At 63.4% G+C, this 54,975-nt stretch carries 57 protein-coding genes and 1 riboswitch (2 of these 58 cut by a window edge); of the genes, 25 read left to right on the top strand and 32 right to left on the bottom strand.

Annotated elements, in window-relative coordinates; genetic code table 11:
• The 4 genes from AC72UB_RS04600 to AC72UB_RS04585 all read left to right on the top strand — a co-directional run.
• On the top strand, window positions 1-140 hold the 3' end of the coding sequence (locus AC72UB_RS04600; RefSeq protein ID WP_505188721.1) for a hypothetical protein. Its footprint begins 163 nt before the window's first position; 140 of the gene's 303 nt are visible here — the last part of the coding sequence; its start codon lies off the left edge, out of view; its stop codon occupies window positions 138-140.
• Window positions 141-220: 80 nt separating this feature from the next.
• Window positions 221-997: a succinate dehydrogenase iron-sulfur subunit gene (locus AC72UB_RS04595; protein ID WP_505188720.1), complete on the top strand. Its 777-nt coding sequence runs from the start codon at window positions 221-223 to the stop codon at window positions 995-997.
• Between the two features lie 138 nt (window positions 998-1,135).
• Window positions 1,136-1,330 carry a hypothetical protein gene (locus tag AC72UB_RS04590; protein ID WP_505188719.1) on the top strand — a complete coding sequence of 65 codons (195 nt, stop codon included), beginning with the start codon at window positions 1,136-1,138 and terminating at the stop codon, window positions 1,328-1,330.
• Window positions 1,331-1,373: 43 nt separating this feature from the next.
• Window positions 1,374-2,237: an urea carboxylase-associated family protein gene (locus tag AC72UB_RS04585; RefSeq protein WP_505188718.1), complete on the top strand. Its 864-nt coding sequence runs from the start codon at window positions 1,374-1,376 to the stop codon at window positions 2,235-2,237.
• Window positions 2,238-2,363: 126 nt separating this feature from the next.
• Here AC72UB_RS04585 and deoD read toward each other — a convergent pair whose 3' ends face one another.
• Both deoD and AC72UB_RS04575 read right to left on the bottom strand, forming a co-directional pair.
• Window positions 2,364-3,068 carry a purine-nucleoside phosphorylase gene (gene deoD / locus AC72UB_RS04580; protein ID WP_505188717.1) on the bottom strand — a complete coding sequence of 235 codons (705 nt, stop codon included), beginning with the start codon at window positions 3,066-3,068 and terminating at the stop codon, window positions 2,364-2,366.
• 80 nt (window positions 3,069-3,148) lie between these two features.
• Entirely contained in the window at window positions 3,149-5,110 is a 1,962-nt protein-coding gene (locus AC72UB_RS04575) for an ethylmalonyl-CoA mutase (protein WP_505188716.1), read from the bottom strand.
• 210 nt (window positions 5,111-5,320) lie between these two features.
• On the opposite strand from AC72UB_RS04575, the gene AC72UB_RS04570 reads away from it, so the two are divergent.
• From AC72UB_RS04570 to AC72UB_RS04550, 5 genes are all read left to right on the top strand, one after another.
• Window positions 5,321-6,706 carry a 1-acyl-sn-glycerol-3-phosphate acyltransferase gene (locus AC72UB_RS04570; RefSeq protein WP_505188715.1) on the top strand — a complete coding sequence of 462 codons (1,386 nt, stop codon included), beginning with the start codon at window positions 5,321-5,323 and terminating at the stop codon, window positions 6,704-6,706.
• 136 nt (window positions 6,707-6,842) lie between these two features.
• Complete coding sequence (ccrA, locus tag AC72UB_RS04565; RefSeq protein ID WP_505188714.1) at window positions 6,843-8,135, top strand: crotonyl-CoA carboxylase/reductase; 1,293 nt, start codon at window positions 6,843-6,845, stop codon at window positions 8,133-8,135.
• A gap of 161 nt (window positions 8,136-8,296) precedes the next feature.
• Entirely contained in the window at window positions 8,297-8,500 is a 204-nt protein-coding gene (locus AC72UB_RS04560; protein ID WP_505188713.1) for a hypothetical protein, read from the top strand.
• 45 nt (window positions 8,501-8,545) lie between these two features.
• Window positions 8,546-10,075 carry an ATP-dependent DNA helicase gene (locus AC72UB_RS04555; RefSeq protein WP_505188712.1) on the top strand — a complete coding sequence of 510 codons (1,530 nt, stop codon included), beginning with the start codon at window positions 8,546-8,548 and terminating at the stop codon, window positions 10,073-10,075.
• A gap of 115 nt (window positions 10,076-10,190) precedes the next feature.
• On the top strand, window positions 10,191-10,427 hold the full coding sequence (locus AC72UB_RS04550; RefSeq protein WP_463289032.1) for an Lrp/AsnC family transcriptional regulator: 237 nt from the start codon (window positions 10,191-10,193) through the stop codon (window positions 10,425-10,427).
• Between the two features lie 43 nt (window positions 10,428-10,470).
• Here AC72UB_RS04550 and AC72UB_RS04545 read toward each other — a convergent pair whose 3' ends face one another.
• From AC72UB_RS04545 to miaB, 16 genes are all read right to left on the bottom strand, one after another.
• Window positions 10,471-11,133: a phosphoribosylanthranilate isomerase gene (locus AC72UB_RS04545; protein ID WP_505188711.1), complete on the bottom strand. Its 663-nt coding sequence runs from the start codon at window positions 11,131-11,133 to the stop codon at window positions 10,471-10,473.
• Between the two features lies 1 nt (window position 11,134).
• On the bottom strand, window positions 11,135-11,491 hold the full coding sequence (locus AC72UB_RS04540; RefSeq protein ID WP_463289034.1) for a lipopolysaccharide assembly protein LapA domain-containing protein: 357 nt from the start codon (window positions 11,489-11,491) through the stop codon (window positions 11,135-11,137).
• A 60-nt stretch (window positions 11,492-11,551) separates the two neighbouring features.
• Window positions 11,552-11,833 (bottom strand): integration host factor subunit beta, encoded by a 282-nt coding sequence (gene ihfB / locus AC72UB_RS04535; RefSeq protein ID WP_463289035.1) that lies wholly within the window; start codon window positions 11,831-11,833, stop codon window positions 11,552-11,554.
• Between the two features lie 197 nt (window positions 11,834-12,030).
• Complete coding sequence (gene rpsA, locus AC72UB_RS04530) at window positions 12,031-13,713, bottom strand: 30S ribosomal protein S1 (RefSeq protein WP_463289036.1); 1,683 nt, start codon at window positions 13,711-13,713, stop codon at window positions 12,031-12,033.
• Between the two features lie 217 nt (window positions 13,714-13,930).
• On the bottom strand, window positions 13,931-14,563 hold the full coding sequence (locus AC72UB_RS04525; protein WP_505188710.1) for an NAD(P)H-dependent oxidoreductase: 633 nt from the start codon (window positions 14,561-14,563) through the stop codon (window positions 13,931-13,933).
• A 181-nt stretch (window positions 14,564-14,744) separates the two neighbouring features.
• Entirely contained in the window at window positions 14,745-15,326 is a 582-nt protein-coding gene (locus tag AC72UB_RS04520; protein ID WP_505188709.1) for a (d)CMP kinase, read from the bottom strand.
• Between the two features lie 36 nt (window positions 15,327-15,362).
• A complete protein-coding gene (gene aroA, locus AC72UB_RS04515; RefSeq protein WP_505188708.1) occupies window positions 15,363-16,709 on the bottom strand; it encodes a 3-phosphoshikimate 1-carboxyvinyltransferase in 1,347 nt (448 codons plus the stop codon).
• A gap of 174 nt (window positions 16,710-16,883) precedes the next feature.
• Window positions 16,884-17,579, bottom strand: a complete 696-nt coding sequence (trmB, locus tag AC72UB_RS04510) for a tRNA (guanine(46)-N(7))-methyltransferase TrmB (protein WP_505188707.1) — start codon at window positions 17,577-17,579, stop codon at window positions 16,884-16,886.
• A 134-nt stretch (window positions 17,580-17,713) separates the two neighbouring features.
• Complete coding sequence (metK, locus tag AC72UB_RS04505) at window positions 17,714-18,880, bottom strand: methionine adenosyltransferase (RefSeq protein ID WP_505188706.1); 1,167 nt, start codon at window positions 18,878-18,880, stop codon at window positions 17,714-17,716.
• A gap of 5 nt (window positions 18,881-18,885) precedes the next feature.
• Window positions 18,886-18,935, bottom strand: a riboswitch (SAM-SAH riboswitch).
• A gap of 41 nt (window positions 18,936-18,976) precedes the next feature.
• A complete protein-coding gene (lnt, locus tag AC72UB_RS04500) occupies window positions 18,977-20,464 on the bottom strand; it encodes an apolipoprotein N-acyltransferase (RefSeq protein WP_505188705.1) in 1,488 nt (495 codons plus the stop codon).
• 35 nt (window positions 20,465-20,499) lie between these two features.
• Entirely contained in the window at window positions 20,500-21,426 is a 927-nt protein-coding gene (locus AC72UB_RS04495; protein ID WP_505188704.1) for a transporter associated domain-containing protein, read from the bottom strand.
• A gap of 39 nt (window positions 21,427-21,465) precedes the next feature.
• Window positions 21,466-21,972 (bottom strand): rRNA maturation RNase YbeY, encoded by a 507-nt coding sequence (ybeY, locus tag AC72UB_RS04490; RefSeq protein ID WP_505188703.1) that lies wholly within the window; start codon window positions 21,970-21,972, stop codon window positions 21,466-21,468.
• A gap of 81 nt (window positions 21,973-22,053) precedes the next feature.
• Window positions 22,054-23,070: a PhoH family protein gene (locus AC72UB_RS04485; protein ID WP_463289045.1), complete on the bottom strand. Its 1,017-nt coding sequence runs from the start codon at window positions 23,068-23,070 to the stop codon at window positions 22,054-22,056.
• A gap of 246 nt (window positions 23,071-23,316) precedes the next feature.
• Entirely contained in the window at window positions 23,317-23,691 is a 375-nt protein-coding gene (locus tag AC72UB_RS04480) for a hypothetical protein (protein ID WP_463289046.1), read from the bottom strand.
• Window positions 23,692-23,696: 5 nt separating this feature from the next.
• Complete coding sequence (locus AC72UB_RS04475) at window positions 23,697-24,290, bottom strand: OmpA family protein (RefSeq protein WP_505188702.1); 594 nt, start codon at window positions 24,288-24,290, stop codon at window positions 23,697-23,699.
• A gap of 210 nt (window positions 24,291-24,500) precedes the next feature.
• On the bottom strand, window positions 24,501-25,811 hold the full coding sequence (gene miaB, locus AC72UB_RS04470; RefSeq protein WP_505188701.1) for a tRNA (N6-isopentenyl adenosine(37)-C2)-methylthiotransferase MiaB: 1,311 nt from the start codon (window positions 25,809-25,811) through the stop codon (window positions 24,501-24,503).
• 221 nt (window positions 25,812-26,032) lie between these two features.
• Here miaB and AC72UB_RS04465 point away from each other — a divergent pair, with 221 nt between their 5' ends.
• The 6 genes from AC72UB_RS04465 (at window position 26,033) to AC72UB_RS04440 (ending at window position 29,673) form a co-directional block, all read left to right on the top strand.
• Window positions 26,033-26,902: a hypothetical protein gene (locus AC72UB_RS04465; RefSeq protein ID WP_505188700.1), complete on the top strand. Its 870-nt coding sequence runs from the start codon at window positions 26,033-26,035 to the stop codon at window positions 26,900-26,902.
• A 158-nt stretch (window positions 26,903-27,060) separates the two neighbouring features.
• The gene (locus AC72UB_RS04460; RefSeq protein ID WP_505188699.1) at window positions 27,061-28,101 is read left to right on the top strand and encodes an energy transducer TonB family protein; all 1,041 of its coding nucleotides are present in this window, start codon (window positions 27,061-27,063) and stop codon (window positions 28,099-28,101) included.
• A gap of 92 nt (window positions 28,102-28,193) precedes the next feature.
• Window positions 28,194-28,553 (top strand): cytochrome b, encoded by a 360-nt coding sequence (locus AC72UB_RS04455; RefSeq protein WP_505188698.1) that lies wholly within the window; start codon window positions 28,194-28,196, stop codon window positions 28,551-28,553.
• Window positions 28,554-28,867: 314 nt separating this feature from the next.
• Window positions 28,868-29,164, top strand: a complete 297-nt coding sequence (locus tag AC72UB_RS04450) for a hypothetical protein (protein WP_505188697.1) — start codon at window positions 28,868-28,870, stop codon at window positions 29,162-29,164.
• Complete coding sequence (locus AC72UB_RS04445; RefSeq protein WP_505188696.1) at window positions 29,088-29,399, top strand: cytochrome b/b6 domain-containing protein; 312 nt, start codon at window positions 29,088-29,090, stop codon at window positions 29,397-29,399. The genes AC72UB_RS04450 and AC72UB_RS04445 overlap by 77 nt, the downstream gene beginning before the upstream one ends.
• Before the next feature lie 97 nt (window positions 29,400-29,496).
• Window positions 29,497-29,673, top strand: coding sequence for a CTP synthetase (locus AC72UB_RS04440; RefSeq protein ID WP_505188695.1), 177 nt, complete (start codon window positions 29,497-29,499; stop codon window positions 29,671-29,673).
• 19 nt (window positions 29,674-29,692) lie between these two features.
• Here AC72UB_RS04440 and AC72UB_RS04435 read toward each other — a convergent pair whose 3' ends face one another.
• The gene (locus AC72UB_RS04435; RefSeq protein WP_505188694.1) at window positions 29,693-30,457 is read right to left on the bottom strand and encodes an NAD kinase; all 765 of its coding nucleotides are present in this window, start codon (window positions 30,455-30,457) and stop codon (window positions 29,693-29,695) included.
• Between the two features lie 215 nt (window positions 30,458-30,672).
• Here AC72UB_RS04435 and glyA point away from each other — a divergent pair, with 215 nt between their 5' ends.
• The gene (glyA, locus tag AC72UB_RS04430) at window positions 30,673-31,971 is read left to right on the top strand and encodes a serine hydroxymethyltransferase (protein ID WP_505188693.1); all 1,299 of its coding nucleotides are present in this window, start codon (window positions 30,673-30,675) and stop codon (window positions 31,969-31,971) included.
• A gap of 401 nt (window positions 31,972-32,372) precedes the next feature.
• On the opposite strand, the gene AC72UB_RS04425 is transcribed toward glyA, so the two are convergent.
• Together AC72UB_RS04425 and AC72UB_RS04420 are read right to left on the bottom strand one after the other, a co-directional pair.
• Complete coding sequence (locus AC72UB_RS04425) at window positions 32,373-32,570, bottom strand: CsbD family protein (protein WP_463291186.1); 198 nt, start codon at window positions 32,568-32,570, stop codon at window positions 32,373-32,375.
• A 142-nt stretch (window positions 32,571-32,712) separates the two neighbouring features.
• A complete protein-coding gene (locus AC72UB_RS04420) occupies window positions 32,713-33,084 on the bottom strand; it encodes a hypothetical protein (RefSeq protein ID WP_505188692.1) in 372 nt (123 codons plus the stop codon).
• A gap of 93 nt (window positions 33,085-33,177) precedes the next feature.
• Between AC72UB_RS04420 and AC72UB_RS04415 the strand changes: the two genes are divergently transcribed.
• The gene (locus AC72UB_RS04415) at window positions 33,178-33,951 is read left to right on the top strand and encodes an alpha/beta fold hydrolase (protein WP_505188691.1); all 774 of its coding nucleotides are present in this window, start codon (window positions 33,178-33,180) and stop codon (window positions 33,949-33,951) included.
• Here AC72UB_RS04415 and AC72UB_RS04410 read toward each other — a convergent pair.
• The 4 genes from AC72UB_RS04410 to AC72UB_RS04395 form a co-directional block, all read right to left on the bottom strand.
• Entirely contained in the window at window positions 33,948-35,384 is a 1,437-nt protein-coding gene (locus tag AC72UB_RS04410) for a sigma-54-dependent transcriptional regulator (protein ID WP_505188690.1), read from the bottom strand. The genes AC72UB_RS04415 and AC72UB_RS04410 overlap by 4 nt on opposite strands.
• Window positions 35,381-35,881, bottom strand: coding sequence for a hypothetical protein (locus tag AC72UB_RS04405; protein ID WP_505188689.1), 501 nt, complete (start codon window positions 35,879-35,881; stop codon window positions 35,381-35,383). Before AC72UB_RS04405 ends, AC72UB_RS04410 begins: the two co-directional genes overlap by 4 nt.
• 34 nt (window positions 35,882-35,915) lie before the next feature.
• The gene (gene prpE, locus AC72UB_RS04400) at window positions 35,916-37,811 is read right to left on the bottom strand and encodes a propionate-CoA ligase PrpE (RefSeq protein ID WP_505188688.1); all 1,896 of its coding nucleotides are present in this window, start codon (window positions 37,809-37,811) and stop codon (window positions 35,916-35,918) included.
• A gap of 198 nt (window positions 37,812-38,009) precedes the next feature.
• Window positions 38,010-40,289 (bottom strand): NADP-dependent malic enzyme, encoded by a 2,280-nt coding sequence (locus AC72UB_RS04395; RefSeq protein ID WP_505188687.1) that lies wholly within the window; start codon window positions 40,287-40,289, stop codon window positions 38,010-38,012.
• Window positions 40,290-40,511: 222 nt separating this feature from the next.
• Here AC72UB_RS04395 and AC72UB_RS04390 point away from each other — a divergent pair, with 222 nt between their 5' ends.
• From AC72UB_RS04390 to AC72UB_RS04365, 6 genes are all read left to right on the top strand, one after another.
• Window positions 40,512-40,904 carry a cytidine deaminase gene (locus AC72UB_RS04390; RefSeq protein WP_505188686.1) on the top strand — a complete coding sequence of 131 codons (393 nt, stop codon included), beginning with the start codon at window positions 40,512-40,514 and terminating at the stop codon, window positions 40,902-40,904.
• Window positions 40,904-42,211 carry a thymidine phosphorylase gene (locus AC72UB_RS04385; protein WP_505188685.1) on the top strand — a complete coding sequence of 436 codons (1,308 nt, stop codon included), beginning with the start codon at window positions 40,904-40,906 and terminating at the stop codon, window positions 42,209-42,211. The genes AC72UB_RS04390 and AC72UB_RS04385 overlap by 1 nt, the downstream gene beginning before the upstream one ends.
• 1 nt (window position 42,212) lies before the next feature.
• The gene (locus AC72UB_RS04380) at window positions 42,213-43,424 is read left to right on the top strand and encodes a phosphopentomutase (protein WP_505188684.1); all 1,212 of its coding nucleotides are present in this window, start codon (window positions 42,213-42,215) and stop codon (window positions 43,422-43,424) included.
• Between the two features lie 54 nt (window positions 43,425-43,478).
• Window positions 43,479-44,471: an adenosine deaminase gene (locus AC72UB_RS04375; RefSeq protein WP_505188683.1), complete on the top strand. Its 993-nt coding sequence runs from the start codon at window positions 43,479-43,481 to the stop codon at window positions 44,469-44,471.
• Window position 44,472: 1 nt separating this feature from the next.
• Window positions 44,473-45,105: a uracil phosphoribosyltransferase gene (gene upp, locus AC72UB_RS04370; protein ID WP_463291196.1), complete on the top strand. Its 633-nt coding sequence runs from the start codon at window positions 44,473-44,475 to the stop codon at window positions 45,103-45,105.
• Between the two features lie 80 nt (window positions 45,106-45,185).
• Window positions 45,186-46,418: an SPOR domain-containing protein gene (locus AC72UB_RS04365; RefSeq protein WP_505188682.1), complete on the top strand. Its 1,233-nt coding sequence runs from the start codon at window positions 45,186-45,188 to the stop codon at window positions 46,416-46,418.
• Window positions 46,419-46,420: 2 nt separating this feature from the next.
• Here AC72UB_RS04365 and AC72UB_RS04360 read toward each other — a convergent pair whose 3' ends face one another.
• From AC72UB_RS04360 to iolG, 6 genes are all read right to left on the bottom strand, one after another.
• Complete coding sequence (locus tag AC72UB_RS04360; protein ID WP_505188681.1) at window positions 46,421-47,443, bottom strand: hypothetical protein; 1,023 nt, start codon at window positions 47,441-47,443, stop codon at window positions 46,421-46,423.
• A gap of 82 nt (window positions 47,444-47,525) precedes the next feature.
• Window positions 47,526-48,059 (bottom strand): adenine phosphoribosyltransferase, encoded by a 534-nt coding sequence (locus AC72UB_RS04355; protein ID WP_505188680.1) that lies wholly within the window; start codon window positions 48,057-48,059, stop codon window positions 47,526-47,528.
• A gap of 9 nt (window positions 48,060-48,068) precedes the next feature.
• Window positions 48,069-48,731, bottom strand: a complete 663-nt coding sequence (locus tag AC72UB_RS04350) for a DUF2927 domain-containing protein (protein ID WP_505188679.1) — start codon at window positions 48,729-48,731, stop codon at window positions 48,069-48,071.
• Window positions 48,732-48,828: 97 nt separating this feature from the next.
• Window positions 48,829-49,698: an S-methyl-5'-thioadenosine phosphorylase gene (locus AC72UB_RS04345; protein WP_505188678.1), complete on the bottom strand. Its 870-nt coding sequence runs from the start codon at window positions 49,696-49,698 to the stop codon at window positions 48,829-48,831.
• Window positions 49,699-49,763: 65 nt separating this feature from the next.
• Entirely contained in the window at window positions 49,764-51,395 is a 1,632-nt protein-coding gene (locus AC72UB_RS04340) for a calcium-binding protein (protein WP_505188677.1), read from the bottom strand.
• Between the two features lie 276 nt (window positions 51,396-51,671).
• Entirely contained in the window at window positions 51,672-52,673 is a 1,002-nt protein-coding gene (gene iolG / locus AC72UB_RS04335) for an inositol 2-dehydrogenase (protein ID WP_505188676.1), read from the bottom strand.
• A 112-nt stretch (window positions 52,674-52,785) separates the two neighbouring features.
• Here iolG and AC72UB_RS04330 point away from each other — a divergent pair, with 112 nt between their 5' ends.
• The gene (locus AC72UB_RS04330; protein ID WP_505188675.1) at window positions 52,786-53,619 is read left to right on the top strand and encodes a MurR/RpiR family transcriptional regulator; all 834 of its coding nucleotides are present in this window, start codon (window positions 52,786-52,788) and stop codon (window positions 53,617-53,619) included.
• Window positions 53,620-53,753: 134 nt separating this feature from the next.
• On the opposite strand, the gene AC72UB_RS04325 is transcribed toward AC72UB_RS04330, so the two are convergent.
• Window positions 53,754-54,644: a hydrogen peroxide-inducible genes activator gene (locus tag AC72UB_RS04325; RefSeq protein ID WP_505188674.1), complete on the bottom strand. Its 891-nt coding sequence runs from the start codon at window positions 54,642-54,644 to the stop codon at window positions 53,754-53,756.
• Between the two features lie 129 nt (window positions 54,645-54,773).
• Between AC72UB_RS04325 and katG the strand changes: the two genes are divergently transcribed.
• Window positions 54,774-54,975, top strand: the 5' end (the start) of a protein-coding gene (katG, locus tag AC72UB_RS04320; protein WP_505188673.1) for a catalase/peroxidase HPI. 2,009 nt of this gene lie beyond the right edge of the window; only the first 202 of its 2,211 coding nucleotides appear in the window; its start codon is at window positions 54,774-54,776; its stop codon lies off the right edge, out of view.

Raw genomic sequence — 54,975 nt, 5'->3', positions numbered from 1 at the left:
TTGGGGCCCTTGATGTGACGATCTCGACCGATTTTCTGTTGGGCCGCGATCCGGCCCAAGTGTTTGACGCCTGCGTCAAGGCGCGCTCGGGCCAGTTCCCGGCCCGGCCGCTTGACGCGCAACCGGGATGGGTGGGTTAAGATGGCCCGCCTTGCCCCCACCCCCGCCATTCTGCGCCCCGCGGCCCTGTGCCCGGCCATGATCTGACGAAGGAAAGCCCATGGTTCAGTTCACTCTTCCCAAGAACTCCAAAGTCATCACCGGCAAAACCTGGCCGAAGCCCGAGGGCAAGAACGTGCGGAAGTTCCAGATTTACCGCTGGAACCCCGATGATGGGAAGAACCCGTCGGTCGACACCTATTTCGTCGATATGGACAAATGCGGCCCCATGGTTCTGGACGCGCTCATCAAGATCAAGAACGAGATTGACCCGACGCTGACCTTCCGCCGGTCCTGCCGCGAGGGGATTTGCGGCTCTTGCGCGATGAACATCGACGGGATCAACACGCTGGCCTGCATCTATGGGCTGGATGAGATTAAGGGTGACGTGAAGATTTATCCCTTGCCCCATATGCCGGTGATCAAGGACCTGATCCCGGACCTGACGCATTTCTACGCCCAGCATGCCTCAATCATGCCGTGGCTTGAAACCAAGACCAATCGCCCGGCCAAAGAGTGGCGCCAGTCGATTGAGGACCGCAAGAAACTCGACGGGCTTTATGAATGCGTGATGTGCGCCTCGTGCAGCACCTCTTGCCCGTCCTACTGGTGGAACGGCGACAAATACCTTGGGCCGGCGGCGCTCTTGCATGCCTACCGTTGGATCATCGACAGCCGCGATGAGGCGACGGGCGAGCGGTTGGATAACCTTGAAGACCCCTTCAAGCTTTATCGCTGCCACACGATTATGAACTGCGCCAAGACCTGCCCCAAGGGGCTGAACCCGGCCAAGGCGATTTCTGAGATTAAAAAGATGATGGTGGACCGGGTGGTGTAAGGGGCAAGTCCCCACCCTCAGCCCCTCCCCACGGAGGAGGAGGGGAGGTGACCGTCCTGCCATGCGCACTGCCTTTGCCGCCCTGTTGGCTTCCTTCCCCTTGGTCGGGACGTGAGTTTGGGGGGCAGAAAGACTCTGATGCCCCTTCTCCTTCTTGCTCTTGTCATCGGTGTCTTTGCCTATGCATGGCTCTCGCGCCGCCACTCAACCCTGACCCGCGCCTGCATCTGGCGGCAAGAAAAAGCCGCCGGGATCTGGCGCTGCGCTGCCTGTGGGGCAACCTGCACGCCCGCGCCCGGAAAAGCCCCGCGCCAGTGCCTGAAGGGGTCTTGACCACCCCCCGACCATGGGACAGCTTGACCCCCCGGAGGTGCCCATGAAACCCGATACGCCCGCCCATCCGATGCCCGCTGATGGTGCCGCCCGCAAGGCCGTGCGCCCGGTGATCTGCTATCCGGTCGAAGGTCTGCCCGCGCCCGACCTTGCGCCGTTTCACGCCGCCCGGGTGGGTTGGGAAAAGGTGGATGAGGTGTTGGTGCCCGCGCGCGAGGCGCGCTGTTTCGACGTGCCTGCCGGGCATTTCTTTCGCATCACCTCGGTGGATGGCCCGCAGGTGGGGGATCTGAACCTGTGGAACGCCCATGATCTGAATGAGCGGTTCTTTTCGGGCAAAACCCGCGCGCTCCATGGCACGCATTTAAGCGCGGGCGACCGGATGTGGTCGAGCTTGCCGCATCTGCGCAGCCTTGCGACGATCACCGAAGACACGCTGGACTGGTATCAGTTCGATGCGTTCGGCGGCGGGGTGCATGACGTGATCGGCACGCGCTGCGACCCTTACACGCATAACCTTCTGTCGCATGGCGGCCAGTATCACCACTGCTGCCACTCCAACCTGACCCGCGCTTTGGCCGACCGCACGGGCCTGCCGTTAGCGGTGGCCGAGTTGCATGTGCATGATGTGTTGAACGTCTTTATGTGCACTGGCTTTACCCGTGACACCGGGCAGTATTTCATGAAGGCAAGCCCGGTGCGGCCCGGCGATTTTATTGAATTCTTTGCCGATATCGATCTTCTGGGGGCTTTGTCGGCCTGCCCAGGCGGCGATTGCAGCGCTGAGCATTCCTCGGATCAGGCGGCGTGCCATCCTTTGCTGGTTGAGGTGTTCCGCCCGATGGCCCCGCCTGTGGGTTGGGCGCCTTCACCCGCCAATGGTTATGATCGCAGCCACGGGCGGTAAGAAGGGGGGCTGTCTGCCCCCCTCGGCCTGCGGCCTCACCCCCCGAGGATATTTGCGCCGCATTGAAGGCGAAAGGGTTTGGCAGCTCTCGAGGAGTGCCCGGAACGGGCTCGACGAGGGGCGGGGTCAGGCAAAAGCCGCCTCAAGTGCCACTTCGACCATCGCGCCAAAGCTGCGTTCGCGCTGGTCGGCCGGCAGGGCCTCATGCGTGAGGATGTGGTCAGAGATGGTCAACACGGCCAGCGCGCGGCGGCCATAGCGGGCGGCGAGGTGGTAAAGCTCGGCCGCTTCCATTTCGACGCAGAGCGTGCCGTGGCGTTGCAGCTGTTCGCTGAGATCGGCGCGTTCGTCATAGAAGGTGTCAGAGGAATAGATGCCGCCGACATGCACCGGAACCCCGATCTTTTGGGCCGCATCATGGGCAGCGCGCAGCAGGCCGAAATCGGCGCAGGGGGCGAAATTGAGTTCGCGAAAGATCGACCGGGATGGTGAACCGCACGTGGACGCGGTTTGGGCCAACACCACATCGCGCACCTTGACGTGATGCTGAAGCGCGCCCGCGCTGCCGATGCGGATCAGCGTTTGTGCGCCGTAATCCTTGATGAGCTCATTGGCATAGATCGACAGGGATGGCATCCCCATGCCGGAGCCGTGGATGGTGACCCGGTGCCCGCGCCATGTGCCGGTATAGCCCAGCATGCCGCGCACTTCGTTCACGAGAACCGGGTTCTCGAGAAAGGTCTCGGCCGCCCAGCGTGCGCGGTAGGGATCACCCGGCAAGAGCACGGTCTCGGCAATCTCGCCCGGTTTCGCGCCGATGTGAAATGTCATGGTGGACCTCCCTTATCGCGCGCCAAGCTATGCCAGCTTGGTCGCCGTTGGAAGGCCCCCCGGCGCGGGGCTTGCGCGCTTTACGCGGCGCGGTCTTGGGCGTCGACGATGCCGACGATGTCAAGCATGATGCGGTTCAGCTCAAAATCCTTGGGCGTGTAGACGGCGGCGACCCCCATGGCGCGCAGGCGTGCGGCGTCATCCTCGGGGATGATGCCACCGACGACCAAGGGGATATGGCCAAGGCCCGCGGCGCGCATCCGATCCAGCGTTTCGGTGATCAGCGGGATATGGCTGCCCGACAGGATCGACAGGCCGATGACATGGGCCTCTTGATCGACAGCGGCAGAGACAATCTCGGCGGGGGTCAGGCGGATGCCTTCGTAATGAATGTCCATGCCCACATCGCGCGCGCGGGCGGCGATTTGTTCGGCCCCGTTCGAGTGCCCGTCAAGGCCGGGCTTGCCGACAAGGAATTTCAACTGGCGGCCCAACTTGGCCGAGAGCACCGAGACAGCCTCCCGGATCGGCTCCAGCCCTTCGGTGCGGTTCGACGGGCTGCGCGAGACGCCGGTCGGTGCGCGGTACTCGCCAAAGGCTTGGCGCACCATGGCACCCCATTCGCCGGTGGTGCAGCCCGCTTTGGCGGCGGCGATCGAGGCGGGCATGATGTTGGTGCCGGACTTGGCAGCCTCGCGCAGGGCGGTGAGGGCAGCTTTCACCGCCGCTTCGTCGCGCTGGCTGCGCCATGCGGTCAGCCGTTCGATCTGGTCGCGCTCGGCATCGGCATCGGCCACCATGATGGATCCATCGCCCGCCGTCAGCGGCGAGGGCGCGGCTTCGGTCCAGCGGTTGACGCCGACAACCGTGGTTTCCTTGGATTCGATCTTGGACAGGCGCTCGGAGTTCGCCTCGACCAAGCGGCCCTTCATATAGTCGATGGCCGCCACCGCGCCGCCCATGGCGTCGATCTGGGCGAGTTCGGCGCGCGCGCCGTCCTTCAGGGCCGCGACCTTGCGGTCAATCGCGGGGTTGCCGTCGAAAAGATCGTCATATTCCAGAAGGTCGGTTTCATAGGCCAGAATCTGCTGCATCCGCAGCGACCATTGCTGATCCCAAGGGCGCGGCAAGCCCAAAGCCTCGTTCCAAGCGGGCAGTTGCACCGCGCGGGCGCGGGCCTTTTTCGACAGCGTCACCGCCAGCATTTCAATCAGGATGCGGTAGACGTTGTTTTCGGGCTGCTGCTCGGTCAGGCCCAAGGAGTTGACCTGCACACCATAGCGGAAGCGCCGATACTTGGCCTCGGTGATGCCATAGCGGGTTTCGCAAATCTCATCCCACAGATCGACAAAGGCGCGCATCTTGCACAGCTCGGTGACAAATCGAATGCCGGCGTTGACGAAGAACGAGATGCGGCCGACCATATTGGGGAAGTCGGCGGGCGCGACCTTGCCCTTCAGATCATCCAGCACGGCGCAGGCGGTGGCGAGCGCGAAGGCCAGCTCCTGCTCGGGCGTCGCCCCTGCCTCTTGCAGGTGATAGGAACACACGTTCATCGGGTTCCATTTCGGCAGGTGCTTTTGCGTATAGGCCGCGACGTCGGTGATCATGCGAAGCGAGGGCTTCGGCGGGGCGATATAGGTCCCGCGCGAGAGGTATTCCTTGATGATGTCGTTCTGAACCGTGCCTTGCAGGGCCGAGATATCGGCGCCCTGTTCTTCGGCCACCGCGATGTAAAGCGCCAAGAGCCACGGGGCGGTGGCGTTGATGGTCATGGAGGTGTTCATCTGCTCAAGCGGGATATCCTTGAACAAGGCCCGCATGTCGCCCAGATGGCAGACCGGCACGCCAACCTTGCCGACCTCGCCTTTCGACAATTCGTGATCCGAGTCATAGCCCGTTTGCGTCGGCAGATCGAAGGCCACCGAAAGCCCGGTTTGCCCGCGCGACAGGTTGTTGCGGTAAAGCGCGTTCGAGGCGGCGGCGGTGGAATGGCCCGCATAGGTGCGGAACAGCCAGGGTTGTTCTTTCTGCGCGTGCATCGCGGGCCTCGTGTGGTGAATCGCTTCGGCAATTTTATTTCGTCACGAGACAGATAGGCGACATTTTCGGGCAGTGTCAATCGCTGCGCTGCGGCGAAGCGCGCAGGCCTCGGGCGACTGCGTCTTCTCGTCGTGTCGCTCCCTCCGATGAGTGACGCAGTCATCGAAGAGGGATTTGGACTTTGTGCAAAAATCAGGCAGGGTGCCGCCATGTTCCAAGACGTGACCCTGCCGCTTTGGCTTTTGATCCTGATCGTCGGCTTCGCCGCCGTGACCTTTGCGTCGCATTTCCTCTTCCCCTCTGTGCGCTGGTTCTTCCGCAAGCGGGCCGAGCGCGCCTTGGCGCAGTTGAACACAAGGCTGGATCGCCCGATTGAACTGTTCAAGCTGGCGCGGCGGCAGGATATGATCGTGCGGCTGGTCTATGACCCGCGCGTGATGGAGGCGGTGGCCGACCATGCGGCCGAAACCGGTGTGCCGGGGGCCGTGGCCTTTGAGGAGGCCCGCCTTTATGCTCGCGAAATCGTGCCCGCCTTTTCGGCCACGCTCTATTTCGGTGTGGCCACCCGTCTGGCGCGGTGGATCAGCCGGGGGCTTTACCGGGTGCGAATCGGTAAGGTAGACCCGGCCTTGAACGGCCAGCTTGATCGCAAGGCGACCGTGATCTTCGTGATAAACCATCGCAGCAATATGGATTACGTGCTGGTGACATGGCTTGTCGCCAACCGCTCGGCCCTCTCCTATGCCGTGGGAGAATGGGCGCGGATCTGGCCGTTCTCGCGGATGATCCGGGCGATGGGGGCCTATTTCATTCGGCGCGGCAGCCGCAACACGCTCTATCGCCGGGTGCTGGCGCGCTATGTGCAGATGGCAACCGATGAGGGCACGACGCAGGCCTTTTTCCCCGAGGGCGGGCTGTCGCTGGATGGCCGGGTGGGACCGGCCAAGATGGGCCTTCTGAACTATGTCGTTACCGGCGCGGGGCGCGAGCGGGATGTGTTGTTCGTGCCAGTGGGGCTGGCCTATGACCGGGTTCTGGAGGACCAGGTTCTGGTGGCGGCGGGCCAAGCGGGGGAACGGCGGTTCCGGGCTGGCGTGGGCGCGATTGTGGGCTTTGTCGCGCGCAATCTGTGGCGGCGGTTGCGCGGACGGTTTCAAGGCTTTGGCACGGCGGCGGCCGGATTTGGTCCGCCGGTGTCTTTGCAGGGCTTCCGCGCGGCCCATCCCGATCTGTCGGCGGACGCCCAGACAGCAGCCTTGGGCGCGCTCTTGATGGCCGAGATCGAAAAGGTGGTGCCGGTTTTGGCGGTGCCTTTGGTGGCCGCCGCGCTGCAAAGCCAGCCTGCCGACCGCACGGCGCTTGCCGACCGGCTGAGCGATCTGGTGGCGCAATTGCAGACACGGGGCGCGGTGCTAAAGCTGCCGCCGCAAGGTCTGGCGCAAACGCTGGACGAGGGGCTGCGCCAGCTGGTCGGGCGCGGGTTGGTGGGCGCAGATCTGCGCCCGAGATCGGACGCGGCCCCGGTTCTGGCCTTTTATGCAGCTCCGGTCTGGCAACGGCTCGAGCCCACAGATGCCGCAACGCGGCAGACATAAAATTACAATTTCTGCGCTGCACCTATTGCAATATTGCGCAACTTGGGTATCCCTAGGCCGCGAACCGCGTCGATTCTGCGTCGCGGCATAAGCGATGCGCCGCGGGTCACGCGGCACACTTTACAAGGAGGCCCTTATGGCACTGGACACCGCACCCACCATCGCGCCCTACGATGCGCCGGTGAAGGACCTCTACGAGATCGGCGAGATGCCGCCCTTGGGCCATGTGCCAAAGCAAATGTACGCTTGGGCCATCCGCCGCGAACGCCACGGGCCGCCGGAACAGTCGATGCAGCTTGAGGTGGTCGACACTTGGGCCCTTGATAGCAACGAAGTGCTGGTCATGGTGATGGCTGCTGGCGTCAACTACAACGGCGTCTGGGCTGGCCTTGGTCAGCCGATCAGCCCGTTTGACAACAGCAAATCCCCGTACTTCATTGTCGGCTCGGACGCCGCTGGCATCGTCTGGGCGGTGGGTGACAAGGTCAAGCGCTGGAAGGTCGGCGATGAGGTCGTGATCCACTGCAACCAAGACGACGGCGACGACGAAGAGTGCAACGGCGGCGATCCGATGTTTTCGCCCACCCAGCGCATCTGGGGCTACGAAACCCCGGACGGGTCGTTCAGCCAGTTCACCCGCGTGCAGTCGCAGCAGTTGATGGCGCGCCCGCGTCACCTGACTTGGGAAGAATCGGCCTGCTACACGCTGACGCTGGCCACCGCCTACCGGATGCTCTTCGGCCACGCGCCGCATGACCTCAAGCCCGGCCAGAACGTGCTCGTCTGGGGCGCCTCGGGCGGTCTGGGGTCCTACGCGATCCAGCTGATCAACACCGCCGGAGCCAATGCGATTGGCGTGATCTCGGACGAATCCAAGCGTGATTTTGTAATGTCCTTGGGTGCCAAGGGTGTCATCAACCGCAATGACTTCAAATGCTGGGGTCAGCTGCCGAAGGTTGGCTCAGAAGAGTATAACGTCTGGCTGAAAGAGGCCCGCAAGTTCGGCAAGGCGATCTGGGATATCACCGGCAAGGGCGTGAACGTCGACATGGTCTTTGAACACCCCGGCGAGGCGACCTTCCCGGTCTCGTCCCTCGTGTGCAAAAAGGGCGGCATGGTGGTGATCTGCGCCGGCACCTCCGGCTTCAACTGCACCTTCGACGTGCGCTACATGTGGATGCATCAAAAGCGCCTGCAGGGCAGCCACTTCGCCCATCTCAAGCAGGCCTCGGCCGCCAACGCCCTGATGTGCGAGCGTCGTCTTGATCCCTGCATGTCCGAAGTTTTCCCTTGGGCCGATATTCCCAAGGCGCACACCCTGATGTGGAAGAACCAGCACAAGCCCGGCAATATGGCCGTGCTGGTGCAGGCCCCGGTCACGGGTCTGCGCACCTTTGAGGACGCGCTGGAAGCCAGCCGCGCCCGCTGATCTGGGAACAACATGCCAAAGCGGCGGCGCAGTCAGAGGACTGCGCCGCCGCTTGCATCTTTAGGTTGCACTATTCGTCGGAATCTTGGCCCGCCCGGCGCTAGACTGTTCACAGAATCGAGACAATCCGCGAGTTCGCCTTTTGCCGTGAAGAGGGCCCCATGCGTCATGATTGGATTTTTGATGTGCTGAAAGACCTGCGCAGCTACGCGCAGTCGAACGGTCTCCCGGCGCTGGCCCTGAAAGCGGATGAAGCGATGCGCGTGGCGCAGGCCGAGGTCGCCGCCTGTCTTCCCCCCGACCCGGCAGCAGAGGGCAGCCCTGACCCTGACGAGGCCACCCCGCCTGCAGGGCTTGCGCATTGATCGGCGGCTCTGGCCCTTGGCGCCCACCTCGCCTATGGTCGCCCCATGCTGCCAACCCTCACCTTCTCTGACGATCAGGCCGAAGCCTATGACCGTGTTGCGGCCACGCTTTTGGGCATGGGCATTGACCTTGGCGATGGCACGCTGACCCCGCGCGCCGAAGGTAAGGCGTCGGTGCTGGCGGTGGTGGGCAAGGCGGGATCTGGCAAGACCATGCTCTTGGCCAGCCTTTACCGGGCGATGCAAGCAGCGGGCGTTGATCTTGTCTCGGGCGATTACGAACCCCGCCGCCGCAAGGACCGCCGCACGCTCGCGATTCTGGCCCCAACGAACAAGGCCGCGTCTGTCCTACGCCTGCGCGGGGTGCCGGCGACCACCATTCACCGCATCCTTTATACCCCGGTCTATGACCCGCAATATGAAAAGATCGCCGAATGGCTGACCGGCCAAGGCAGCCGCCCGGCGGTGGAGGGGTTGACGGAGCTCGCGCTGGACCGGGCCAAGGCGTTTCATGACACCGTCGCCTCCATCCCCGGGGCGCTGGCGGCAGCGGGCCTGCGCGGCAGCGATTTCATCAAGGGTTGGAAGCGGCGCGAAGAGCCTTTGGACGTGGGCTTTGTTGACGAAAGCTCGATGCTGGACGAACGCCAGCTTGACGACCTGCGCGAGATTTTCCCGACGCTCGTTCTCTTCGGCGATCCGGCCCAGCTGGCCCCGGTGGGCCAAAGCGGCGCCATGGTGTTTGACAAACTGGCCGACCCCCTTCGCCTTGTCTTGCACCGCATCCACCGCCAAACGCAGGACAACCCGATCCTTGATCTGGCCCATGCGCTGGCCGATGAGCGGATGGGCTTTGACGATTTCGAACGCCTCGTCGAAGAGACGTCCAAGCGCGATGACCGCGTCGTCTGGGCCGAACGGGTGGACGCCGATCTCATGGCGCGCAGTCCGGTTCTGGTCTGGCGCAATGCCACCCGCATCCGGCTGATCACCGCCTTCCGCGCCGCCCATGGTGCGCCCGAGGATGATCTTCTGCCGGGCGAACCCTTAATCTGCGACGGCATCGAACTGCCCTTGAAGCACCGCAAGAAACGCATCGACCTTGAGGCGCGCGGCCTCATCAAAGGCGCGCAGGTGATCTACCTCGGCCCCGGCAACCGACCGGGCTTTGCCAAGCTGCACGTCATCGGCGCTGAAGAGCCGCAGCTTTCTGCCGCCTCAATCATCAAAATCGAACGCCCCGATGAGGAAGAGCCCTTCATCCCCCACGCCGCCACCATGGGGGCGGCCTTTCTGCATGGGGCGGCCGTCACCATCCACAAGGCCCAAGGCTCGCAATGGGAGACGGTGCAGGTCTTTGCCCCCGACCTTTACGCCGCCGCCGCTGCCGGGCGCAGCGAGGCGGGCGTGCCCTTGTGGAAGCGTCTGGCCTATGTCGCCATCACCCGCGCGGAAAAGCGGCTGATGTGGGTGGTGCGCAACCGCTTGGGCCGCCCGACCTACCCCTTGACCGTGGCCGACTTGAAACAAGGCCCGGCGCCGCTTAAGCTTGCTACCGAGGATGACCCGCTCTAACCCCCGGCTGCCCCTCGCCGGTTGAGGTCTTGCGCCTTTTGAAATACTCCACGGGGGTCCGGGGGTGTGAAACCCCCGGGGTATGCCCCAAGAACCCGCCCATAGGACCTCTGCCATGACCTGCGTTTTTGTCCAATTCCGCTGCACCCCCGGCAAGACCTATGAGGTTGCCACCGCGATCTATGACCGCGAAGTGGTGAGCGAGCTTTACTCGACCTCCGGCGAATATGACCTGATCGCCAAGATCTACATCCCCGAGGGCGAGGATGTCGGGCATTACCTGTCGGGCAAGCTCTTCGACATTCCGGGCATCGTCCGCACGCTGACCACCATGACCTTCAAGGCCTTCTGATCCGGCAGGGCTTTGCCCGTTGCGAGTGCCTGCCCACAAGCCCTCAGCGCAGAATCGGCGGGCCGTCCATCTGGGCGGCCTTCACAAAGGCGCTGATGCGACCCGCATCCTTCACCCCCGGCGCGGCTTCCACGCCGGATGAGACATCGACCTGCCGGGCATTGGTCAGCCGGATCGCCTCGGCCACATTGTCGGGCCTTAGCCCGCCCGCCAGCATCCAAGGCCGCAGCCAGCGGCGCTGGGCCACCAGTCGCCAGTCGAACGACAGCCCATTGCCACCGGGCAGATCGGCGTTTTTCGGGGGCTTTGCGTCAACCAAAATCTGGTCGGCCACCAACGAATAGTCAAAGACCGCCGCCAGATCGCCCTCATCCGCCACGCCCACCGCCTTCATCACCGGCAGGCCGTAGCGGGCGCGGACTTCGGCCACGCGGTCGGGGGTCTCATGGCCATGCAGTTGCAACATGTCCAAGGGCATGGCCTCGGTGATCGCATCCAAGAACGCATCGTCCGCATCGACGACCAACGCCACCTTCGCCAGACCAACCGGCGCGGCCAGCGCCAACGCGCGTGCGGCTGGGATGGTCAGGTTGCGCCGGCTTTTGGCAAAGAACACCAACCCCGCATAGGCCGCCCCGCTGGCGGCCACAGCAGCGACATCGGCCGGGGTTTTCAAGCCGCAGATCTTAACGCGAATGTCGGGCATCTTAGGCTTTCGGCTTGTCCAAAATGGCAAGGATATCGTCTTTCGGAACCGATTGACTGTCCTTCATCACCGCAAGTTCGCGCTCCAACCGGGCAACTTCGCGGGTTTTGCGGCTGGCGGTCGATCGGTGCTTCATCTCGCGGAACCATTCCCAGACAAAGCCGATCAACAGCCCGGCGATGATGCCGCCAAAGATGACCATGAAGAGCGGCAGCTCAATCTGCCACGCAAAGCCGGTGAAGGCGGCCAGATCTTCGGGCAGGGCTTTCAGCGTGACCGGCGCGCGATTGGCCAGCGCCACGGTCAACAGCACGAGCCCAAGGGCCGCCAGAAACAAATAGCGCAGGCTGCGGATCATGGCCTCTCCCTCAATGCGTGCCCCAGTATCGGGCGCGCAGGCGGCCATGGCAAGGGTGGCTTATTTGTCGTTCAGCCGGTCGCGCAGCAGTTTGCCGGTCTTGAAGAAGGGCACCTTCTTGTCATCGACCTTCACCGCCTCACCGGTGCGCGGGTTGCGCCCAACCCGGGCGTTGCGCGCCTTGACCGAAAACGCGCCAAAGCCGCGCAGTTCGACACGATCGCCCTTGGCCAGCGCCTCAATAATCTCTTCGAACACCGTGTTGACGATCCGCTCAACATGGCGCTGCGTCAAATGCGGGTTTTCGTCTGCAATCTTCTGGATCAGTTCCGAGCGGATCATCCGTCTTATCCCCCTACGTGGTCGGTTGAGCCCTGTTTTCGGGATCTTGCAGCCGCCACCCGTTGTTTTCAAAGGGACTATAGGCAAAATTCTGATCTTCGCACAAACGTTTTTCAAAGCGGTGGCGATGGAATGGCAAAGAGGCCCCGCCTTTCAGCGGGGCCTCTTGCGATTGTTTCCAATCTGACGGGGTCAGATCACTTGTTGCCGCCCTTGAGGGCCGCGCCAAGGATGTCGCCCAGCGAGGCGCCCGAATCGGACGAGCCGTACTGTTCGACAGCTTCTTTCTCTTCGGCGATCTCGCGGGCCTTGATCGACAGACCCAGCTTGCGGGTTTTGGGGTCGATGTTGGTGACGCGCACGTCGATCTTGTCGCCGACGTTGAAACGCTCGGGGCGCTGGTCGCCACGGTCGCGCGACAGGTCCGAACGGCGGATGAACGACTTGGCGCCGTTATACTCCACCTCAACGCCGCCGTCTTCGATGGCGGTGACAACAACGGTGATGATCGCACCGCGCTTCACGCCGTCAACAGCGTCCGAGAAGTTGTCTTCGCCAAGGGCTTTGACCGACAGCGAGATACGCTCTTTCTCGACATCCACTTCGGTGACAGCGGCTTGCACCACGTCGCCTTTGCGGTAGTTCTGAATGGCTTCCTCGCCGCGCTGGTCCCACGACAGGTCGGACAGGTGAACCATGCCGTCGATGTCGTTTTCCAGACCCACGAACAGACCGAATTCGGTGATGTTCTTGACTTCACCTTCGATGGCCGAGCCAACGGGGTGGTTTTCAGCGAACACTTCCCACGGATTGCGCTGGGTCTGCTTCAGGCCAAGCGACACGCGACGCTTGGCGCTGTCGATTTCCAGAACCATGACTTCGACTTCCTGAGAGGTCGACACGATCTTACCGGGGTGCACGTTCTTCTTGGTCCACGACATTTCCGAGACGTGAACCAGACCTTCGACACCGGCTTCCAGCTCCACGAAGGCGCCGTAATCGGTGATGTTGGTGACGCGGCCCTTGTGCACGGTGCCCAGAGCATACAGCTTTTCAACAGCATCCCACGGATCGGACTGAAGCTGCTTCATGCCCAGCGAAATGCGGTGGGTGTCTTTGTTGATCTTGATGACCTGAACCTTGATGGTCTCGCCGATCGTCAGGATCTCCGACGGGTGGTTGACGCGACGCCAAGCCATGTCGGTGACGTGCAAGAGGCCGTCCACGCCGCCCAGATCAACGAACGCACCGTATTCGGTGATGTTCTTGACCACGCCGTCGACGATCTGACCTTCGGTCAGGTTGCCGATGACTTCGGCGCGCTGTTCGGCGCGCGATTCTTCCAAGATGGCGCGGCGCGACACAACGATGTTGCCACGGCGACGGTCCATTTTCAGGATCTGGAAGGGCTGCTTCATGCCCATCAACGGGCCAGCATCACGCACAGGGCGCACGTCAACCTGCGAGCCGGGCAAGAAGGCCACAGCGCCGCCAAGATCAACGGTAAAGCCGCCTTTGACGCGGCCAAAGATGGCGCCGTCAACACGGGTTTCCGAAGCGTAAGCTTTCTCCAGACGATCCCAGGCTTCTTCGCGGCGAGCTTTCTCGCGGCTGATCTGGGCTTCACCGCGGGCATTTTCCACGCGGTCAAGGTAAACCTCAACTTCGTCGCCCACGTTGATGTTCGGGGCTTCGCCGGGGTTTGCGAATTCTTTCAGATCGATGCGGCCTTCCATCTTGTAGCCGACGTCGATGATGGCCTGCCCCGCTTCGATAGCGATGACGCGGCCTTTGACAACCGTGCCCTCTTCGGGGGTGTCAATTTCAAAGCTTTCTTTCAGAAGGGCTTCGAATTCGTCCATAGTGTTTTTAGCGCACATGTAGTTCAGTTCCTTTTCTCGTGTTTTCACTGGCCTTGCGGTTGGCTCCGCCGGTCTTGATGCTCAAATACCAAAAGGGCCACGGCAGTGCCGGACCCTTCTCGATGCGCGTCTTTAGGCGCAGCAGCCCTTCTTGGCAAGGGAAAACCCGCCATTTCATAGGCCAAAACGCAAACGGCCCCCGTCTCCGGGGGCCGCTGCGCAAAACCGTTCAGAATCAGGCGATTTCGGTGACGAGATCGGCCATCGACTTGCGCACTTTGGCCGCACCGTTCAGCCAGTCGCCTTCCGCCGCGCGATAGCCCAAGGGCATCAGCGTGACCGAGCGCAGACCCTTGGCGCGCAGGCCCAGAATCTCGTCAACCTGTGCCGGATCAAAGCCTTCCATCGGGGTGGCGTCCACCTCTTCAAAAGCGGCAGCGGTCAGCGCCACGCCAAAGGCGATATAGGCCTGACGGGCGGCATGTTCATAGTTCACCTCTGCCGCGCGAGGCAGATACTGGGCCTTCAACCCGTCGTAATAGGCGTTCAGCATCTCAATCGGCGTGCCGCGCTGCTTGTGGGTCTCTTGCACCACGGCATCAATGCGCTCGGCGGTGTAGTTGTCCCATGCAGCGAAGACCAGAACATGGCTGCCGTCGACAACCTGCTTTTGGCCATAGGCGGCGGCCGAGAGCTTGGCCTTCACGTCGGGGTTGGTGACCACGATGATTTCAAAGGGCTGCAAGCCCGAAGAGGTGGGCGCCAGATTGGCGGCCTCGAGAATGGCATTCACCTTGGCCTGCGGCACGGCTTTCGCCGGATCCATTGCCTTGGTTGCATAGCGCCAGGTCAGTTTTTCTTTCAGCATGATATTCGCCTTGTCCTTCGGGGTCTGTCACCGGGCGCAGCAGGATGATCGCGCCGCTGCCCGGGTTCTGGGTTGCTATGTGGGGCACTGCGCGGCCGGGGCAATCCCTGACCGCTGTGCGCCAATGCAAAGGGTCTGTGCATGGCGGGCTTTTGCGGGCAGGGACAATCGCTCGGGCGCGTTAGAGACGCGTCGCAACAAGGGCGATAGCGCGCGCCACGGCCTCGTCGATGGTCATGGTGCTGGTGTCGATCTCCACGGCATCCTCGGCCGGGCGCAGGGGCGCATCCGCCCGGCCCATGTCGCGCGCATCGCGGTCTTTCACCTGCGCCAACATTGCAGCCTCATCACCGCCCAGCTCCAACCAACGCCGATGGGCGCGGATCTCGGGGCTGGCGGTGACGTACAGCTTTACCTCGGCCTCGGGGCAGATGACCGTGCCGATGTCGCGGCCATCCAGCACAGCACCTCCCGCGCGCCGGGCAAAGCGGCGCTGAAACTCCAAAAGGGCGGCGCGCACCTGCGGTATCACAGCCACGCGGCTGGCGGCTTGCCCCGCCTCTAGCGTCCGCAGATCCTCGCGCGTCAGATCTTCGGGCGTGAGGGTTTGCGCTGCCACGACTGGATCACCGCCCTTCATGCCCACCGCCCGGTAAAGCGCACCAGTATCCAGATGCGCAAACCCAAACCGCGCCGCCACCGCGCGGCTGATCGTGCCTTTCCCGGCGGCAGCGGGGCCGTCGATGGCCACGGTGAAGATCATCCTGCCCTCCTCGTCGCGCCGCGCGCGCTCGTCGGTTCACCCACGCCGAATAGAGGCGCCAAGCCCGTTCATGAGCGATTCAAAAATCGGGAACGACGTGACAATCGGGCTCGCATCATCCACCGCAACCGGCTTTTTTGCCGCCATCCCGGCCACAAGGAACGACATCGCAATACGGTGGTCCAGATGCGTCGCACAGGTCGCCCCGCCCGGCATGCCACCCGCGCCCATGCCATGGACGATCAGCGTGTCCTCATCCTCTTCGATGGTCACGCCATTGGCCTCCAGCCCGCGCGCCATGGCGTCAATGCGGTCCGACTCCTTGACACGCAATTCCTTGACCCCGCGCATCACGGTTTTGCCCGTGGCAAAGGCCGCCACGACCGACAGGATCGGGTATTCGTCAATCATCGACGGCGCGCGTTCCGGCGGCACTTCGATGCCCTTCATATTGCCGCTGAAGCGCACGCGCAGATCGGCCACCGGCTCACCCCCTTCTTCGCGGGGGTTCTGGAATTCAATCTCGGCCCCCATCTCGACCAAGGTGAGGTAGAGGCCGTTGCGGGTCAGGTTCTGGCTGACGCCGGGGACGAAAATATCCGACCCTTCGACAATCAGCGCGGCACAAACCGGGAAAGCGGCCGAGGACGGATCGCGCGGCACGGCCACGGTCTGGGGGCGCAATTCGGGCTGGCCGGTGAGGGTGATGATATTGCCCTCTTTCGAAGACTCGACCGTCAGCGTCGCGCCAAAGCCCAAAAGCATGCGCTCGGAATGGTCGCGCGTCGGCTCCTTTTCGATCACCACGGTCTGGCCGGGGGCGTTGAGACCGGCCAACAGAACCGCAGATTTCACCTGCGCCGAGGCGACCGGCAGGGCATAGCGCACGGGCACAGGATTGGCCGCGCCGACGATGGTCATCGGCAAACGGCCACCCTTGCGACCGTAAGCCTGCGCGCCAAAGAGGCTTAGCGGGTCGGTCACCCGCCCCATCGGCCGCTTGCGCAAGGACGCGTCTCCGGTGAAAGTCGCGGTCATCGCGCTGGTGGCCATGCAACCCATGATCAGCCGCACCCCGGTGCCGGAATTGCCGCAATCGATCACATCAGCCGGTTCTTGAAACCCGCCGACGCCGACCCCGTTGACCGACCACGCACCCTCGCCATGGCGGGTGACCGTGGCACCAAAGGCCCGCATGGCCTTGGCGGTGTCCAGCACGTCTTGGCCTTCCAAAAGCCCGGTGATCTTGGTCTCGCCGACCGCCATCGCGCCAAAGATCAGCGACCGATGCGAGATCGACTTGTCGCCAGGCACCGAAGCCATGCCTTTCAGCGGCCCGCTTTTCGCGGATGTCATCGGTTGCGCGTCACCATGGCCGGACATCTTGTCTCTCCTTCACTCCCGTTGCCCGCCTGATAGCGCAAGCGGCGCGCGGGGTCCATTGCTTCGCCACCTGCACCTGGCATCCTCGGGGGAACGCTCCGCGGGGAGTATTTGGGCCAAGATGAAAAGGCTTTCACTTTGGCGAAAATACTCCCGCCGGAGGCTCCTGCCGCTTCAGCCTGCGCGGCGGCGGAAGGTGAGGTAATGCGGCGCCCGACCTTCGCGCAGCGCTTTTTGTTCATAGCGGGTGGAGAGCCAATCCTCCCAAGCGTCGCCGGGGCCGGCCTCTTGCACCAGATCAAAGCCCGCGGGCGGTACCTCTTCCAAGGTCTGGCGGACATAGTCAGGAATGTCCGTTGCCACGCGCAGTTCGGTTCCCGGCTGCATGGCGCGGGCGAGGGGGTGTAGGTATTCGGGCGTCACAAAGCGGCGGCGGTGGTGGCGGGCTTTGGGCCAAGGGTCGGGGTAGTTCAGAAAGACCTTGGATAGGCAGGCTGCGGGCAGCACATCGAAGAGATCGCGCACATCGCCGGGATGCAGGCACAGGTTCTGCACCTCAGCCTGTCGGATTTTGCCCAAAAGCATAGCGATGCCGTTCACAAAGGGCTCGCAGCCGATGATCTCAACTTGCGGGTAGCTTGCGGCCATGTGCACCAGATGCTCGCCGCCGCCAAAGCCGATTTCCAGCCAAAGCGGTTTGCCGTGAAAGCGCTCAAGGTCGAGGGCGGCGCGCGCGGGGTTCTCCTCCAGCGTCACGCCGGGCAGCGACAGCCGGTCAAGATCTTCATCCAGATAGGTTTTCTGGCTTTGGCGCAGGGTCTTGCCATGGACACGGCCATAGAAGTTGCGGCGTTCGGCTGGATTGTACATGGCAAGAGGCCCCGGAGATGATCCGGGGCCTCTTGACGGAAGCTGCCGCGCAGGTCAAGCGCGGCGCTGTGCTGCGTCCGTGGCAACGCGGGCGAAGGGGGCTCGATGCCCCTTTCGTCCGCCCCACCTGACGGTCAAACCGCTTTCTTCAAAGCCTCGATCAAGTCGGTCTTTTCCCATGAAAAGCCACCATCCGCCTCGGGCGCGCGGCCAAAATGGCCGTAAGCTGCGGTGCGGGCGTAGATCGGGCGGCGCAGTTGCAGATGTTCGCGAATGCCGCGCGGTGTCAGGTCCATGCACTGCATGACCGCGCGTTCAATCGCCTCGGCCTCGACCTGACCGGTGCCATGGGTGTCGACATAGATCGACAAGGGCTTGGCCACGCCAATCGCATAAGACACCTGCAGCGTGCAGCGGTCGGCCAACCCGGCAGCCACCACGTTTTTCGCCAGATAGCGCGCGGCATAAGCCGCCGAGCGGTCAACCTTGGTGGGATCTTTGCCCGAAAACGCGCCGCCGCCGTGGGGGGCGGCCCCGCCATAGGTGTCGACAATGATCTTGCGCCCCGTCAGGCCCGCATCGCCATCAGGGCCCCCGATCACGAAAGTGCCGGTCGGATTGACCCACCATTCGGTTTTCTCGGTGATCCAACCCGAGGGCAGGATTTCGCGGATATAGGGTTCGACAATCGCGCGGATCGCGTCGGAATCCTGCGCCTCGTCCAAATGCTGATGCGACAGCACGATCGAGGTCACCTCAACCGGCACACCATCCTCATAGCGCAGCGAGAGTTGCGACTTGGCGTCCGGGCCCAAGGTTGGTTCCTTGCCGGATTTCCGCGCCTCGGCCAGACGGCGCAGGATGGCGTGGGAATACTGGATCGGCGCGGGCATCAGTTCCGGCGTTTCGCGGCAGGCATAGCCGAACATGATGCCCTGATCGCCCGCGCCGTCACGGTCGACGCCTTGGGCGATATGGGCCGATTGGCTGTGCAGGTAATTCTGCACCTTCAGCGTGTTCCAGTGAAATTCATTCTGCTCATAGCCGATGTCCTTGACGCAGGCGCGGACGATGTCCTCCACCCGGTCTTTCATCGCCTTCAGCGCCTTCTTGTCCGACAGCCCAACCTCGCCGCCGACAACAACGCGGCCGGTGGTGGCAAAGGTTTCGCAGGCGACGCGGGCATGGGCTTCTTCGGTCAGGAAGGCATCAAGAACCGCGTCCGACACCCGGTCGCAAAGCTTATCTGGATGGCCCTCGGACACCGATTCCGAGGTGAAGACGTAATTCTTTCTGCTCATGGAAGTGCTCCGTTATGAGAAAACCTGCCACGCCAGGAAGCCGTTGTGACAGTCTGTGTGCATCGCTTGGCCGATGGCACTGAAAAGGTCAAGTTTTCATCGCGGCGCGCGTCGTAACAACGCAAGGGCGAGTCCGGCCAGCAACACCAGAACTGGCCAAGTGCCAAAGCGGGAAAACCATGTCGGCCCAAGGGCGGCGGGCAGGGTGGTGTCGAGATGGCCTTGGGTGCCAAAGGGCAGGGCGGCCACTTCGCGGCCCAACGCATCATAGACCGCCGTGACCCCGGTATTGGCGACGCGGATCAGCGGCAGACCCTGTTCGATGGCGCGCATCCGGGCCTGATCGGCGTGCTGGAAGGGGCCCGAGCGCGTGCCGAACCACGCATCATTGGTGATTTGCAACAGCCAGTCGGGGCGCTCGGGGGCGGCGTTCACGTCTTGGGGGAAGACCGCCTCATAGCAGATCAGCGGCAGGGCGCGGCCCATCACTGGGCCAAAGTCGAGCAGTTTCGGCCCTGTCCCCGCCGTATAGCCCGCCCCGTGCTGGGCGGCAAAGGCGCTGAGGCCGAACCAGTCATAGGCCAGATCGCCCAAGGGCATGTATTCGCCAAAGGGCACAAGGTGGTGCTTGTCATAGGTCTGGCTCACCGTGCCATCTGGCTCGATCACCGCAAGGCTGTTCCAATAGCGACCGTCCTCGGCGCGTTGCACACCCAAGGCCACGGTCGCGCCTTGGGCCGCCTCGGCGATCATCGGGGCGAGTTCGGGGTGGTACTCGAAAAGATAGGGCAGGGCGGTTTCGGGCCAGATCACCAGATCGGGCGGAGCGGTCCCGTCGGGGGCGGCAGCGGTGGCGTCAAGAAGGCGATCAAGGAACCGGCGGGCCAGTTCGGGGTCCCATTTCAGAGCCTGTTCGGCATTGGGCTGCACCAGCCGAACCGTGGCCCCCGGCCCGTCGGGCAGGGGCTGCGATAGGGTCCATGCGCCATGGGTCCAAGCCGCGGCCAGCGCGGCCGCGGCGGCCAAGGCTGGGCGCCAGTCAAGCCGCGACAGGGCAGCGGCGGCCAGCAGCAAGCCAAGGGTCAGTCCGGTCGGGCCGACATAGGCCCCAAGCTGCGCGATGGGGCTGGAAATCCAGACATGGCCGGGCATGCCCCAAGGAAAGCCCGTCAGGATATGGCCGCGCAGGAATTCAACGAAGGTGAGCGTCAGGGCAAAGCCGTAAGTGGGGCTGCGAAAGGGCAGGGTGCGGGCCAGACGGGCGGCCACGGCCCAAAACGCCCCAAGCCCCAGCGCCATGAAGATCAGCGCAAACGGGGCCATCCAGCCGTAGGTTTCCGGCTCGATCAGGAAGGGCTCGACGATCCAAGAGAGAACGACCGCGCCATAGCCCGCCCCACCCAGAAGGCCCAACCACCCAGCGGGGGCTTTGGGCTCTGCCACCAAACGGATCAGCGCCGCCAACCCCAAAAGGGTCAGCGGCCAAAGGTACAGCGGGGCATGGCCAAGGCCAGCCAGTGCGCCCGCGCCAAAAGCAAGGGCGGCGCGCCGCGCGCCGGGCCATGTGGCGGCCCATTGGACCAACCGGGAGGAAAGCCACCCTGTCGGGCCCCGGCGCGTCACGCTTCGGCGGGCTCGGCCGGTTTGGCGCTGCCTGCGCCGGGCAGGCGCACGCGCAACCGCTTGATCCGGCGCGGATCGGCGTCGATCACCTCGAACTCGGCCCCGCTTTCATGCGGCACCACCTCGCCCCGCGCCGGAACCCGGCCGATGCGTACAAAGACCAATCCGCCCAGTGTGTCGATCTCGGCATCATCCTCATCGGCGCGCAGGGTTAAGCCGATGGCGGCCTCGAACTCATCCAAAGGCACGACCGATTGCGCGACAAAGACGCCCGGCTTTTCTTCTTTCCACAGGGTGTTTTCGTCCTCGTCATGCTCGTCCTCGATCTCGCCAATGACGGTTTCGATCAAGTCCTCGATGGTGACCAGCCCATCCACCCCGCCATATTCGTCGATCACCAAGGCCATATGCACCCGGTCGCGCTGCATCTTTTGCAAGAGCGTGGCGGCGGGCATCGACGGCGGAGCAAAGAGCACGGGGCGCAAAAGCTTTTTCAGGCTGAACCGACCGGCGGCACCAAAGCCATGCTGCAAAGCAAGGTCTTTCAGCAGCACCAAACCCTGCGGATGGTCCAGCGTGCCCTTATAGACCGGCAGGCGCGAAAAGCCGCTTTGGCGAAAGGCCTCAACCAGATCCTCCTTGCCGATGTCCAGCGGCACGGCGGCAATCTCAACCTTTGGGATCGCGACATCGTCCACCCGCAGCTTGCGCAGATTGGCCAGACCCAGTTGGCCACTGCCCGGAGGCAGCGCAACTTGGCCTGCACCGGTTTCCGGCGGGCCATCTCCTTTTGGGTCTGAGGGGGTTAGGGCATCGAGGATACGCCCGAAAAATCCACGTGGGGCTTGGTCTGCCTCATCACTGGTGTTGTCGTCATGCAGCGCGCCACGCGCTGCGGGAGACCCATCGCTACTACTGCCCATCGATCCTTTATCCCAAACACCCGCGCTTGGTGCCGGGCCCTACAAGTATGGGTCAGAAAGGCCCAGCCTTGCAAGGGCACGGACCTCGATTCCTTCCATGAGCGTCGCATCGGCCTCACGAATGTGGTCATAGCCCAGCAAATGCAGGAGCGCGTGAATGACCAGATGCGTCACGTGATCGGCGGCAGGCTTCGCGGCTGCGGCGGCCTCGGCCATGCAGGTGTCATAAGAAATGGCAATGTCGCCAAGATGTTCGGGGTCATCGGCAGGGCCGGGGTCGGGCCGATCAGGCTGGCCGCCCTCGTCGTCGCTGCCGCGCTCCTCGGAGGGCCAGCTCAACACGTTGGTCGCCTTGGCCTTGCCGCGAAAATCGCCGTTCAGCGCGGCAATCCGCACATCATCACAGGCCATGAGACAGAGCGTAAAGCCCGTGGCGGGCAGATCAAGCTCCTCCAGCGCCGCGCGCAGCGCGCGATCGGCCAGCGGCTCCAGCCCGAAGGCGTCCCAGCGGTCGTCCTCCAGCACGATATCGACAAGCGGTTCCATGGCAGGCTGCCTAGCTCGGAAGCCGCCGCCCCTCAAGGCCCGAAGATTGGGCATGGGGGCGGCAAGCCATTGGCAAGGCGATCAGCTTTGCGCCTCGTGACGCTCATAAGCCTCGATCACGCGGGCCACGAGCGGGTGGCGCACCACATCGCCCGAGGTGAAGTAGTTGAAGCTCACGCCCTTCACCCCTTTCAGGATGCGTTCGGCATCGGCCAACCCGCTGGCGACCCCGCGCGGCAGGTCCACCTGCGTGCGGTCGCCCGTAATCACCATGCGGCTGCCCTCGCCCAAACGGGTTAGGAACATCTTCATCTGCATGGTGGTGGCGTTCTGCGCCTCATCCAGCACCACAAAGGCATTCGACAGCGTCCGGCCCCGCATAAAGGCCAAGGGCGCGATTTCGATGCGCTTTTCTTCCATGAGCTTCTGCACCTGTTTTGAGGGCAGGAAATCATTCAAAGCGTCATAAAGCGGCTGCATGTAGGGATCGATCTTTTCCTTCATGTCGCCGGGCAGAAAGCCCAAACGCTCGCCCGCCTCAACCGCCGGGCGCGACAGGATGATCTTTTCCACAGCGCCCGAGATCAGCATCGTCACCCCAACCGCCACAGCGAGATAGGTCTTGCCGGTGCCGGCCGGGCCGATGCCAAAGCCCAGCTCATGCTGGAACAGATTTGCGACATAGGCCTTTTGCGCCTCGGTCCGGGGTTCGATCGGTTTCTTGCGGGTGCGCAACTCCATCGCGCCGCCGGAAAACATCTCGATCTGCTCGCTGTCTGGGCGCAGGCTGTCGGGCATCGGGCGACCCATCCGAATGGCGCCGTCAATATCACCCGCCGACACAGCGCGACCGGTCTCCAGCCGGGCATAAAGCCCGCGCAACACGGCTGCCGCCTGTTCACGCGCCCCCGCATCTCCGATCACCGACAACCTGTTCCCGCGCCTGAGAACATGCACACCCATCTGGTGTTCGATCTGCGCCAGATTGCGGTCAAACTCACCGCAGAGGCCGATCAGCAGGCGATTGTCAGGAAATTCAAGGACAGTTTCGACAACATCCTCGGGGCGGGACGGGGGGGTCAGCGCGCTGATGCCCAATGGGGTCTCCTTGTGAGCGTTCGGGTCAAAAGAGGGACACATCTTGATCGTCGTCCTGTTTGGGGCCCGGGGCAAGTAAATTCCGCAGGGCTGGCGCTATATTTGCCGTCTCATGCCACAGGGATGTGACATTTGCCCAAGATATAGCGTCTTGGTCCGCGCCGCCAAGGCAACGCAAAAGGCCATGGCATTTGCCATGGCCCCTGCGATCTTTAACCCGTTGCACCAGAAACCCGAAAGGCCGGTTCAGCCACCCCAACGCCGCTTGGGTTGGGCCCAGCCCGGCACATAGTCTTGCAGGCCCGGCGACTGCGACTGATAGTCCTTCAGCACCGTGCCCGGCGGATAGAGGTTGTTGCAGACCGGCAGGCCAGTCACCGGATCAAACCGGCGGCCCGAATAGCCCTCGACCCCGTCGTCGATGATCCAGCCTTGGCAGCCGTCCGGGTCATAGGCGATGGCCGCGCCGCCTTCTTCCAACACGCCCGAATCCCGGCCGCGGTCAAAGGCGGTGGCGATCACGGTGTCTGGCGAGCCGCGATAAGGGGTCACCCCTTCAATGCAGCCCGACAGGACAGTGGCGGCCACAAGGCCCGTGGCGATTTTCAAAGTGTTCATCATGTTCATCACCACCGGTAGCAGACAACTTCGACGCGACGGTTCTTCTGCATTCCGGCAGCCGTCGAGTTCGAAGCGATGGGCTGGCGTTCGCCAAAGCCGATTTCGCGGTCAACCATGGCCCCCATGGCGCGGGCGACATCGGCCACAGACCGCGCCCGGCGGTCAGACAGGCGCATGTTGTATTCATCCGATGCGCGGCTGTCGGTGTGGCCGTAGACGGCATAGCCAAAGGCCCCGGCACTGCGGAAGAAATCCTCTAACCGGCGCATGCCATGCGGGGTCAGCTTGTGGCTGTCGGTGGCGAACAGCTGGTCGGTGTTCTCCACAAGACAGGTGTTGCGCTTAAGGCAGACGGGCTTGCCGGTCTTGGGGTTCACGCGATCCAGCATATAGCCTTCGATCCCGCCATCGGCCCACCAATGCATACAGCCGTCGTCGTCAATCCAGATACCCCACTGGATTTTCCCCGATACCTTCGGGCCCGGAACCGTCTGCGGATGTTCGTGGGCTGTGGGGCTGGGGTGCGCGATCGCCGCCGTTCCAAACCCGAATGTGGCCAAAGCCACCCCTGTCACCAAACCCAATACTGCTTTGGACATGCGATCCAACGTGGCAGCCCCCCCTTTAAATATTACCTTTCGACTCTGGCAGAAGTCGTAAATGTCTATCTTTTGAGATTTGCCCGCACCATTTGGTGAAGTAAAGCGATTTCTCGTGAACCCTTTGGCCGGGCTGCGGGAAACGATGCAAAATGCGCCGTCGGGGGCGGCGTTGTTGCGAATTTGAAAACGTAAAGGGGCGCGCTGGCCTTAGCTCAGCCGCTGACCAGCCAAGGAATTGGTGACCGAGGACAGGATTCGCACCGTGACCAACTCTCCCACCTTGCCGGTGGGATCATCGACATGCACCGCATGCAGGTGGTCGGATTTGCCCACCATCTGCCCCGGCTGACGGCCCGGCTTTTCGTAAAGCACCCCGACTGTGCGGCCCACCATCGCCTCTTGGGCCGCGCGCTGCTGCTGGGTGACCAACGCCTGCAATTCGTAAAGCCGCGCATTCGCGACATCTTCAGCCACCGGGGTCTTTTCAGCCGCTGGCGTGCCGGGGCGGGCCGAATAGCGAAAGCTGAAGGCCGCGCCATAGCCCACGGCGCGGATCAAATCCATCGTCGCGGCGTGGTCGGCATCGGTTTCACCGGGAAAGCCGACGATGAAATCCGACGACAACAGAATGTCGGGCCGCGCGGCACGAATACGCTCGATCAACCGCAGATACTCCTCCGCCGTATGCTTGCGGTTCATCGCCTTCAGGATGCGGTCCGATCCGGACTGCACCGGCAAATGCAAATAGGGCATCAGCTGTGGCAGGTCGCCATGGGCGGCGATCAGATCATCATCCATGTCATTGGGGTGGCTGGTGGTATAGCGCAGCCGTTCCAACCCGTCGATCTGGGCCATCTCGCGCAGCAAGCGGCCCAAGGTGTAATCCCCCGCCGCCCCCGCGCCATGATAGGCATTCACGTTCTGGCCCAGAAGCGTCAACTCCCGCACCCCGCGCGCCACGAGATCGCGCGCCTCGGTCAGGATGCGGTCCACCGGGCGGCTGACCTCGGCCCCGCGCGTGTAGGGCACCACGCAAAAGGCGCAAAACTTGTCGCAGCCTTCCTGCACCGTCAAAAACGCCGTTGGCCCGTGCGGAGCCTTGCGTTCGGGCAGAAGGTCAAACTTCATCTCGGCGGGAAACTCGGTGTCCACGGCCTGCCGCCCGGCGCGCGCCATTTCGGGCAGACGGTGATAGGCCTGCGGGCCGACCACCAGATCGACCACGGGCATCCGCCGCAGGATCTCATCGCCCTCGGCCTGCGCCACGCAGCCCGCCACACCAATCTTCATGCCCGGCTTGGCCTGCTTCAACGGTTTCAACCGGCCAAGGTCGGAATAGAGCTTTTCGCTGGCCTTTTCCCGAATGTGGCAGGTGTTCAACAGCACCATATCCGCATCCTCGGCGGTTTCGGTCAGCACATAGCCATCCGCACCCATCGCCTCAGCCATGCGCTCGCTGTCATAGACGTTCATCTGACAGCCGTAGGTCTTGATGAAGAGTTTCTTGACGTCGGTCATGGCCACACCTGTTCGCAGGCCTTGCCCATAAGCCAAACGCGCCGCTCGCGCAACGCGTGCTTGGGCGGACCCTCGCCTTTGGCGGCGACACCGGCGCGGACAGAGCATTTGCCCACGTCGCGCCTTGCCCCCCGGGCTTTTGTCAAATTGCGGAAAACAGATGCCTTGCATTGCCCGCGACATTGTTCGATTTTGCGAGACAATTAAACCTGCGGGTTCCCATGCATTATCCTTCGCTCGACCAATTTCTGATCGATGGTCAGGCGGCCCTCGCCAAAGGGCCTGTCGCCGTGATCTTCGCCGAAGATGCGGTCGAGGTGGACACCAGCCTGCGCCACCATCTGGCCGCAGGCTTTGCCCAAGTGCTGCTTTTGGCACCGCAGCCCATCACGCTGCCCGCTGATCTCGGCGCCAAGATCCACCGCATCGACCATGACGTGCATGCCGAAGGCGCGCTGTTCACCGCGATCAATCGCCTGATCGAGGCGGCGCCGGGCATCTGGCTTTACTACAGCTATAACGCCGAATACCTGTTCCACCCCTTCTGCGAGACGCGCAATGTGCGCGAATTGGTGGCCTTTCACGCCGAAGAGCGGCGTGAGGCGATGCTGTCTTATGTGATCGACCTCTACGCCGATGATCTGGGGCGCTTTCAAAACGCGGTGTCGCTGGAACAGGCGCATCTTGACCGGTCGGGCTATTACGCGCTGGGCCGGCCCGATGCGGCCAATCACAATTACCCCAAGGAACGGCAGTTGGATTTCTTTGGGGGCCTTCGCTGGCGGTTCGAAGAACACATCCCCGTCCCGCGCCGCAAGATTGACCGTATCGCGCTGTTCAAGGCCAAGCCGGGGCTGACCTTGCGGCCCGACTACACGTTCAACGACGAGGAATTTAACACCTACGCCTGCCCGTGGCACAACAACATCACCACCACAGTGATGAGCTTTCGAACCGCCAAGGCCCTGCGCTCGAATGCAGGCTCGATGTTCGATATCCGTGATTTTCGCTGGCACAATTCGGTGCGGTTCGAATGGCATTCGCAGCAGTTGATGGATCTGGGCCTCATGGAGCCGGGCCAGTGGTTCTGACCTGCTGGGGCTAATTCGAAGGCCTAGGCCAGCCGTCGTCCAAGGGGCGTCATCGGTCGCCCTTGGGCCTGCATTGACAAGCCCAGCCGCGCACAAGACACCATCGCCCAAATCTCCGATCCCCGCCGCCGATTCGCGTTTACAGGCCAGCCCCGCCCATGACCGCAAGCCCGCCACTCGTCCGCGCCCTTCGCCAGCCTTTTTGGGCTGTCGCTCGGCCTGTGCCGAAGGCCAAGGGCAAGCCCGTGCTGGCGCTGCCGGGTGATCTGGCTGCGGCCCCGTGCCCGGCCGTGCCCGCGCGCGATCTGCCGCTGTCGTCGCACGCCCCCAAGGTCATCTCACCCGCGCCGCTGGTGCTTTCCGCGCCTACGGGCCGCAGCAGCCCGCGCGGGGCGGTCTTGGTCTCAATAGCGCTGCATCTGGGTCTTTTGGGCGGCTATGCCGTGTTTGCCAGCACCGCCCGGCCGCTTATCGTGCCCGATCTGAACACGGCCGAGGTGTCGCTGATTTCTGAGGCGCAGTTTCTGGCGATGAGCGCGCCGCAGCCCGTCCTGACCATGGCCACCGCCCCCGCCTTGGCGACCCCCGCCCTTGCTGCCCCAATGCCCGAACCGGCTTCTTTGGCCTCTGCAATACCGACGGCCCTACCCGCCGCCGAGCCGCCCTCGCCCGTGCCCGAGCCCATGCCCGAGCCTGTGGCCCAAAAGCCCGCCGCCCCCGCGCCAAAAGCGATAAAGCCCAAAGCCGCCGCCCCGGTTGCCGAAGCCCCGCGACAGACCAAGCCTGAGACCAAAACCGCCAAGGCCGAGGTCCCCGCTAAGCCCGTTCATCAAGCCGCCGAACCCGCGGCCGCTCCGGCGCCCCAGCCTGCCGCCCAATCTGCTGCCAAATCCGACCCCGCCGCCAGCGCGGGCGAGGCCAAGGCGCTCAAGGCCGATTGGGGCAGCAAAGTGCGCGCCCGCATCAACCGCAAGGTCGCCTTGCCTGCCGACAGCGCCCCGGGCACCGTGAAGGTGCGGCTGGAAATCGCCGCCTCTGGCGCGCTTCTCGCCGTGGGCATCGCCCAAAGCTCCGGCCAAGCCGCGCTGGATGCGGCCGCCCTCAAGGCGGTGAAATCCGCCGCCCCCTTTGCCCGCGCGCCGAAAGGGCTGAGCGAGCCAAGCTACAGCTTCTCGCTGCCGATCACCTTCAAGAACTGATCCGCCTTTCCGGCCCGCCATTGCGCACTTCGCTTGCCGCAGGCTGGCGCTGGGCCTAGGCTTGGCCCCGTATTTGACCAAAAGGACAGGGCATGACCGCGCCCAAAGGCTATTCCGCCCGCCAGATCCGGCTTCATTGGATCGTCACCGCGCTGATCGTGTTGCAGTTCCTGCTCCATGAGCCGATGTCCGACGCTTGGGACCTGATCGAAGACGGCCAGAGCCCCAGCTTTCATTGGTTGGTTCTGTCCCATGTCATCGGCGGGGCCTTGATCTTGATCTTTGCCCTCTGGCGTCTGGCTTTGCGCGCCACACGCGGCGTGCCACCCCCGCCCGACGCCGAACCGCCCCTCCTGCGCCGCGCTGCGCATCTTGGCCATCTGGCGCTTTACGCGCTCATGATCGCGATGCCGCTAACCCGATCCAGTGTTACAGCTGGGCGGCTGGGGTGAGACGTATCGCGCTGTAAAAATTATGAAAAATGGCAATCTCGTGCGCGCCAACTCTGGACTTGATCCACTTAGGCCGGAGAGGCGGGTTGGCGGAGAAAGCGTCAAAGGTTCTCTGATCGCCTCGGGCCATGCTCGCAACTAAGAGGTCAACAGGGCAACTCGTATCTTTCGCGATTTCGATTATGCTATCAACGCGCGCGTTAGGCACCACCGGATGGTCTCTCACAAAACGACGGCCGGTAGGTTAAGCTGCAACATTGCTTTCACAAGCCCATCAGTCTTGAAATTCAACGCCTGATAGATTCAATCTCTTCTTGGACGCGAGTGATTTTGCGCCGAATCAATTGGAGAACGACATGATTGTAGCCGCCTTGCTTGTCATCATCGCCATTATGCTCTTCGGATCTTCCGCCGTCCTTGGCGCAATCGGGCATGTCCTGGGCTTCTTGGTCCTTCTCGTGGGATTAGCATTTTTGATTTATTACACTGGGCCCTTCTTCGCCGAGATCCCGCTGGGGCCGGAGTATATCTTCCTTGGAATTGTTCTTGTTATCTTGGGGATTTACGGGGCCTTTCGGCTTCTGGTGTTCCTCTTCGATCGCCGGGGCTGACCCGCTCCAAACCTCCCGTTTTCACGGATTTTCCACCATTTGTGTTTTTCCTTCTTCAATTCATGCCCGGAGCATGGCGGCGTGGTTTGGTGGCATCGTCCCCGCCGCCGATGCGCATGAGGTGATGAAAGTGGCCCTCCTCGCCCTCGTCGGGGCGCATGTGCTGGCCGCAATTTGGCACCACGTCTGGCTGAAGGACGGGCTTTTGCTGCGTATGAAACGGCCGCTCGACTGAGCGTCGCCCCCAACTTCCCCCCACCGATTGACACGGATCAAGGCGTATCGGTCAGAACCCTGCCACAAGAGCCAAGCGCGCGCTTTTGGAGGTTCCTATGACCCGCCTGACACTGATCCTGTTTTCGATGATCGGCACGACCCTTGCCGGTTCGGGCGTCGTGATCGCGCTGACAGCCGGCAATTACACGCTGCAACCCATCCTGATAGCCGCCGCCTTGGGTGTGGTGCTGGCCCTGCCGGTCAGCTGGTGGGTGGCCAAGCAGATCAGCTAAGGCATCGCCTGCGGCAAGATCAGACGAATTGCTCGACGATCAAGCGCTCTTCCAGCCCATGGCCGGGATCGAACAGGATGCGGTGACGCACCGAAGGCTCCGACCGGATTTCAACCGACACCACATCAGGCACCGGGCGGCTGTCGGCATCGGCACGCACCGGGCGCTTGTCGGCCTCCAACACCTCGAATCGTACCACGGCCGATTTCGGGATCAGCGCGCCGCGCCAGCGCCGGGGGCGGAAGGCCGACATCGCCGTCAGCGCCAATACATCGGCCCCGATCGGCAAGATCGGGCCATGGGCGGAATAGTTATAGGCGGTGGACCCGGCAGGCGTGGCCACCAAGGCCCCATCGCACACCAGCTCCGACATCCGCTCTTTGCCGTCGATCAGAATACGCAGCTTGGCCGCCTGCGGACCCGCGCGCAGCAAAGACACTTCGTTGATCGCGAGCGCATCGGTGATCTTGCCCCGCGCATCCACCGCCCGCATGGCCAAGGGGTTGATCACGGCCTCCTCGGCGGCGGCCAACCGCTCGGCCAACCCTTCGGCGGCATACTCGTTCATCAAGAACCCCACCGTGCCCCGGTTCATCCCATAAACCGGCAGGCCCAGCCCTTGGGTCTCATGCAAGGTCTGCAACATGAACCCATCGCCGCCCAAGGCCACGATCATATCGGCCGCATAGGGCGGGCATTGGCCATGCAGGCCGGTCAGCACCACCAACGCCTCTTGGGCGGCGGGAACGGGGCTGGCCAAAAAGGCGATATGCGGACTGGCCACGGGCTTGTTTCCTTGTTTGCCTGCCAACCTTGGCGGGGCGGCGCGGCAAACTCAAGCCCTGTCAGAAGGACCAAACCACCGCATTTGACGCCGCTGTCGTGTTTCCGATACGAAACTTTTTTCGCCATAAGACCGGAACGCGTCGTTTTCGCACCTTCCTTGCCCCCGATCTTTGGCCTAGATACCCCTCAAACCACATCCTCAGGAGCGCCGCCATGACCGTGTCCCCCAAAGTATCCACCGGCTTTTTCACCGACACCCTCGCCGCCCGCGACCCCGAGATTTTCGGGGCGGTGACAAAAGAACTGGGCCGTCAGCGCCATGAGATTGAGCTGATCGCTTCGGAAAACATAGTCTCCCGCGCCGTGATGGAGGCGCAGGGCTCGGTGATGACCAACAAATACGCCGAAGGCTATGCCGGAAAGCGTTACTACGGTGGCTGCCAGTTCGTCGACATCGCCGAAAATCTGGCGATGGAGCGGGCCTGCAAGCTCTTCAATTGCTCCTTCGCCAACGTCCAGCCGAACTCGGGTTCGCAGGCCAACCAGGGCGTGTTTCAGGCGCTGATCCAGCCCGGCGACACGATCCTTGGCATGTCCTTGGACGCCGGTGGTCACCTGACGCACGGTGCCGCCCCGAACCAGTCGGGCAAGTGGTTCAACGCCATCCAATACGGCGTGCGCCCGCAAGACAGCCAGCTCGACTATGACCAGCTGGAGGCTTTGGCGGTGCAGCATAACCCCAAGCTGATCATCGCCGGCGGCTCGGCTATCCCCCGCATCATCGACTTCGCCAAGATGCGCGCGATTGCCGACAAGGTCGGCGCTTATCTTCTGGTCGATATGGCCCACTTTGCCGGGCTGATCGCGGCAGGCCTCTACCCCTCGCCCTTCCCGCATGCCCATGTGGCGACCACCACCACCCATAAAACCCTGCGCGGTCCGCGCGGCGGCATGATCCTCACGAATGACGAGGCGATTGCCAAAAAGTGCAACTCGGCGATTTTCCCGGGCATTCAGGGCGGCCCCCTGATGCATGTGATCGCGGCCAAGGCCGTGGCCTTCGGCGAGGCGCTGCGCCCGGACTTCGTCGATTACCAAAAGCAGGTGGTGAAGAACGCCCAAGCCTTGGCCGATCAGCTGATGAAAGGTGGCCTCGATATCGTCACCGGCGGCACCGACACGCACCTGATGCTGGTCGACCTGCGCCCCAAGGGCGTGAAGGGCAATGCGACCGAAAAGGCCCTGGGCCGGGCGCATATCACCTGCAACAAGAACGGCATCCCGTTTGACACCGAAAAGCCCACCATCACGAGCGGTGTGCGCCTTGGCACCCCCGCCGGCACCACGCGCGGCTTTGCCGAACCCGAATTCCGCCTGATCGCGGATTGGATCGTCGAAGTGGTCGATGGTCTGGCCAAGAACGGCGAAGACGGCAACGGCGCGGTCGAGGCCGCGGTGAAGGCCAAGGTCGAGGCGCTATGCGAAAAGTTCCCGATCTATCCGTCGATGTAAGCGACGACCGGATTAGCACATAGAAAAGCCCCGCCTCGGCGGGGCTTTTTCATGGTCGGTCCAAGGTTGGAGGAACCTGCAAGGCGTATCAATCACGCCGTCTCGCAAGCCTTTTCAACCAGTTGGAACGGTTTGCCAACGGAAAGACCGCTGCGCGCTGAGCCCCGCCCGCTGGCAAAGTCAGCGGCTCGGCTCCCAACTTCTGTGGGGGGCGTTTCAGAAGGGGCCGGATCGGGGCTCTCAACCGGCAACGGGTCCGGAAGATCCGGCGCGCCGGGGTCTGGCATGTCGGGCGCGCTCTGCGGCATCTCCTCGGGAGACCTTGGTTGACCCTCGCGCGGGGGTCTGCGCGGTGGTGTCGCCAAGGTCAGGGGCAAAAGCTGCACGGCCATGGCACCCCCCTAATGCATGCGGGCCCAGTCATCGACCTCACGCTCGGCGGCGTCCTTGGCGATGCCGTAGCTCTCTTGCACCTTGCCCACAAGCTGGTCACGCTTCCCGTCGATTTTGTCGAAATCGTCATCGGTCAGCTTGCCCCATTTTTCCTGGGCCTTGCCTTGAAACTGCTTCCACTTACCTTCGATCTGGTCCCAATTCATCGCGTCTCTCCGTGCTAAAATGTCACCGGATCCCGGCCGATTGACCCGAGTCACACCCATCCTAGCGGCGCGCAGACAGGCCGCGCTGACGCAGATCAGCATGTGGAAGGATCAGGCCGTTTGGCAGGCGCTGGGGGCGGGGTCAGATCAGCCCGCGCCAGCGCAACAACGCGATGAGCAGAAGTGCCAAGACCAGCAACGACACCGCAATCGAGGTCGCAACGGCCAAGGTGCCAGACCAAAAGCCCGAATAGGGCTTCAGCGCCATCAAATGGTGCAGGCAGATGTCATGGTTCTGCGCCAAGGCGGCATGGTCGATCTGCAGCAAAAGCTTGGGGTTTTGTGCCATGGCGGCGACCTCGGCCACCGCTTTTGCGGCATGGCGCACCTTGCGCGGCAGGGCGCGGCCACACGAGGCCAGTTTCGCCTCAAGCCCGGTGCCCCTGGCACCAAGCCGGTCTTGCATCAGGCTCGCAATACGGTCGGCCATTTGCTGAATGGAAATCGCGCTCATTTAAAATGCTCCTTGGCGGGCATGATAGGGGCCGAGATGGGGCGCGCGCAACGGCTCTGGCCCTTTCGCCCTGCGCTGGCTAAAACCCGTGCCATGCTTGCCACCCTGCACCATCCCGCTGCCACCCCAACCCACGCGCCGCCTTTGGTGATCGCGCATGGGCTTTATGGCTCGGGGCGCAACTGGGGGGTGATTGCGCGGCGGCTCGCCGATATCCGCGATGTGGTGGCGGTGGACATGCGCAACCACGGGGCCAGCCCTTGGACGGACAGCCACTCTTATCCCGATCTCGCCGAGGATCTGGCCGAGGTGATCGCCTCTTTGGGTGGGCGGGTGGATCTTCTGGGCCATTCGATGGGCGGCAAGGCGGCGATGCAACTGGCGCTGACCCAAGGGACGCTGGTGCGGCGGCTGGTGGTGGCCGACATCGCGCCTGTGGCCTATTCCCATGACCAGACCCGCCACATTCAGGCGATGCGCGGGCTCGATCTGACCGATCTCCACAGCCGCGCCGAGGCGGACCAGCGGCTTTCTGCAGTGGTCGAAGATGCCGGGCTGCGGGCGTTTTTCCTGCAATCCCTCGACCTCAAGGCAGAAGGTGGGCCGCGCTGGCGGTTGAACTTTGACGTGCTTGAGGCCGAGATGCCCAAGATCGTCGGCTGGCCCGGCACGGCAGGCAGCTTTGACGGCCCGACCCTGTTCCTGACCGGGGCCGAAAGCCACTATGTCCGCCCCGAACACCGCGAGCCGATCCGCGTGCAATTTCCCAAAGCCCGCTTTGCCAAGCTGATCGGCGCAGGCCATTGGCTGCACGCCGAAAAACCGCGCGAGTTTGAAGAGGCGGTTCGAGTGTTCCTGACGGCCTAAGGGGCCTTCCAGCCTTCGATCTTACGGTAAAGCGTGGAGGGCGACAGCTCCAGCACCCGCGCGGCGCGAGGGACCGATCCGCCATGACGCGCCAGCGTTGCCTCAATCACCGCGCGTTCGATCTCGGCCAAGGGGCGGCCGATCAGATCATCCAGCGATAGCGCGCTGGGGGCGGGCAGGGGGGCAATGCCGCGCGGCGGGGCTGGGTCAATCTGACGGTCCAGCGTGTCGGGCAGCATGTCCAGCGTGACAAGGCCGCCCTCGTTCAACACCACGATGTTGCGGATCACGTTCAACACTTGGCGCACATTGCCCGGCCATGGCAGGGCGCGGAACAGCGCCTTAACCGGCGTGTCTAGCCCGTCAAAGGGCTTGCCCTCTTCGCGGGCAAACCGCGCCAGCGCCGTTTCGGCGATTTCCAGCACATCCTCGCCCCGTTCGCGCAAGGGGGGCATGTGCAAGGGCACGACAAACAGGCGGTAATAGAGATCTTCGCGGAACTCGCCCCGGCGGACGGCATCCAGCGGGTCGCGGTTGGTGGCGCAGATGATGCGGACATTCACCTTGCGCGGACGGGTCGCCCCCACCGGCACCACAGTCGAGGTCTGCAAAAACCGCAAGAGCTTGGTCTGCAGGGCCCGGGCCATTTCGCAGATTTCATCCAAGAAAAGCGTGCCGCCATCCGCCGCCGCCGCCGCCCCCGGCTTGTCGGAAATCGCGCCGGTAAAGCTGCCCTTCATATGGCCGAACACTTCGGATTCCAAAAGATCCTGCGGAATCGCCCCACAGTTCAGCGCGATGAACGGGCCAGTCGCGCGCGGCGAGGCCGCATGCACGGCCAGCGCGCAGAGCTCTTTGCCGGTGCCGCTTTCGCCGGTGATAAACACCGTCGCCATCGACCGGGCGACCGAGCTGATTTTCTGATGCAGCCGCTCCATCACCTCGGACGAACCGATAAAGCCCGAACCCGCCAAACTGTCGGGGGCGTCGGCGCTGGCCGTCTGCGCACGCGCGGCGCGGCGGGGGGCGCTGGCGATCGGGCTGCCCGGCACATTGGCCACCGCCGACAAAAGCCGGGCCTCGTCAAAGGGTTTGACCAAAAACTCATGCGCCCCGGCCCGCATCGCCTCCACCGCCCGGCCAACCGAGCCATGGGCCGTCATCACGATCACCGCCGTCTCGGGGCGCAGATCCAGCATGTCTTTCATCAGGCTCAGCCCATCGCGGTCGGGCAGCACCAGATCCAAGAGAACGATGTTGATCTCGCTTTGCGCAAAGAGGCGCAGCGCATCTCTGGCGGTGGTGGCGCTGGCCACCTCATGGCCCGCTCTCACCAGCACGCTGCGATAGAGAACCTGCAACGACTGGGTGTCCTCGACCAGCAAAAGTGGGGCGGGGCGCCCGGCTTGGGTGGCGGATGGCGCTTGCTTCATGGTGACAGCTCCCCAGAGATGCGCTGCACCCGGCCAATCAGAGGGGCAATGCGGCTGTCAATTTCCCCAAGAAGGGCCTTCAGCGCGGTCAGATCAGGGCCCGCTGCACGCGCCAACCCGTTCAGACGCTGCGCTTTATCCTGCAACTCGGCCTCCCCTGCCGTGCCGGCCAGCGCCATCAGCACATGGCTGTGGCCACGCAGCGCCGCCAGATCGCCCGAGGCGGCGGCGCGGCCAAGGCCGCTGCGCGTGGTCTGCAGATCTTCGTCAAACCGCGCAAACAGCTCTGCCGCCGCGGCAGGGCCTGCCATCCGCACCAGATCCTGCAACGGGTCGCTCACCGGGGCCACCATCAGCGCAGCCCTTGGCGGGGCCCGCCGCCAAAGAATGGTAAGGCCTTGGCAGCCTGTCCCCGCTTCGGGCAGGGCAAAGACGCGCGGGCTTTGGTCAGGCTTGCGGCACAAAACATCATGGCGTGGCAGGTTAGCCCTTGCCACGCCATTGTCCAGTCAGCCTGTGGTTGGGTGAGGCCTATTTGCCGCCCGCCAGCCCCAGTGATTTCAGCGCCACGGTGATTTCATCCAAGATCGCTGGATCGTCGATGGTGGCGGGCATTTTCCATTCCAGCCCATCGGCGATCTTCACCATCGTCCCGCGCAGGATCTTGCCCGACCGGGTTTTCGGCAGACGGTCCACCACCACGGCGCGTTTGAAGTCGGCCACCGGGCCGATCTTCTCGCGCATCAGCTTGACGCATTCGGCGACCACCTCGGCCGCCTCGCGGTTCGCCCCCTTGTTCAGGCACAGGAACCCCAAGGGCGATTGACCCTTCAGATCATCCGACACCCCAATCACGGCGCATTCGGCCACATCCTTGTGGCCTGCCAAGACCTCTTCCATCGCGCCGGTCGACAGGCGGTGGCCCGCGACGTTGATCACGTCATCGGTGCGCGCCATGATGTAGAGATAACCATCCTCGTCGATGTACCCCGCATCGCCGGTTTCGTAGTAACCGGGGAAGTGGTTGAGGTAGCTCTTCTTGAACCGCTCCTCGGCGTTCCACAGCGTCGGCAGCGTGCCGGGGGGCAGGGGCAGCTTGATCGCAATCGCACCCAAGGTGCCGGGCGCCACCGCATGGCCGCCCTCGTCCAAGACCTGCACATCAAAGCCCGGCATCGGCACAGAAGGCGAGCCGATCTTGATCGGCAGAGCCTCAATCCCGATGGGGTTCGCGGCAATGGCATAGCCGGTTTCGGTCTGCCACCAATGGTCGATCACCGGCACTTTCAGATGGCGCTGGGCCCACAGAATGGTGTCAGGGTCGGCACGTTCCCCGGCAAGGTACAGGGCCTGCAGACCTGACAGGTCGTAATCGCCCACCAGCTTGCCCTCGGGATCCTCGCGCTTCACCGCCCGAATGGCGGTCGGCGCGGTGAAGAAGGCGCGCACCTTATGTTCCGCAAGCACGCGCCAGAAGGTCCCGGCATCCGGCGTGCCCACGGGCTTGCCCTCAAACACGATCGTGGTGCAGCCCGCGATCAAGGGCGCATAGCAAATGTAGGAATGGCCCACGACCCAGCCCACGTCAGATGCGGCCCAAAACACATCGCCCGGTCCGCAATTGTAGATCGCGCGCATCGTCCAGTTCAGCGCCACCAGATGGCCTGCCGTCGGACGCACCACGCCCTTCGGCGCGCCGGTGGTGCCTGAGGTGTAGAGGATATAGGCCGGGTGATTGCCCTCAACCGGCACACATTCGGCAGGCTCCACCCCATATTGGAAGGAATGCCACGCCACATCGCGGCCCTCAACCAGCTTGGCCACTTCCTGCTCGCGCTGAAGGATCACGCAGAATTCGGGCTTGTGGGTCGCCATGTCGATGGCGGCATCCAGAAGCGGCTTGTAATGCACCACACGGCTCGGCTCGATCCCGCAGCTCGCCGCGACGATGGCCTTCGGGGTGCAGTCATCAATCCGCACGGCCAGTTCATTCGCCGCAAAGCCGCCGAACACCACCGAATGGATGGCGCCAAGCCGGGCGCAGGCCAGCATCGCCTCCAAGGCCTCAGGCACCATCGGCATATAGATGATAACGCGGTCGCCCTTGGTCACACCCTTGGCGCGCAAGGCACCGGCCAGCGTGGCCACACGGGTTTGCAACTCGGCATAGGTGATCGCATGTTTGCTGCGGGTCACCGGGCTGTCGTGGATGATCGCCACCTGATCGCCGCGACCAGCTTCGACATGACGATCCACCGCGTTCCAGCAGGTGTTGACCGTGGCATCGGTGAACCATTCGTAGAGGGGCGCGCGGGCATCGTTCAGCGCCTTTGAGGGGGGCTTGACCCAGTCAATCGCGTGGGCCGCCTGCAACCAAAAGGCTTCAGGATCGGCTTTCCAGCCGTCATAGATGTCACGGTATCCCATGGTATACCCTCCTCCAAGGTCTGCGCGAGTGTTACGCAGGCTTATGTGAGTCGGGCAAGATTTGCGACAGGGCCGCAGGCAAAACTTTGCAGAATTTCCATGCGAGCCGCGGCAAAGTTTTGCAAACTTGGGCGAAATGTGCTGCAAATCGCGAAAGGTGGCAGAGTTTGCAAACCCTGCCACCCGAATTTGCGAAGATCAGCCGTAATGCGACACAGGCGTGCCCGCGATAGCGGACATGTTCAACAACCCGCGTGCGGTGATCGACGGGGTGACCACATGGGCAAGGTTGCCCATCCCCATCAGGATCGGCCCCACCTCCAGCCCGCCCGCCTTCATCCGCAGCATATTGCGCGCGGTCGAGGCGGCATCGGTGAAGGCGAAGATCAGGATATTCGCAGCCCCATCCATCCGCGTGTGCGGGAAGATGCGGGCGCGCAGCTCGGGGTCCAACGCGGCATCCACGTTCATCTCGCCTTCATAGGCGAAATCCACCTCGCGGTTGTCCAGAATTTCCATCGCCGCGCGCATGCGCCGACCGGAATCGCTGTCCAAGTTACCAAAGGAGGAATGGCTGCAGAGCGCCACCTTAGGCACAATGCCAAAGCGCTTGGCATGGCGCACCGCGCCGATGGTGGTTTCCACAATCTGTTCGGGTGTCGGCACCGGGTTGACGGCGGTGTCGGCAATGAACAACGGGCCATCTTCCTGAATCATCAGGCTTAGCGCGCCATGCGGGCGCAAGCCCCCGCGCGCCAGCACCTCACGCACATATTTCAGGTGCCACAGATACTGGCCAAAGGTGCCACAGATCAGGCTGTCGGCATCCTTGCGATGCACCGCAATCGCGCCAATGGCGGTGGAGTTGGTGCGCAAGACCGCACGCGCTGTGTCTGGCGTCACGCCGCGCCGTTCCATCAACTCGTGATAGGTCTGCCAATAGTCGCGATAGCGCGCATCACTTTGCGGGTTGATGATTTCAAAATCGCGGTCGGGGCGAATGGGCAGGCCCGCCCGCTCGCAACGCCGCGCGATCACGTCAGGGCGCCCGATCAGGATCGGCTTGTCGGTGGTCTCCTCCAGCATCGCATTGGCTGCACGCAGCACGCGCTCATCCTCGCCCTCGGCAAAGATAATCCGGCGGGTGGCGTTGCGGGCAGCCTCGAACACCGGGCGCATCATCAGGGCGGATTTGAACACCGACCCGTCCAGCTTGCCGCGATAGGCGTCCAGATCGGCGATGGGGCGGGTGGCGACACCGGTTTCCATCGCGGCCTTGGCCACCGCACTGGCGACGACGCCAATCAGGCGCGGATCAAAGGGCTTGGGGATCAGATAGGTCGCGCCAAAGGTCAGCTGCTCGCCCTTATAGGCCGCCGCGGCCTCGGCGCTGGTGGTGGCGCGGGCCAGTGCTGCGATCCCGTCGATGCAGGCCAGCTGCATCGCATCGTTGATCTCGGTCGCGCCCACATCCAAGGCCCCCCGGAAGATAAACGGGAAACACAGCACGTTGTTGACCTGATTGGGAAAATCCGACCGCCCCGTGGCGATCATTGCATCAGGTGCGACGGCACGCACTGCCTCGGGCAAAATCTCAGGTGTTGGGTTCGCAAGGGCAAAAACGATGGGGCGCGGCGCCATTTTCGTCACCATGTCTGGCGTCAGCACGCCTGCGCCAGAGAGGCCAAGGAAAAGATCCGCCCCTTCGATCACATCGGCCAGCGTGGCGGGCGTTGTGCCTTGGGCATAGGCGGCCTTTTGATCGGTCATCTGGTCGGTGCGGCCGTGATAGACCAGCCCCTCAAGGTCACAGAGCCAAACGTTCTCGCGTTTGACGCCCAGTTTCAACAGCATGTTCAGGCAGGCAATTCCCGCCGCCCCACCGCCGGTCGAGACCACCTTGATTTGGTCAAACGCCTTGCCCGCGACAAGGAGCGCGTTGGTGGTCGCCGCGCCCACAACAATCGCTGTGCCATGCTGATCATCGTGGAACACCGGGATCTTCATCCGCTCACGGCACAATTGTTCAACGATGAAACAATCTGGCGCCTTGATGTCCTCAAGGTTGATCGCGCCAAAGGTCGGTTCCAGCGCGCAGATAATCTCGGCCAGTTTCACCGGGTCAGATTCATTCAACTCGATGTCAAAGCAATCAATGTTGGCGAATTTTTTGAACAGAACCGCCTTGCCCTCCATCACCGGCTTTGCGGCCAAACCGCCAATATTTCCAAGGCCAAGAACGGCGCTGCCATTGGTCACGACGCCCACCATATTGCCGCGCCCGGTATATCGGGAAGCGGTTGAGGGGTCGGCCTTGATCTCTAGACAGGCTTCGGCGACGCCGGGGGAATAGGCGCGGGCAAGGTCACGGCCATTGGCCAAAGGCTTGGTCGCGCGGATCTCAAGTTTCCCCGGTTTGGGAAATTCATGATAATCCAACGCCGCCTGACGCAGATTTTCGGCCCGTGTCTCGTCCATTCCTAACCCCTCTGAACGGTATAGTTTACCGTTAAGCTATTTTTTCAGCCTGCAAAAGATGTGGTTTTCCACAAGAGTTTTCCCAGATTGCCCCAAATCGGCGGAAAAGGGCAGGGGCTTTGCAGCCCCTTGTGCATAGGTCTCATGCTGGTCTGGTGTTGGCAAGCTTGCACGCGCCGCCCACGGGGCGTTACGCTTTGGCCAAACAGGGGGAGGCGCGCGATGACACTTCGGGATGCGGCACTGATGGTGCGAGAGCGGGCCTATGCGCCCTATTCGCGGTTCAAGGTGGGCGCGGCCCTGCGCAGCCCCTCGGGCGCGGTCCATGTCGGCTGCAATGTCGAAAACGTCGCCTATCCCGAAGGAACCTGCGCCGAGGCGGGCGCGATTGCCGCGATGTGCGCGGCGGGCGACACCGTGATTGCCGAAATCTACGTCATCGCCGACAGCCCCGAGCCGGTGCCCTGCTGCGGCGGCTGCCGCCAGAAGATCGCTGAATTCGCCGCCCAAGACGTCAAGGTGACCATGGCCACGCTGGATGGCAAAGAGCGCACGGTGACCGTGGCGCAACTCTTGCCCGGCGTGTTCACCATGGCCCATATGGACCGCGCCTGATGGACGCCCGCGCCATCATCGCCGCCATTCGCGACGGCCAGCGGCCGGGCGCCGAGGCGCTGCGCTGGTTCGCGATGGGGCTGGCCGATGGCACGGTGACCGACGCGCAGGCCGGGGCCTTTGCGATGGCGGTCTTGCTCAAGGGCTTGGGCGAAGAGGGGCGGGTGGCACTGACCACGGGCATGCGCGACAGCGGCAAAGTCTTGGCATGGGACATGCCGGGGCCGGTGGTGGACAAACATTCGACGGGCGGGATTGGCGACTGCGTCTCGCTGCTTTTGGCCCCTGCGCTTGCGGCTTGCGGGGCCTATGTGCCGATGATCTCGGGCCGGGGCTTGGGCCATACCGGCGGCACGCTCGACAAGTTGGAGGCGATCCCCGGCTTTCGCACCGGGCTGTCCGAGGGGCAATTGCGCGCGCAGGTGCACAAACTCGGCTGCGCCATCGTCTCGGCCAGCGCCGAAATCGCGCCAGCCGACCGCCGCCTCTACGCAATCCGCGACGTCTCGGCGACGGTGGAGTCGATTGACCTGATCACGGCCTCCATCCTGTCGAAGAAGCTCGCGGCGGGGCTTCAGGCCTTGGTGCTCGATGTCAAATGCGGCTCGGGTGCTTTCATGAAAACGTTGGCCGAGGCGGAAGCTTTGGCGCTGTCCCTCGTGGCCACGGCCAAAGGAGCGGGGTGCAAGACATCGGCCCTGATCACCGACATGACGCAGCCCTTGGCGCGGGCGGCGGGCAACGCGCTGGAAGTGGCCGAGGTCATGCAGACGCTGACCGGCCGCGCGGTGAACAGCGCACTCTTCGACGTCACGGCGGTCTTGGGCGGCGAGGCGCTGGCCTTGGCCGGTCTTGCCGCCACCCCCGATGAGGGCACCGCGCGGGTTGAGGCGGTCTTGCGCTCGGGGGCCGCCGCCGAAGGCTTTGGCCGCATGGTGGCCGCCCAAGGCGGCCCCACAGATTTCGTCGAACGCTGGACCGATCTTTTGCCCGCCGCGACCGTGATCCGCGATGTGCCAAGCCCCTTGGCGGGCTTCGTGCGGACGATTGACGGCCAAGCCTTGGGGCTGGCGGTTGTGGGCCTTGGCGGGGGCCGCCAGCGCGAAGGGGACCGGGTGAACCCCTCGGTTGGGCTCTCCGATCTCGCGGGCATCGGGCAAGAGATTGCAGTGGGTGAGGCGCTGTGCCGGGTTCATGCCGCAACCGAAGCGCAGGCCGATCAAGCCATGGCTGAGGTGCAGGCGGCCTATGCCTTGGGCGCCGACCCGGTGGCCGAGCCGCCCTTGATCCTGCAAAGGATCACCTAAGATGACGCGGGCCTTTCTGATCGTGATGGATTCGGTCGGCTGCGGCGGCGCTCCCGATGCGGCCGATTTTGGCGATGCCGGGGCCAATACGCTGGGCCATATCGCGCTGGCCTGCGCCGAGGGCCGCGCGGATCAGGGGCGGTCGGGGCCTTTGCATCTGCCCAACCTTGATGCGCTGGGCTTGGGCGCGGCGATTGAACTTGCCTCCGGCCTACGCGTACCCGGTCTGGGCGCCCCCGGCCTTGGCACGCAGCCCAAAGGCCGCTGGGGTGCTGCGACAGAGGTGAGCCGGGGCAAAGACACGCCCTCGGGCCATTGGGAACTGGCCGGGGTGCCGGTGCCTTGGGACTGGACCTATTTCCCCGACACCGTCCCGGCCTTTCCCGAAGATCTGGTGGCGCTGGTGTGCAAGCTGGCCGGGACGACCGGCATCTTGGGCAATTGCCACGCGTCAGGCGTGCCGATCATTGCCGAACATTGCGAGGCGCATCTGCGCACCGGCTGGCCGATCTGCTATACCTCGGCGGATTCCGTGTTCCAGATCGCCGCGCATGAAGAGGCCTTCGGGCTGGAGCGGCTCTTGAAACTCTGCGCCGATCTTGCGCCGCACCTGCATGCGATGCGGGTGGGCCGGGTGATCGCGCGGCCCTTTACCGGGGGGCCGGGCAATTTCCAACGCACCGCCAACCGGCATGACTTCGCCATGGACCCGCCCGCGCCGACCCTTTTGGACTGGGTGCAAAATGCCGGCCGCGCGACCCATGCGGTGGGCAAGATCGGCGACATCTTTTCGATGAAGGGCGTGGGCAAGCTGTGGAGGGGCAAGAACGATCTTGATCTTTTCGATCATTTAGATCGGCTTTTGGCGAAAGAAGAGCCCGGTTCCTTGACCTTTGCCAACTTTGTGGAGTTTGACAGCCTTTACGGCCATCCGCGCGACGTGGCCGGATATGCCCACGCGCTGGAAACCTTTGATGCCCGCGTCGGCGGCTTTCTGGCGCGCCTGCGCCCCGGCGATCTGGCGATCTTTACCGCCGATCACGGCAATGATCCGACATGGCGCGGCACCGAACACACGCGCGAGCGGGTGCCGATCTTATGCGCGGGTGTTGGCGCGGGGCCCTTGGGCCTGCGCGGGTTTGTCGATGTGGCCGCCAGTGTCGCCGCGCATCTGGGGGTGGACGCACAGGGGCCGGGGCGGAGTTTTCTGTGACCCACCCCCGGGGGCGCTTCGCCCCCCGGACCCCCCGAGAGTATTTTTGCCAAGATGAAAGGGCCTGTCGTGAACACCTTGCCGAAGGTTGAGTTGCATCTGCATCTGGAAGGTGGCGCACCGCCCGCCTTTATCCGGGGCTTGGCGCGGGAGAAGGGCGTCGATATCGGCGGCATCTTCAACGAGGATGGCTCATATCGGTTCCGCGATTTCTGGGATTTCCTGAAGGTCTATGAAGCGGCCTGCACCACCCTGACGGGACCAGAGGAGTTTCGGCGGCTGACCTTGGCGGTCTTGGAGGAGAGTGCCGCCTCGGGTGTGGTCTATTCGGAATGTTTCCTCAGCCCTGACTTCTGCGGCGGGCGTGATCTGGGGGCGTGGCGCGAGTATCTGCATGCCATCGAAGAGGCGGCGGCTGAGGCGGAAAAGACCATGGGCATCACCCTGCGTGGGATTGTCACGCCGATCCGGCATTTCGGCCCCGACAAGGCGCGCGAGGCCGCGCGCTGTGCGGTTGAGACGGCGGGGCGCTTCATCGTCGGCTTTGGCATTGGCGGTGACGAGAAGGTGGGCGCGCTTAAGGATTTCGCCTGGTCCTTCGACTGCGCGCGCGAGGCGGGTCTGCGGATCACCGCCCATGCCGGCGAGTGGAACGGTCCGGACGAAGTGCGCGCCGCTGTGCGGGATTTGGGCGTCGAGCGGGTGGGCCACGGGGTACGCGCGATTGAGGATCTCGCATTGGTGGATGAGCTGGCCGAAAAGGGCGTGGTCTTGGAGTGCTGCCCCGGGTCAAACGTGGCTTTGGGGATTTACCCCAGCTTCCGCGCCCATCCGATTGCCGAGTTGGACCGGCGCGGCGTCAAAGTGACCATCAACACCGATGATCCGCCCTTTTTCCACACCACCATGGCGCGCGAATATGACGAATTGCACCGCGCCTTTGATTGGGATGAGGGGCAATTCCGGCGGCTGGCCCGCCAAGCGCTTGACGCGGCTTTCTGTGACGTCGATACCAAGGCAAACATCGCCAAGCTGCTGGAGCCTTAACATGCTGAACCATCTGACCGTCGTCACCCATCCTTTGGTGCAGCACAAGCTGTCGATCATGCGCGATAAGGAGACCTCGACGGCCTCGTTCCGCAAGCTCTTGCGCGAAATCAGCCTGCTTTTGGCCTATGAGGTCACGCGCGAACTGCCGATGACGACCAAGCGCATCGAGACCCCGATCGAGCCGATGGACGCGCCCGAGATCGACGGCAAGAAGCTGGCCTTGGTCAGCATTCTGCGCGCGGGCAACGGGCTGTTGGATGGCATCTTGGAACTAATCCCGGCGGCGCGGGTTGGGTTCGTCGGCCTTTACCGCGACCCCGAGACGCTGCAGCCGGTGCAATATTACTGCAAGTTGCCCGATCATCTGGACGAGCGGCTGTCGATTGTGGTCGATCCGATGCTGGCCACCGGCAATTCCAGTGTGGCCGCGATTGACCTGCTCAAAGCGCAAGGCGCGACGAACATCCGCTTTTTGTGCCTCTTGGCCGCGCCCGAGGGCATTGCCCGCATGAAAGAGGCCCATCCCGATGTCCCGATTGTCACAGCTTCGGTCGATAGCCATTTGAATGACCACGGTTATATCGTTCCGGGTCTAGGGGATGCGGGTGATCGCATGTTCGGCACCAAATAAGGGGTATCCCCCCTTTACTCGGAAACAAACCTGCCCCAATATCGCCCTAATTGCTGCGAGAATTCTCCTTGGGGGACATAATGTATTTGAAATTGATTTCGGTCGCCGTTGTGGCGGCCGTATTTGGCGCTGGATCGGCTGAAGCGCAGTCGGTGGCGCGGGTCGGCGGGCCAGCCAACCTGCCGCCGGCCGGGTTCGAGGGGCAGCAATGGGTCGACAGCCGGGGCTGTGTTTTCCTGAAAGCGGGCTATGGCGGGCAGGTGAATTGGGTGCCGCGGGTGGGCCGTGATCGCCGCGCGATGTGCGGCTATCCGCCGACCGGCACGACGCGCGCCGCGATTGAGGTGGCGACCGAGGCCGAGATGGCCGCGCCCGCCGCCGAGGCCGCGCCCGCGCCGCGTGTGATGGCGGCGATGGAGCCGGTGGTGCCTGTCACCCCGCGCACCAGTGTCGCTTTGCGCCCGGCACCCGTTCTGGCCGATCCGGTCGCTGCCGCGCCAAAACCCAGCGCGCGCCCTGCGCCCTATGTCGAAGTGGCGCCGAGCGGCGGTTATGAGGTGGTGGCAAGCAGTGGCCCTGGTGCGGGCCAGATCGGCTGCTATTCCTCGGCCCCGGTCGCCGAGCGGGTCAAGACCCGCAACGGCGGCACGGTGGTGGTTTGCACGCGTGGTGATGGCACCCTGACGGGTTGGCGCCCCCCGGTCTATCCGCAAGGTGCGGGGGTGGGGGCTGCGCTGACGGATCCGGTGGTGGCCTCGCGCGGCGACCATGGCGGCAACCATTTCAACCACGGCGTTTCGGGCCGCGATGGGGATGGCTATTCGCAGGGCCATGCCGTGCCGACCCCGCCCAAGGGCTATAAGCTCGCCTGGAAGGATGACCGGCTGAACCCCAACCGCGGCAAGGGCACGGCGCAAGGTTGGGCCGACCAAGATCAGGTCTGGACCCGCAAGGTGCCTTCGGAACTGGTGGCCGAGCAACCGGCGACCAAGCGCAAGAAGAAGGTGTTCGCGCAGTCGGGCACGACGGTGATCACCTCGACCAAAGGCCAAGCCGCGACCGCGTCTGTTGAAAAGAAGGCAGCCAAGGGCGGGGCCTTTATTCAGGTCGGCACCTTTGGCGTGGTTTCCAACGCCGATGGCGCGGCGGCGCGGTTGCAAGGCATGGGTCTGCCGGTGGCGCGTGCCAAAATCACCTCGGGCGGGCGGGCGATGCAGATCGTGATGGCTGGGCCCTTCAGGTCAGCGGCCGATGCAGCGGCGGCCTTGTCGATGGCGCTGCGGGCGGGCTTTGGGGATGCCTTTATCCGCTAGGATCAGTCCGAGCAGATCGCCTGAAACTCCAGCCAGCTTTCGTCGCTCATCACCCTCAGCGGCGCGCCAAGGGCAAAGGGATCGTCCGAGATCAGCGTCTCGGCGGCGGCACTGGTGCCGCGCATCGCCTGACCATACAGCGCCGAGCTGACCTGTGCGGTCTCAAACGCGGCGCGCTGCAGATCGGCGGTCGGTTCGGGGGCGGGCGCGCGGGCTAAAAACGCCTCGCCATAGCCCTTGGCTGCCTCGGCCGGCGCGGCCCCGCTGGTCAACAGCCGCAAGGTGGCCCCAATCCCCATATGGTCCAAAAGCGGCCGCACGGGATCGGCGGCATCAGACCGAAGCCGTTCGATCAGCAAATGGCCCGCAATCACATCGGGGCTGTCGGCGGCTTCGATCAGGCCCGCCGGCAGCAAAAGCACATCGCCCGGCAGATGCGCGGGTGCGGGCAGCGCGTCGCGCAGCACCTCAATCCGGGGCGGAGCCTCGGGGAACAGCCGTTCCGCAAGCGCCGCCGCCGCGCGCCGTCCGGGCACCGATTTGCAGGGCTGGCCCGTCAGCCGGGCAATATCGGCCAGCGCCAAAGCGCCCAGATCCACCCGCGTTGGCGCGGGCAGCATGCGGGCGGCGTAAGATTTCATCTGTCCGGGCAGCCAGAACAGCGCCACCGCCGTCACCGTTACCACAAAGGTCGCCGTCAGCACGCCGCGCAGCCGCCCCGGCCGGGGCTTGCGCCGCTCAATCGACCGGTGGACGGTTTCCAGCGCGGTGATCATTTCGGTGTCGTCAATTTCCACCTCTTCCCCGGCATCCAAGCCGGGCGCAAAGCGGGCGGGCATCTGGCCGGGGTTCATCCGCTGCGTTGCGGGCAGCGACCATTGGGTCAGGGGCGCCTCGCTGCGCGGATCGCTCAGCACAAGTGTCGCCTCGCGCAAACCCACGACCACATCGCGCGCCTGCGCGCCCGGGCGTTCGCGCCACAGGCCCGAAGCCTCAAGCCGCTGGTATTTCTTCAGCGCGGTCATGCGCGGGGTCTGCCCTTGTTTTGCGGTGCTGGCAGGTTAGCCCATGCCATCGGGACGCACAATCTGTGGGCCGGGTGGGCGGTCATAGCCCGTCAAAGGCGCACAGGGCATGCACCTCCATCCCCATGCCTTCCAACCGCTTGCGTCCCCCCAGATCAGGCAGATCGACAACAAAGGCGCAGCCGATCACCTGCGCGCCGAGCCGCTCGATCAGCTTGATCCCGGCCTCGGCGGTGCCGCCCGTGGCCAAAAGATCATCAACCAACAGCACCTTTTCCCCCGGTGCCATGGCGTCGTCATGCACCTCCACCACCGCCTCGCCGTATTCCAGCGTATAGGCTTGGCTAATCGTCTGGCCGGGCAGCTTGCCCTTCTTGCGGATCGGCACAAACCCGGTCGAAAGCTGATGCGCCACAGCGCCCCCAAGGATAAACCCCCGCGCCTCCAGCCCCACCACCTTGTCAATCCGCATCCCGGCATAGGGGGCCAAAAGCTGATCGACACACATCCGAAACCCGCGCGGATCGGCAAAGAGCGTGGTCACATCGCGAAACAAGATCCCCTCATGCGGGAAATCAACGATGGTGCGGATATAGTCGCGGACAGATTTCGCCATGTCGGCCCCTTATGGATAAAGCCGGCGCAGGGCCTTGCGGTCCTGCCCGATGAGGGTGGTGGTTGCATTGCTGTCTTGTGACAGGATCGAGCGGCCTTCGTAATAGCGGTTTTCGATGTCATAGATAAAGCCAAGGGTCTGAAAAAGTTCTTCCAGCATGACCGATCGAATATCCTCAATCGCGATATCCTCGGCGATCAGCACCGAGGCGTCGGTGATCTCGCCCCGCTCATTCCACCACAGCCACATAAAGCCGACGCCAATCTGGTGACCATTGGGCATACGCGGAATGTTGCGGGTTTTCTCGCCCTCTGACAGGGCAGGGCGCGAGATGATGATGTCAGGCTCCCTCAGGCGATCATCGCGGGTGATGCGAATGGCCGACCCGGCGCGGTTGATCTGGTCGATCGCATGATCCAGCGCCTGCGAGACGGCTTCGCCCAACTCGTGCGGATAGCGGCGGTGGGCCGGGGCCAGCGCCACACTCAGCTCTGGGTCTGGCCAGCGCACCACTGGGCCAAGGCACGCACCGCCCGGAGTGGCGCCGCAGGTGGCCAGCCGGAAGAAATCCTTATCCGACAGCTTGCCTTCACTGGCGACGCCGTCATCGGCCAGCGCCTGCGCTGCGGCCAAGCACAGTGCGGCCACCGCCAAAAGCCCCGCTCTCGCCATGCCTCATTGCCCTTTCGTGCCCCCCGTCCTCGCTATCACGACCGCGCCAAGCGCCACAAGGCAGGGCCTTGTTCTGGCGACCGGGCGGGCAGACGGATCAGCCCAGAACCCGCCCCGCCACAGCATCCAGCCGCGCCAAAAGCGCAGGGTCGCGCTTGTCGGGTGCGGTCATCAGCGCATGGTCCAGCGCGCGGTCGCAGCCATGCGGGCAGGGCGTGCGATCTGGCGGCAACAGGCCGGGCAGGGCGGCGATCAGGCTGCGCGCGGCCCCGGCGTTGGCGGCCAGCGTGGCAATCACCTGCGCCACATCCACCGCGCCATGGCCCTCGTGCCAGCAGTCATAATCGGTGACCATGGCGACGCTGGCATAGCACATCTCCGCCTCGCGGGCGAGTTTGGCCTCGGGCATCCCCGTCATGCCAATCACATCGGCCCCCCACCCGCGATACATCAGACTTTCGGCGCGGGTGGAAAACTGCGGGCCCTCCATCGCCAGATAGGTCGCCCCCTGATGCACGCGAACGCCCACGATCGCGGCCGCCTCGGCGCAGGCCGCCGAGAGGCGCGGGCAGGTCGGATGGGCCAGCGACACATGCGCCACACAACCGGGGCCGAAAAAGCTTTTCTCGCGGGCAAAGGTGCGGTCAATATACTGATCAACCAGCACAAAATCACCGGGCGCGAAATCCTCGCGCAAAGACCCAACAGCCGACACTGCCACAATATCCGTGCAGCCCAGCCGCTTCAGCGCATCCAGATTGGCCCGGTAATTCACCGAGGAGGGCGTCTCCACATGCCCCCGGCCATGGCGCGGCAGAAAGGCCATCGGCATGCCCGACAGCCGCCCCACCAAAACCTCATCCGAAGGCTTGCCCCACGGGGTTTTCACCTTGACCCATGACGCCCCCTCCAGCCCATCCATCTGATAGACACCCGAGCCGCCGATGACGCCGATCATGGGTTTCATTCCCGCACTCCATTGCCTGCTGCCCGAAAGATGTTCAGGCAGCACGCAGGCTTTGGCAAGACGGCTTAGATCACCATGAAAACAGAGAAATCAGTATGGGTCAGGCCAAGCGCCGGGTTCAGGGTCGCGACCTGCACATTGCCTCCCGCCGCCGAGCCGTTGGCATCGTAAAACACTTTGCCGGTGTCGGTCTCATAGATGATCCGATGTGCCGCCGTCGTCGCCGCACCCGCGGTGTTGGCGGCAAAGGCCGCAGCCGTCAGCGAACCCCCGGCAATCGCCGAGAAGATCGCGTTATCCAAAAGGATCTTATCGCTGCCTCGGGCAAAGTCCGTGATCCGGTCGATGTTGGTTGCGGACAAGGCGGTGTTGAACACGAAAGAATCGGTGCCACCGCCACCCGTCAGAACATCCTTGCCCAGAGCACCGTTCAGGAAGTCATTGCCCAATCCGCCGATCAGCGTGTCATTGCCCAAACCGCCGCTCAAGCTGTTGTTGCCAGAGTTGCCGGTCAAATTGTTTGCAAGCCCGTTTCCCGTGCCATTGGTGTTGGCCACCCCTAACAAGGTCAGATTCTCAACAAAGCGCAGGCCGAGGGTGGACTCCAGATCGAAGCTGATCGTGCTGCTCACCGTATCCCGACCCCCGGCATCAGTGGTGCTGGCGGTCGTTGTGGTTTCAAAAACCCGGTCCCCTGCCGCATCCACGAAATACCGATCATTGCCAGCCCCGCCCAGCATGGTGTCGGTGCCCGTTCCGCCATCCAGCAGGTCATTGCCGGTCCCGCCTTCCAGCCTGTCTGCGCCGTTCAGCCCAAACAGCAGATCATTTCCGCCTTGACCTTTCAGCGTATTGGCCACCCCGTCGCCCGTCAGATTGTCTGACCCGGTCAAAGACCCCCAAATGCTTTCAAACTCGGTGTAACTGTCGCCCGCCGCCGCCCCAGTGTTCGACGCAGGCGTGGTCAAGTTCACCCTGACCGTGCCGGAATTGCTGAAATCCAAAACATCATTGCCACTGCCGCCAACCGCAACCTCGATGTTTGGTCCGGGCCGCAGAATGTCATTGCCGCCGCCCATGGTAATGGTGCCGTTGATCCGGCCGCCCACATTGTCGACAACGTCAGCCAAGTTGCCCAGAGAAACCTCGCCGCGCATTTCACCCCGGTTGGTGATAAGGTAGGTTGTGTTTACTTCAGACTCTAGGCTGAAATTGCCGCCCCAAATCAGCCCAGTATTGGATAACGTGATAGTCCCGAAGTCGACGGAATTATAAGTTATGCCGCTGCTTCCACCAATAATCTGCCCTGAGTTTATAATGCGACCCGTATGGGTCGCATTGTTTAACTCGGTGATGATTCCATAGAATGCGCCGCTGATTTGGCCTGCGTTCTCAAGGTTGAAATTGTTTCCAGCCATCAAAACGGCATAGAAGGCTGATGAAACGACGGCACCTTGCTCGACCTCTATCGAGCGGTTGGATGCAATGGGATTGCTAAAGCGAATAGCCCCGGTATTGGCATAAAGCGTTGTTCCGCTGGAAACCACCGCTGCGATATTCGACGCGTTACTATCCAAGACATAGTCGCTCGTTGAAATCAGGCTAAGGCCTGATCCGATGAAAACCGTTTCATTGGCCGTTAAAGTCTCGCGCGGTCCTGCGCCTGTCCAATTGCTGTTAATCACAGTTAATGACATGTCGCTCTCCTAAAAAAACAAGGCGCGGCAAAGGTGCTGCGCGGGTCAAATAAATTCGGATTTTAAAGGCAGCCAGAATTCAAAGTCAGAGCCAGCGAAGACCAAACGCTCCGCGCATCACAATGCTGGAGGCTAGGCGCAGGACAGTCAAAAAGTCAAGAAATCCGCGGTAAAGCCGCAGCTCGTGCCAAGGTCCACGGGGCCCGACACGTGGCAACGAAAAGGGCAGGCCCAGTCCTGGCCCGCCCTCGCGTCAAAGCTATGTGCTTGCCACCGTTACAAAATCTCCGCCATCTTCACCACGCGCCCCTCGGCGACCGACTTCAGACACGCCTCCGCCAAAGCCAGCGCGATCAGCCCATCTTCGCCCGAAGGCGTCGCGGGGGTCTTGCTGGACAGTGCCGCGATAAAGCCCGAAATTTCGGCGGCATAGGCCTCGGTATAGCGGGTCATGAAGAAATCATGCAGCGGCGGGCGGGTGTATCCGGCGGCCGTGGCCACCTCAATCGACACCGGGCGCTGGTTTTCCGCCGACACCGCCCCCTTGGCGCCATGCACCTCGATCCGCTGGTCATACCCATAGGTCGCCCGGCGCGAGTTCGAGATCATCGCCTGACGGCCAGACGCGGTTTTCAGCATCACCTGAACAGAATCAAAATCCCCCGCCGTGCCAATCGCCGGATCGACCAGCACGGACGCAGTGGCGACCACCTCGGCCACCTCCTCGCCCAAGAGGAACCGCGCCATATCCAGATCATGAATCGTCATGTCGCGGAAAATCCCACCCGACCGGGCGATATACTCCACCGGCGGCGCCCCGGGATCGCGCGAAGTGATGACCACCATCTCCACCGCGCCAATGCTGCCCTTGTCGATCTCGGCGCGCACAGCGCGGAAATGCGGGTCAAAGCGGCGGTTGAACCCCACCATCAGCGTGCCCTTATGGGCGCGCACCACCTCAAGGCATTGCTTGACGCGGGTCAGCGACAAATCAATCGGCTTTTCGCAGAACACCGCTTTGCCCGCCTTGACGAATTGCTCAATCAGGTCGGCATGCGTGTCGGTGGGCGTGCAGATCACCACCGCGTCAATGTCGGCCGAGGCGCAGATCGCGTCGATCGACCGCACATCACAGCCATATTGATCCGCAATCGCCTGTGCGGCGGCGGGAAAGGCATCGGCCACCGCCACGAGCTTGGCCTTAGGGTCGCCCGTCACAGCCTTTGCATGCACCCTGCCGATGCGCCCTGCGCCCAAAAGTCCGAACCGAACCGTCATCTTGCTTGTCCTTTGTTGCAGGAATGGAATACTCGCCCAAGGCGCGTTTGGATTTGGAATATTTATTCCATCTGCTATCCTGCGTCAAAGGAAACGCGTCAAGAGGGCATGGATGACCGACGACACCAAGACGGCCTCCACCGCCCCCCAAACGGTTGAGGCCTTCAGCGCCCGTCTGGCCGACCTCGCCGACGGCCTGCCCAAACGCCTGCGCCAATGCGCCGATCATGTCGCCGCGAACCTTGACCGCATCGCGGTCTCCACCGTCGCCGATCTGGCCGCCGGGGCCGATGTGCCGCCCTCGGCCGTGATGCGCTTTTGCCAGATCATGGGCTTTGCGGGCTTTTCCGACATGCAGCGGCTGTTCCGGGACGCCTATGCGCCGGGCTTTCCCGATTATGCCACCCGTCTGGCTGCGCTGCGCGGCGGGGCAGGGGGCGCGTCGCGGCTGGTGGCCGAGTTTGTTGAGGCCGGGCGTCTGTCACTCGAAGGGCTGACCGCTGCGGTCGATGAGGCGGCGCTGGAGCAGGCCGTGGCACTGCTCGCAGGCGCGGGCATGGTGCATGTCGTCGGCCTGCGCCGCGCCTATCCGGTGGCCGCCTACCTCGCCTATGTCTTTGAAAAGATGTCGGTCCCGGCCATGCTGCATGACGGGGCAGGCAAGCTGGACCATCGCCACGCGCTGCGGCCCGGCGATGCGGTGCTGGCCATCAGCTTTGCCCCCTATTCCGAGGAAACGCTGGCCTTGGCCACCGACGCCCTCGCGCTTGGGGTGCCGGTGGTGGCGCTGACCGACCAAGTGACCAGCCCCCTTGCCCGCGCCGCACAGGCGGTCTTGACCGTGCAAGAGGTGGATTTCGGGGCCTTCCGGTCGTTGTCGGCCACGCTGACCATGGCCATTGCTCTGGCGGTCGCCGTCGGCACCGCGCGCGGGACGCAGGGCTAACAGCCCCCACCCCATCCCTCTCCACAAGGGGGAGGGCGTCACAAAGTCTGCCCCCCGTACCGCGGTTTTGTCGCCTGTCACCTCCCCTCCCCCTCGTGGGGAGGGGCTGGGGGTGGGGGCCTCGCAACCCCAGATCACCCCCCACCACAGCGCCGCACCACCTCGGCAATCTGCACCAACTGCCGGGCCAAGGGGCTGGTGCGCCGCCACACCATCCCGATCTGCCGCGACGGGCGCGGGGCGGCAAAGGCCGCCACCGACACCGGCGCCAGCCGGGTTTCCACCGCCACCGCCATCTCGGGGATCAAGGTGACCCCAATGCCCGCACCCACCATCTGAACCAGCGTCGTCAGCGAGGATCCATCCATCAACTCGCGCGGCTGCACGCTTTGGCGGTTGCAAAAGGACAGCGCCTGATCGCGAAAGCAATGGCCTTCCTCCAACAGCAAAAGCCGCATCTCGCGCAGCGTCTCCGCACTTGGCACCGGTTTGCCCGCATCGGCCAAAGGCCGCACCAGCACGAATTCTTCGGAAAAGAGCGGCACCTCCACCAAAGACGGCTCCGACACCGGCAGCGCGACGATGGCGCAATCCAAACGCCCCTCGCCCAAGTCTTGCAACAGTTTGGGCGTGATCGTCTCGCGCAGCTGCAACTCCAGCGCCGGATAGGCGCGCGTCACATCGCCAATCACACGCGGCAAAAGATAGGGCGCCACCGTGGGAATGACCCCCAGCCGCAGCCGCCCCGCCATCTGGTCCCGCCCGATGCGCGCGGCATCCTCCAACTCGTCCACCAGCCGCAGAATTTCCCGCGCCCTTGCGGCAAATTCCTCGCCAAACGACGTCAACCGCACCGCCCGCGCCCCCCGATCAAAGAGCGCGCTGCCAAGCCCAGCCTCCAACTCCTTGATCTGCATCGACAGCGCAGGCTGCGAAATCGCAGACACCTCGGCCGCGCGGCCAAAATGGCCGGTGCGCGCCAAAGCCTCGAAATAGCGAAGCTGTTTGAGCGTAGTGTTCCCCATAAGTAAATCTTATCAAAGTAATCAGTAAATGCAACTTAAACCAATCGCAGAACTCTGTTAGAACCATTCCAGAGATCGGGACTCACTCAAGGTGCGCCCCGCTGCCCCGCTTTCAATAAGGAGACCGAGATGGACGGAAACAACGCAGGCAAATGCCCGGTGATGCACGGCGCCAAGGCCGCGACCCATGGCGCGCGCACCAACAAAGAATGGTGGCCGAACCAGTTGAATCTGGCCATCCTGCACCAGCACAGCCCCGCCTCGAACCCGATGGGCGCGAATTTCAGCTATGCCGAAGCCTTCGCCAAGATCGACTATGCCGCGCTGAAGG

The sequence above is a fragment of the Allotabrizicola aquatica (SeqCode) genome, from assembly GCF_965194375.1.
Classification (GTDB): Bacteria; Pseudomonadota; Alphaproteobacteria; order Rhodobacterales; family Rhodobacteraceae; genus Tabrizicola_A; species Tabrizicola_A aquatica.
The sequence above is the reverse complement of the archived record's forward strand: the minus strand, read 5'-3'. Positions and strand labels throughout refer to the sequence as shown.

Bases quoted from the DNA above. Each gene is read 5' to 3' on its own strand.
- AC72UB_RS04365 (WP_505188682.1), top strand. From the start codon at position 45,186: ATGTATTTGAAATTGATTTCGGTCGCCGTTGTGGCGGCCGTATTTGGC.
- AC72UB_RS04330 (WP_505188675.1), top strand. From the start codon at position 52,786: ATGACCGACGACACCAAGACGGCCTCCACCGCCCCCCAAACGGTTGAG.
- ybeY (WP_505188703.1), bottom strand. From the start codon at position 21,972: ATGGAACCGCTTGTCGATATCGTGCTGGAGGACGACCGCTGGGACGCC.
- AC72UB_RS04340 (WP_505188677.1), bottom strand. From the start codon at position 51,395: ATGTCATTAACTGTGATTAACAGCAATTGGACAGGCGCAGGACCGCGC.
- AC72UB_RS04390 (WP_505188686.1), top strand. From the start codon at position 40,512: ATGACACTTCGGGATGCGGCACTGATGGTGCGAGAGCGGGCCTATGCG.
- AC72UB_RS04375 (WP_505188683.1), top strand. From the start codon at position 43,479: ATGAAAGGGCCTGTCGTGAACACCTTGCCGAAGGTTGAGTTGCATCTG.
- miaB (WP_505188701.1), bottom strand. From the start codon at position 25,811: ATGACCGACGTCAAGAAACTCTTCATCAAGACCTACGGCTGTCAGATG.
- AC72UB_RS04590 (WP_505188719.1), top strand. From the start codon at position 1,136: ATGCCCCTTCTCCTTCTTGCTCTTGTCATCGGTGTCTTTGCCTATGCA.
- AC72UB_RS04380 (WP_505188684.1), top strand. From the start codon at position 42,213: ATGACGCGGGCCTTTCTGATCGTGATGGATTCGGTCGGCTGCGGCGGC.
- AC72UB_RS04455 (WP_505188698.1), top strand. From the start codon at position 28,194: ATGACCGCGCCCAAAGGCTATTCCGCCCGCCAGATCCGGCTTCATTGG.
- AC72UB_RS04575 (WP_505188716.1), bottom strand. From the start codon at position 5,110: ATGCACGCGCAGAAAGAACAACCCTGGCTGTTCCGCACCTATGCGGGC.
- AC72UB_RS04345 (WP_505188678.1), bottom strand. From the start codon at position 49,698: ATGAAACCCATGATCGGCGTCATCGGCGGCTCGGGTGTCTATCAGATG.
- AC72UB_RS04520 (WP_505188709.1), bottom strand. From the start codon at position 15,326: ATGATCTTCACCGTGGCCATCGACGGCCCCGCTGCCGCCGGGAAAGGC.
- AC72UB_RS04420 (WP_505188692.1), bottom strand. From the start codon at position 33,084: ATGAGCGCGATTTCCATTCAGCAAATGGCCGACCGTATTGCGAGCCTG.
- AC72UB_RS04550 (WP_463289032.1), top strand. From the start codon at position 10,191: ATGACCTGCGTTTTTGTCCAATTCCGCTGCACCCCCGGCAAGACCTAT.
- AC72UB_RS04540 (WP_463289034.1), bottom strand. From the start codon at position 11,491: ATGATCCGCAGCCTGCGCTATTTGTTTCTGGCGGCCCTTGGGCTCGTG.
- glyA (WP_505188693.1), top strand. From the start codon at position 30,673: ATGACCGTGTCCCCCAAAGTATCCACCGGCTTTTTCACCGACACCCTC.
- metK (WP_505188706.1), bottom strand. From the start codon at position 18,880: ATGAGCAGAAAGAATTACGTCTTCACCTCGGAATCGGTGTCCGAGGGC.
- trmB (WP_505188707.1), bottom strand. From the start codon at position 17,579: ATGTACAATCCAGCCGAACGCCGCAACTTCTATGGCCGTGTCCATGGC.
- AC72UB_RS04545 (WP_505188711.1), bottom strand. From the start codon at position 11,133: ATGCCCGACATTCGCGTTAAGATCTGCGGCTTGAAAACCCCGGCCGAT.
- AC72UB_RS04325 (WP_505188674.1), bottom strand. From the start codon at position 54,644: ATGGGGAACACTACGCTCAAACAGCTTCGCTATTTCGAGGCTTTGGCG.
- AC72UB_RS04495 (WP_505188704.1), bottom strand. From the start codon at position 21,426: ATGGGCAGTAGTAGCGATGGGTCTCCCGCAGCGCGTGGCGCGCTGCAT.
- upp (WP_463291196.1), top strand. From the start codon at position 44,473: ATGCTGAACCATCTGACCGTCGTCACCCATCCTTTGGTGCAGCACAAG.
- AC72UB_RS04525 (WP_505188710.1), bottom strand. From the start codon at position 14,563: ATGCTGAAAGAAAAACTGACCTGGCGCTATGCAACCAAGGCAATGGAT.
- AC72UB_RS04460 (WP_505188699.1), top strand. From the start codon at position 27,061: ATGACCGCAAGCCCGCCACTCGTCCGCGCCCTTCGCCAGCCTTTTTGG.
- AC72UB_RS04415 (WP_505188691.1), top strand. From the start codon at position 33,178: ATGCTTGCCACCCTGCACCATCCCGCTGCCACCCCAACCCACGCGCCG.
- AC72UB_RS04570 (WP_505188715.1), top strand. From the start codon at position 5,321: ATGTTCCAAGACGTGACCCTGCCGCTTTGGCTTTTGATCCTGATCGTC.
- AC72UB_RS04595 (WP_505188720.1), top strand. From the start codon at position 221: ATGGTTCAGTTCACTCTTCCCAAGAACTCCAAAGTCATCACCGGCAAA.
- AC72UB_RS04475 (WP_505188702.1), bottom strand. From the start codon at position 24,290: ATGTCCAAAGCAGTATTGGGTTTGGTGACAGGGGTGGCTTTGGCCACA.
- AC72UB_RS04360 (WP_505188681.1), bottom strand. From the start codon at position 47,443: ATGACCGCGCTGAAGAAATACCAGCGGCTTGAGGCTTCGGGCCTGTGG.
- iolG (WP_505188676.1), bottom strand. From the start codon at position 52,673: ATGACGGTTCGGTTCGGACTTTTGGGCGCAGGGCGCATCGGCAGGGTG.
- AC72UB_RS04480 (WP_463289046.1), bottom strand. From the start codon at position 23,691: ATGATGAACACTTTGAAAATCGCCACGGGCCTTGTGGCCGCCACTGTC.
- rpsA (WP_463289036.1), bottom strand. From the start codon at position 13,713: ATGTGCGCTAAAAACACTATGGACGAATTCGAAGCCCTTCTGAAAGAA.
- AC72UB_RS04585 (WP_505188718.1), top strand. From the start codon at position 1,374: ATGAAACCCGATACGCCCGCCCATCCGATGCCCGCTGATGGTGCCGCC.
- prpE (WP_505188688.1), bottom strand. From the start codon at position 37,811: ATGGGATACCGTGACATCTATGACGGCTGGAAAGCCGATCCTGAAGCC.
- AC72UB_RS04465 (WP_505188700.1), top strand. From the start codon at position 26,033: ATGCATTATCCTTCGCTCGACCAATTTCTGATCGATGGTCAGGCGGCC.
- AC72UB_RS04355 (WP_505188680.1), bottom strand. From the start codon at position 48,059: ATGGCGAAATCTGTCCGCGACTATATCCGCACCATCGTTGATTTCCCG.
- AC72UB_RS04440 (WP_505188695.1), top strand. From the start codon at position 29,497: ATGACCCGCCTGACACTGATCCTGTTTTCGATGATCGGCACGACCCTT.
- ccrA (WP_505188714.1), top strand. From the start codon at position 6,843: ATGGCACTGGACACCGCACCCACCATCGCGCCCTACGATGCGCCGGTG.
- ihfB (WP_463289035.1), bottom strand. From the start codon at position 11,833: ATGATCCGCTCGGAACTGATCCAGAAGATTGCAGACGAAAACCCGCAT.
- AC72UB_RS04410 (WP_505188690.1), bottom strand. From the start codon at position 35,384: ATGAAGCAAGCGCCATCCGCCACCCAAGCCGGGCGCCCCGCCCCACTT.
- AC72UB_RS04385 (WP_505188685.1), top strand. From the start codon at position 40,904: ATGGACGCCCGCGCCATCATCGCCGCCATTCGCGACGGCCAGCGGCCG.
- AC72UB_RS04395 (WP_505188687.1), bottom strand. From the start codon at position 40,289: ATGGACGAGACACGGGCCGAAAATCTGCGTCAGGCGGCGTTGGATTAT.
- AC72UB_RS04425 (WP_463291186.1), bottom strand. From the start codon at position 32,570: ATGAATTGGGACCAGATCGAAGGTAAGTGGAAGCAGTTTCAAGGCAAG.
- AC72UB_RS04560 (WP_505188713.1), top strand. From the start codon at position 8,297: ATGCGTCATGATTGGATTTTTGATGTGCTGAAAGACCTGCGCAGCTAC.
- AC72UB_RS04555 (WP_505188712.1), top strand. From the start codon at position 8,546: ATGCTGCCAACCCTCACCTTCTCTGACGATCAGGCCGAAGCCTATGAC.
- aroA (WP_505188708.1), bottom strand. From the start codon at position 16,709: ATGTCCGGCCATGGTGACGCGCAACCGATGACATCCGCGAAAAGCGGG.
- AC72UB_RS04350 (WP_505188679.1), bottom strand. From the start codon at position 48,731: ATGGCGAGAGCGGGGCTTTTGGCGGTGGCCGCACTGTGCTTGGCCGCA.
- deoD (WP_505188717.1), bottom strand. From the start codon at position 3,068: ATGACATTTCACATCGGCGCGAAACCGGGCGAGATTGCCGAGACCGTG.